Origin of the sequence: Edaphobacter sp., assembly GCF_035763405.1 — a bacterium.
Taxonomy (GTDB): Bacteria; Acidobacteriota; Terriglobia; order Terriglobales; family Acidobacteriaceae; genus Edaphobacter.
Map to the genome: position 1 here is coordinate 1 of NZ_DASUBE010000019.1, position 41,321 is coordinate 41,321.

Annotated in this window: 32 protein-coding genes; 15 read left to right on the forward strand and 17 right to left on the reverse strand. The window is 60.5% G+C overall.

Annotation, left to right across the window (positions count from 1 at the left end; all coding sequences use genetic code 11):
• Positions 1-36 precede the first annotated feature (36 nt).
• A complete protein-coding gene (locus tag VFU66_RS02040; protein ID WP_326444563.1) occupies positions 37-717 on the reverse strand; it encodes a YcbK family protein in 681 nt (226 codons plus the stop codon).
• A 534-nt stretch (positions 718-1,251) separates the two neighbouring features.
• Between VFU66_RS02040 and tsaA the strand changes: the two genes are divergently transcribed.
• Entirely contained in the window at positions 1,252-2,202 is a 951-nt protein-coding gene (gene tsaA / locus VFU66_RS02045) for a tRNA (N6-threonylcarbamoyladenosine(37)-N6)-methyltransferase TrmO (protein ID WP_326444564.1), read from the forward strand.
• Between the two features lie 86 nt (positions 2,203-2,288).
• Positions 2,289-4,568, forward strand: a complete 2,280-nt coding sequence (locus VFU66_RS02050; RefSeq protein WP_326444565.1) for a PAS domain-containing sensor histidine kinase — start codon at positions 2,289-2,291, stop codon at positions 4,566-4,568.
• 21 nt (positions 4,569-4,589) lie between these two features.
• On the opposite strand, the gene VFU66_RS02055 is transcribed toward VFU66_RS02050, so the two are convergent.
• Together VFU66_RS02055 and VFU66_RS02060 are read right to left on the reverse strand one after the other, a co-directional pair.
• A complete protein-coding gene (locus tag VFU66_RS02055; RefSeq protein ID WP_326444566.1) occupies positions 4,590-4,973 on the reverse strand; it encodes a hypothetical protein in 384 nt (127 codons plus the stop codon).
• 138 nt (positions 4,974-5,111) lie between these two features.
• Entirely contained in the window at positions 5,112-5,699 is a 588-nt protein-coding gene (locus VFU66_RS02060) for a hypothetical protein (RefSeq protein WP_326444567.1), read from the reverse strand.
• Between the two features lie 733 nt (positions 5,700-6,432).
• On the opposite strand from VFU66_RS02060, the gene VFU66_RS02065 reads away from it, so the two are divergent.
• Positions 6,433-8,319 (forward strand): glycoside hydrolase family 2 protein, encoded by a 1,887-nt coding sequence (locus VFU66_RS02065; protein ID WP_326444568.1) that lies wholly within the window; start codon positions 6,433-6,435, stop codon positions 8,317-8,319.
• 53 nt (positions 8,320-8,372) lie between these two features.
• On the opposite strand, the gene VFU66_RS02070 is transcribed toward VFU66_RS02065, so the two are convergent.
• Positions 8,373-11,279 (reverse strand): FAD-binding and (Fe-S)-binding domain-containing protein, encoded by a 2,907-nt coding sequence (locus VFU66_RS02070; protein ID WP_326444569.1) that lies wholly within the window; start codon positions 11,277-11,279, stop codon positions 8,373-8,375.
• A gap of 172 nt (positions 11,280-11,451) precedes the next feature.
• Between VFU66_RS02070 and VFU66_RS02075 the strand changes: the two genes are divergently transcribed.
• The 4 genes from VFU66_RS02075 to VFU66_RS02090 all read left to right on the forward strand — a co-directional run bounded on the left by VFU66_RS02075 (position 11,452) and on the right by VFU66_RS02090 (position 17,715).
• Positions 11,452-13,284 (forward strand): glycoside hydrolase family 9 protein, encoded by a 1,833-nt coding sequence (locus VFU66_RS02075; RefSeq protein ID WP_326444570.1) that lies wholly within the window; start codon positions 11,452-11,454, stop codon positions 13,282-13,284.
• A 188-nt stretch (positions 13,285-13,472) separates the two neighbouring features.
• Entirely contained in the window at positions 13,473-16,166 is a 2,694-nt protein-coding gene (locus VFU66_RS02080; RefSeq protein WP_326444571.1) for a CHAT domain-containing tetratricopeptide repeat protein, read from the forward strand.
• Between the two features lie 117 nt (positions 16,167-16,283).
• A complete protein-coding gene (locus VFU66_RS02085) occupies positions 16,284-16,835 on the forward strand; it encodes an RNA polymerase sigma factor (protein ID WP_326444572.1) in 552 nt (183 codons plus the stop codon).
• Positions 16,828-17,715, forward strand: a complete 888-nt coding sequence (locus tag VFU66_RS02090; RefSeq protein WP_326444573.1) for a zf-HC2 domain-containing protein — start codon at positions 16,828-16,830, stop codon at positions 17,713-17,715. The genes VFU66_RS02085 and VFU66_RS02090 overlap by 8 nt, the downstream gene beginning before the upstream one ends.
• Positions 17,716-17,729: 14 nt before the next feature.
• Here the strand turns inward: VFU66_RS02090 and VFU66_RS02095 are convergent, their stop codons facing one another.
• The 3 genes from VFU66_RS02095 to VFU66_RS02105 all read right to left on the reverse strand — a co-directional run bounded on the left by VFU66_RS02095 (position 17,730) and on the right by VFU66_RS02105 (position 23,557).
• Positions 17,730-18,881 (reverse strand): sialidase family protein, encoded by a 1,152-nt coding sequence (locus tag VFU66_RS02095; protein WP_326444574.1) that lies wholly within the window; start codon positions 18,879-18,881, stop codon positions 17,730-17,732.
• 9 nt (positions 18,882-18,890) lie between these two features.
• Positions 18,891-22,127: a TonB-dependent receptor gene (locus VFU66_RS02100; protein WP_326444594.1), complete on the reverse strand. Its 3,237-nt coding sequence runs from the start codon at positions 22,125-22,127 to the stop codon at positions 18,891-18,893.
• Between the two features lie 206 nt (positions 22,128-22,333).
• Positions 22,334-23,557: an MFS transporter gene (locus VFU66_RS02105; RefSeq protein WP_326444575.1), complete on the reverse strand. Its 1,224-nt coding sequence runs from the start codon at positions 23,555-23,557 to the stop codon at positions 22,334-22,336.
• Positions 23,558-23,650: 93 nt separating this feature from the next.
• Here VFU66_RS02105 and VFU66_RS02110 point away from each other — a divergent pair, with 93 nt between their 5' ends.
• Both VFU66_RS02110 and VFU66_RS02115 read left to right on the forward strand, forming a co-directional pair.
• Positions 23,651-24,568: a dihydrodipicolinate synthase family protein gene (locus tag VFU66_RS02110; RefSeq protein ID WP_326444576.1), complete on the forward strand. Its 918-nt coding sequence runs from the start codon at positions 23,651-23,653 to the stop codon at positions 24,566-24,568.
• Positions 24,569-24,623: 55 nt separating this feature from the next.
• The gene (locus VFU66_RS02115; protein ID WP_326444577.1) at positions 24,624-25,292 is read left to right on the forward strand and encodes a GntR family transcriptional regulator; all 669 of its coding nucleotides are present in this window, start codon (positions 24,624-24,626) and stop codon (positions 25,290-25,292) included.
• A 14-nt stretch (positions 25,293-25,306) separates the two neighbouring features.
• On the opposite strand, the gene VFU66_RS02120 is transcribed toward VFU66_RS02115, so the two are convergent.
• The 4 genes from VFU66_RS02120 to VFU66_RS02135 all read right to left on the reverse strand — a co-directional run bounded on the left by VFU66_RS02120 (position 25,307) and on the right by VFU66_RS02135 (position 28,791).
• Positions 25,307-25,741 (reverse strand): nuclear transport factor 2 family protein, encoded by a 435-nt coding sequence (locus tag VFU66_RS02120; protein ID WP_326444578.1) that lies wholly within the window; start codon positions 25,739-25,741, stop codon positions 25,307-25,309.
• A gap of 378 nt (positions 25,742-26,119) precedes the next feature.
• Positions 26,120-27,538 carry a dihydrolipoyl dehydrogenase gene (gene lpdA / locus VFU66_RS02125; RefSeq protein ID WP_326444579.1) on the reverse strand — a complete coding sequence of 473 codons (1,419 nt, stop codon included), beginning with the start codon at positions 27,536-27,538 and terminating at the stop codon, positions 26,120-26,122.
• A gap of 383 nt (positions 27,539-27,921) precedes the next feature.
• Positions 27,922-28,131, reverse strand: a complete 210-nt coding sequence (locus tag VFU66_RS02130; protein WP_326444580.1) for a hypothetical protein — start codon at positions 28,129-28,131, stop codon at positions 27,922-27,924.
• 174 nt (positions 28,132-28,305) lie between these two features.
• The gene (locus VFU66_RS02135) at positions 28,306-28,791 is read right to left on the reverse strand and encodes a ferritin-like domain-containing protein (protein WP_326444581.1); all 486 of its coding nucleotides are present in this window, start codon (positions 28,789-28,791) and stop codon (positions 28,306-28,308) included.
• Between the two features lie 162 nt (positions 28,792-28,953).
• Between VFU66_RS02135 and VFU66_RS02140 the strand changes: the two genes are divergently transcribed.
• Positions 28,954-29,124 carry a hypothetical protein gene (locus tag VFU66_RS02140; RefSeq protein WP_326444582.1) on the forward strand — a complete coding sequence of 57 codons (171 nt, stop codon included), beginning with the start codon at positions 28,954-28,956 and terminating at the stop codon, positions 29,122-29,124.
• 22 nt (positions 29,125-29,146) lie between these two features.
• On the opposite strand, the gene VFU66_RS02145 is transcribed toward VFU66_RS02140, so the two are convergent.
• Both VFU66_RS02145 and VFU66_RS02150 read right to left on the reverse strand, forming a co-directional pair.
• Positions 29,147-30,433: a GGDEF domain-containing protein gene (locus tag VFU66_RS02145; RefSeq protein WP_326444583.1), complete on the reverse strand. Its 1,287-nt coding sequence runs from the start codon at positions 30,431-30,433 to the stop codon at positions 29,147-29,149.
• 152 nt (positions 30,434-30,585) lie between these two features.
• The gene (locus VFU66_RS02150) at positions 30,586-31,038 is read right to left on the reverse strand and encodes a DUF1810 domain-containing protein (RefSeq protein WP_326444584.1); all 453 of its coding nucleotides are present in this window, start codon (positions 31,036-31,038) and stop codon (positions 30,586-30,588) included.
• A gap of 293 nt (positions 31,039-31,331) precedes the next feature.
• On the opposite strand from VFU66_RS02150, the gene VFU66_RS02155 reads away from it, so the two are divergent.
• Positions 31,332-31,601: a hypothetical protein gene (locus VFU66_RS02155; RefSeq protein ID WP_326444585.1), complete on the forward strand. Its 270-nt coding sequence runs from the start codon at positions 31,332-31,334 to the stop codon at positions 31,599-31,601.
• Positions 31,602-31,887: 286 nt separating this feature from the next.
• A complete protein-coding gene (locus tag VFU66_RS02160) occupies positions 31,888-33,645 on the forward strand; it encodes a pectate lyase-like domain-containing protein (protein WP_326444586.1) in 1,758 nt (585 codons plus the stop codon).
• Between the two features lie 158 nt (positions 33,646-33,803).
• Here the strand turns inward: VFU66_RS02160 and VFU66_RS02165 are convergent, their stop codons facing one another.
• Entirely contained in the window at positions 33,804-34,700 is an 897-nt protein-coding gene (locus VFU66_RS02165) for a VOC family protein (RefSeq protein ID WP_326444587.1), read from the reverse strand.
• Positions 34,701-34,763: 63 nt separating this feature from the next.
• Complete coding sequence (locus VFU66_RS02170; protein ID WP_326444588.1) at positions 34,764-35,279, reverse strand: DinB family protein; 516 nt, start codon at positions 35,277-35,279, stop codon at positions 34,764-34,766.
• 179 nt (positions 35,280-35,458) lie between these two features.
• Here VFU66_RS02170 and VFU66_RS02175 point away from each other — a divergent pair, with 179 nt between their 5' ends.
• Entirely contained in the window at positions 35,459-37,117 is a 1,659-nt protein-coding gene (locus VFU66_RS02175) for an aminotransferase class V-fold PLP-dependent enzyme (RefSeq protein WP_326444589.1), read from the forward strand.
• A gap of 131 nt (positions 37,118-37,248) precedes the next feature.
• Here the strand turns inward: VFU66_RS02175 and VFU66_RS02180 are convergent, their stop codons facing one another.
• Positions 37,249-38,364 (reverse strand): D-alanine--D-alanine ligase family protein, encoded by a 1,116-nt coding sequence (locus VFU66_RS02180; protein WP_326444590.1) that lies wholly within the window; start codon positions 38,362-38,364, stop codon positions 37,249-37,251.
• 138 nt (positions 38,365-38,502) lie between these two features.
• Here VFU66_RS02180 and VFU66_RS02185 point away from each other — a divergent pair, with 138 nt between their 5' ends.
• Together VFU66_RS02185 and VFU66_RS02190 are read left to right on the forward strand one after the other, a co-directional pair.
• On the forward strand, positions 38,503-38,745 hold the full coding sequence (locus tag VFU66_RS02185) for a hypothetical protein (protein ID WP_326444591.1): 243 nt from the start codon (positions 38,503-38,505) through the stop codon (positions 38,743-38,745).
• Positions 38,746-38,775: 30 nt separating this feature from the next.
• Positions 38,776-39,621: a class I SAM-dependent methyltransferase gene (locus VFU66_RS02190; RefSeq protein WP_326444592.1), complete on the forward strand. Its 846-nt coding sequence runs from the start codon at positions 38,776-38,778 to the stop codon at positions 39,619-39,621.
• A 113-nt stretch (positions 39,622-39,734) separates the two neighbouring features.
• On the opposite strand, the gene VFU66_RS02195 is transcribed toward VFU66_RS02190, so the two are convergent.
• On the reverse strand, positions 39,735-41,030 hold the full coding sequence (locus tag VFU66_RS02195; protein WP_326444593.1) for a glycoside hydrolase family 5 protein: 1,296 nt from the start codon (positions 41,028-41,030) through the stop codon (positions 39,735-39,737).
• Between the last annotated feature and the right edge of the window lie 291 nt (positions 41,031-41,321).

Genomic DNA, 41,321 nt, shown 5'->3' on the forward strand with positions numbered 1-41,321 from the left:
CCGATTGCAACGAGTTCATGCACGAAGCATAGCAATCTACTCGCCCACGCGCATCCGGGAGCGGTGGCGATAGACGCGCCTTCGCGGTGCGCGGCCGAAGGTCCACTGCCGTACCGGGCCTACGTCCACATGGACGAAGTGGCTGACCGGGTAGTAGCCTACACCGCCCTCATGCAGGCTCAATGCGGCATTGCGCAGCCGCGCGGTGGAAACGCCCGGCACGCGGATGTCGACGGCGTGACCTTCCATGTGCTGGCTATGCTCGGCGACGCCGCTGCGAGGAGATGACTCGCGCAGGGCCTCGTTCGTCTCGGGTGTTCGATAGCCACAGACGATGTCGATCACCCCGTTGGGGCGATGCAGCCGTTGCATCACCTGGTGCAGCACATCGAACTCCTTCGGGTCGTAGCTGATGACGTCGTCGGTGTTGTGATCGCGGAGGAAGTAGTTCAGCTTGTCGAGCGCCTCGGGAATATAGGTGTCGCCGATGCGGTAGACGATGTTGAGGTTCTCGCCGGTGTGCAGGTTCTGGAGCCGAAGACGGAACTGATCGGAGAGTGAGGTAGCCTCGGCGCTCATCGAGGCAGCTGCGTCAGCGAGCCTGTGGTGCTGCACCCTCTTCGAGGTGGCTCGGTGCGCGGGCGTACCCGCCCATGCCGGGCATGTCAGTACCATCGCAATCACCAGCGTCCAACTGGTTCGGCCCAAAAACCTCATCGATGCTCCCGGGACCATTTGGCCCAAATCGAAATACGCAAATACCGTTTACCGAATGGCATTTGCATACTCGATTTTATCGGACCAGTTCTGAATCCCGAGAGCCATTTGCTGTAACTTTTGTGTCAGAGCGGATATGACCCGCACTCAGTGCACGGCGCGATAAACCGTCGAGTGGCTCGGAATGGCAGCACCTATGATGGCTCCCAGAACTGCAATTCCTCCTGCAAATGCTGGCACGGTCTCGCTCTTGCCAGCAAAGTGGCCACTCCCTCCTACTCCGGCACCGACCCCTGCTCCAATTCCCGCGCCTACCAATGAGTTCCGTAAGCGATGGTTTTTCTGAAGTGCTACGCGCTTCACGTCGGTGCGTTGCAGGGTCTCTTCGCCACCTGACCGATCCAGTTTGAGCATCATCGGACACCGTGGCGAAGGTGCCGGTGTATTTCTTTGAGTGCGCAGCGACGACGTTTGCGGTTAGTTGGACCGGTTGCCGGAAGACCCTATCCACTCTGCTGTGGCACCCTTATAGATATGACGCTCGACCCTATCCAGCTTCGTGTGCTCGGCTCACTGATTGAAAAAGAGATTGCCACGCCGGAGAACTATCCACTCTCGCTGAACTCGCTGGCGAACGCCTGCAACCAGAAGTCGAGCCGCGATCCTGTGCTTACGCTCACCGAAGCCGAAGTGCGCCAGGCGCTGCACACGCTTGAAGACCTCGCGCTCGTTGCGCCGGTCCACGATGGCCGCGTGCCCAAGTACGAGCACCGCATCCGCACGGTGCTGAACCTGCGGCGTGACGAGACCGCCGCGCTCTGCCTGCTGATGCTGCGCGGCCCGCAGACGCCTGGCGAGATTCGCAGCCGCGCCGATCGTCTCTACACCTTCGACGATCTTGCCGCAGTCCAGGCCACGCTCGATCGTCTGGCCGCGCGCAACCGGGGCGAAGAGGACCCCGCGCAGACCGGCCCGCTGACCGTGCAGCTTCCGCGCCAGCCCGGCTCTCGTGAGTCGCGGTACTCGCATCTGCTTGGTGCCCTCCCTGAAATTCCGCAGAGTCATGCTGCAAAAGCACCTTCGTTTTCGCTTGTGCCCATCGGATACGTTGAGTCGCCGTTGAAGGAACGGACGAATGCCCCCAGGCAGGGCAGCGATGGCGCACCGGAAGCATGGGTCGTCATCAACCCGGACGTGCAGCAGGGACTGTCGAAGATCGCGGCCGGCCAGCAGATTGTGCTCTTGACATGGTTTCATCAGGCTAGCCGCGACGTGCTGGAGGTGCATCCCGGATGGAACCCGGACATGCCGCTGACGGGCGTCTTTGCAGCCCGCTCACCCGACCGTCCAAACCCCATCGGGCTGCATCGCGTTGAGGTACTTGAAATCAGCGGGAACAGGCTCAGGGTCGCGGCGCTCGAGGCCATTGACGGCACGCCGGTCATCGACATCAAGCCGGTGCTCGTTCAATCCGCCGATTTTTAGCCGTCGTTCGAGTATGTCCGTTCGGGACGTGTATCGTCTAGTCACATGCACGAATTGTCTGTATAAAGGAACACCACCCGGCTCCTATGTCGAACGCGCCACTCGACAACACGGCCCCGCATCCGGAACGGCGTGCCCAGGCGCGCCGGGGTATCGACAGCGAGCACGATCAGCTTGTGCATCTGTTGATGCGGCTCCCTGTGGGTATCCTTTGCATGGACCGCGCCTGGCACATTACCTTTGCCAATCCCGAAGCGATTCGCCTGCTACGCCTGACGCCTGAAGATATCAGAAGCAGAAACCACTGGCAGATATTTCCAGAAAAGCTCGGCACCGAGGTCGAGCGGGTCTACCGCAACGTGATGCAGACAGGCAAGCCTGCCTACATCGAATACCACTGCACTCCGCTCGATCTCTGGCTCGACACGCATGTGCTGCCGACCGCGGAAGGCATCGCGCTCTCCTTTAGCGACATTACCGACCGCAAGGGTGCGGAGCTGCTGCGCGACGCCGCCTCCCGCAGGTTGCATCAGGTGCTTGAGGCGACGACCGACGCGGTCTTCAGCGTGAACCGCGACTGGAACATCACCTTCCTGAATCGCCGCGCCCGGGAGTTGCTCGCCATCAAGGGCGACCTGATGGGTAAGCACGTCTGGGAGGAGTTTCCCGCTGCCACGCCCGACTCCTCGTATCGCTACCATTTCAATCGCGCCATGTACCAGAACCTCGCGGCTGAGTTTGAGGATTTTTATCCAGAGCCATTGAATCTCTGGTTCTCGTTTCAGGTGCGCCCCTTCGACGACGGCATCGTCGTCTTCTTCCGCGACACGACCGCACGACGTGAAGCAATGGCTGCGCTCACGCGACAGCAGGAGCTACTCTCCGTTGTCCAGCAGGCGTCGCGCGTCGCCACATGGGACATCGATTACGCCACAGGCAGGATCACCTTCGGCGCGGGCTCATACCCAGTCTTCGGCCATCCGCTGGAAAGCCTGCCGCACTTCGGCGCGTTCAAGAAGATCCTTGTGCCGGAGTATCTACCCATCATCGCCCAATGCACGAAGGCCGCCATCGAGACTGGCGAACTCATTGTGCAGGAGTTTCAGGTGCGCGCCGCCGATGACCGGGTGCTCTGGCTCGAAAGCCGCGGCCAGGCCATCATGGAGAACGGCCGTCCCGTCAGTCTGCGCGGCATTACCATTGACATCAACGCACGCAAGAAAGACGAGCAGACGCTCCAGCACCGCCAGATTGAGACTGAGCGCCAACGCGCCGAACTTGAAACCGTCTATAAGACCGCGCCCATCGGCCTCTCGCTCTTCGACCCCGTGGAGTTCCGCTACCTCCGCGTCAACGACCGCCAGATCGAGACCATTGGCCTTCCCCGAGAGGAGATTCTTGGCCGCACCATCACCGAGATCGCGCCCCTTCCCGGGATCCGCGCACTGTTCGAGCAGGCCGTCTCCGGCCACCCCATCAAAAATCACCTGCTCGAAGGCGAGCTTCCCGCGCGGCCTGGAGAACACCGCTTCTGGAACGTCAGCTATTCGCCCGTCTACAACCCCGACGGCACGGTCGCCGCGATGGCCGCAGCCGTGCTTGAAGTGACCAATCAAAAGAAGGCCGAGGCCGCGCTGATCCAGAGCGAAAAACTGGCTGCCGTAGGCCGTCTTGCCAGCTCGATCTCGCACGAGATTAACAATCCGCTTGAGGCCATTACCAACCTTCTTTATCTCATTGGCCTCGATGATGAATTGCCGGCAGGCGCAAAAGAATACGTCCACACAGCACAGAATGAGCTCTCCCGCGTCTGCCAGATCGCTACCCAGACGCTGCGCTTTCATCGCCAGGCCGTGCGCGCCACCAGCGTCACCGCAGCCGACCTGGTCGATGCGGTGCTCAAGCTCTATCAGGGACGACTCGCCAACTCTGGCATCACCATCGAAGCCTGCTATGCCACAGCCACACCCATCCTCTGTTTTGAAAACGACATCCGTCAGGTGCTCAACAACCTGATCGCCAACGCGATTGACGCGATGCGCCAGGGCGGACGACTCGTTATCCGCGCGCACGATGCTACACAGTACTCGGCTGCGCACCCGAAGGGCCGCAAGGGAATCCGCATCACCATCGCCGACACCGGCTGCGGCATGTCCGCCACGGTGCGCGCCCGCATCTTTGAGCCGTTCTATACCACCAAAGACCTCAACGGAACGGGCCTCGGCCTCTGGATCTCCGATGGCATCGTAAAGCACCATCAGGGTCGGCTCACCTTCCGCAGTACGGCAGATACGGCCTATCATGGCACCATCTTCTGCCTCTTCCTCCCGCTCGCAGAGACGCCCGTGCCGGAAGCCGCGTCATGACGCGGCCAAATGTATCTCAGCTTACTTCTCCAATTCTCTTCCGCTGAGCACTTCGAGTCGCCCATCCTTGGGGTCCGTCGTCAGGGCAGTGTAGTCACCATTATGTTCGCAAGCTAACAGGCCATTGAACTTCGCAGGCAGATCGATTCTGCGCACGAGACTCCCATCGAATGAGTTGAAGACAAAGACAGGCCCTTCGTGCATCGAGCCAGATTTCTGACCGGTCTTGCTGTCCGTCTCGATCTGCAGATTGGTGTAGGTACGGACCGTCCACAAGGATCCATCCTGAGCAAGCAACCCGGCGATAGCGATTCCCTTGGGCAGTTGGAGGGGGACAGTATGGACAACTCCATGTTCATTGACTTCGATGATCGGCGAACTCGTCATCCGTGGGACAAGCAGCAAGTTGTCTCCATGGGCGGCAATCTGAAGACTCGTGAATGTGACGTCAGGGCCGAGGCTTGCAAAAGGCTGTTGCCGCTTCGCCGTCTTGCTGGTGTTGTAGTCGTCGTCAAACAGCAGAAGATGGGTAATGACACCTCCTTAAGGAGAAAGAACGACGAGATCGGCAGCCTTGGTGGTCTTGTTGGTTGCCACAAGCAGCAGGTCGCCAGAGCCGTAGATGCCCAACGCCACCGGTTCAATGTCCGAGGGTATGGGTACGGCATGTTCAAAGGTTCCTTTGCGGTCATAGAGCAATGCAAGCCACGCCCAGGTTTGTGGCGTCCTTTCAGCTTCTAACTGACTCTGCGCGATTGGCGCCTGTTCCAGTATCGCCACCTCTTGACTGTCCGAAAAATAGGCGACTGGCCAACTTGCAATGGAACTGTAGCCAGGAAGATGAGGAGGGGAAAATCGGATGTCGTCGAGCGGCCCCTTCAGTGCATGGAGCGACATGTCCATAACCTGTGGTGCATCTGCGATTTGAAGCAGAACCGAGCCGTCATCGGCGCAGCCATAATCTGCCTTCATTATGGTCCCGGTTGCGCCAAGAGACGTTCTCTCGGGAGCGGAAAATACCAGCCTGCTCACCGGAATCGGCGGTTGGCTTGCGGCCTTGTCGCTATAATTTTGCGGCAAGGCCGAAGCGCACATAAATAGAAGCGAAAGAGCCAGACAAAGTTTGTTCATCAGTCAACCGCTCCCCATGGTGTTTGTCTTCTAGCGGAGGAATAGTGTTCCTGAGCAATCGATCTGGATTGAGCAAGAGGTCTTTATATTCGCCCTCTTTGTAGGCAACCAACCCGCCGGTTCAAGATGCTACGAGAATTCAGGCGTGTTTTGAAAGCTTCTTCAATTGCAGAAGAACGGCTGGACTTCTCAGACTGGCCGCAAGGCATGAGCCGTCCGCCGCATAGTAGAACACTTCGCAATCCGAGGGGCAGCCCCACTGTTACCGTATAGGTTCCACCATTCTGGGGATTACCGGAGTGCAACCCACGAACTAATACACTTTCATTTTCGCAACTAGCCCCAAGATCCACGGGGACACATGGCATGTATACGAAGCCTGGCGTCCCACAACTCTGCGCGCGGGTAGGCTCGCAGCATACAAACGCAGAAAAAATCATTATTAATACGCAGATCAAACGCGTGCGATTCGTTGCTTTCTCCTCATATAAGTAGATTTAGATGAAATCGCGCAAATGCTAACTCTGCATACAATGACGTGTCAAATACATGATTTTTCCGCTTAGCGTTCCATAACATAAACAGAAGAGACTTAACCTCCGATCTTTGGAGATGCCGCTCTGCTACCTGCACATCAAACCTGGGAAGGAGTGCTGCGGGACAATTGTTCAGAGACCGAAGTATCATGGGGTCACTCGTTCGTCCGCATCACACGACCTCGGAGAAACCGTTCATGAACCAGGCAGTCCGCCTCCTCCTTGCCGCATCGCTTGCCCTGCCCGCCACGCTGCTCGCCCAGACCAACGCTTATCCTCCAAGCGAAGTCACCACGCAAAACACTACGCTGCTGGTTGACATCGACCATCGCCCTGCAACGTCGCTCGACGGCGAGTGGCACACCCTCGTCGATCCCTACGGCAACGGTATTTACGACTTCCACCATCACGTCAAAGCGCGCGGCTACTTCATGGACGCCAAGCCCCAGCCCGGCGACGAGTACGACTTCAGCACCTCGCCCACGCTCAAGGTGCCCGGCGACTGGAACACACAGCGTCCCAATCTCTTCTATTACGAAGGACCTATCTGGTACGAGAAGGACTTCGAACACACTTCGAAACCCAACACCCGCACCTTCATTCACTTCGGCGCAGCCAACTACCGCAGCTACGTCTGGGTGAACACGAATAAGGTCTGCGAGCACGAGGGCGGGTTTACTCCGTTCGACTGCGACATCACCGGCGTCGTCCGCGACGGCCATAACTTCGTCGTCGTCGTGGTCGATAACTCGCGCATCCCCGACGGCGTGCCCACGCTCCAGACCGACTGGTGGAACTACGGCGGCCTCCACCGCGATGTCTCCGTCGTTGACGTGCCTGAGCAGTTTATCGACGACTATGACCTGCACCTCGTTCGCACGGCTGACGAAGCAAGTACGAACCGCACCGTCGAAGGCTACGTCCACGTCGAAGGCGCAGCCGCTGGTACTGCTGTCACGGTCAGCATCCCGGAGTTACACGCTTCCGTGCAGGCCACGACCGATGCTAACGCACGCGCTGCGATCACGCTACCAATCAAGTCGCTCACACTCTGGTCGCCAGACGCACCGAAGCTATACAAAGTCGAGCTGACCGCCGGCTCGGGAGCAACCGAGGACAAGCTCGAAGACGACATGGGCTTCCGCACTGTCGAAGCGCGCGGCACCGAAATCCTGCTCAATGGCAAGCCCATCTTTCTGCGCGGTGTCTCTATTCATGCCGAAGCGCCCTATCGCACCGGCCGCGCGTATTCAGAGAAAGATGTCGATACGCTGCTTGGCTGGTGCAAAGAGCTCGGCTGCAACTTCGCGCGGCTGGCCCACTATCCGCATGACCAGCGCATGACTCGCGCCGCCGACCGTCTCGGTATCCTCATCTGGTCGGAGATTCCCGACTACTGGGCGCTCCAGTTCGACAACCCCGTCGTGCTCCAAAAATCCAAGCAGCAGATGCGCGAGATGATCCGCCGCGACCGCGACAAGGCCAGCGTCATCCTGTGGTCGGTCGCCAACGAGACGCCCAACACAGAGGCCCGCACCAAGTACCTCACTGCAATGGCCAACTACGCGCGCGAGCTTGACCCAACGCGCCTCGTCACCGCCGCTTTGCTCGTCCGCACAGTGAAGTCGCCGAGCGGGCCAGTCAAAGTTGTCGATGATCCGCTCGGAGCTGCGCTCGATGTCATTGGCACCAATGAGTACATCGGCTGGTATGACGGGCCCATCGACTCGATCGACAAGACCACCTGGGACATCCACTATCAGAAGCCGCTCATCATGTCCGAGTGGGGCGGTGGCGCCCGCTTCGGCAACCACGCCAAACCGGGCGAGAAGCCCACGCCGTGGACAGAGGAGTACCAAGCCGAGATCTACCGTCACCAGATTCCGATGCTCAATAAAATCCCGCAGCTACGCGGCACGACGCCATGGGTCCTGATGGACTTTCGTTCACCGATGCGCACACTGCCGGGCAAGGAAGACAACTTCAACCGCAAAGGCTTAATCAGCGACCAGGGACAGAAGAAGGAAGCGTTCTACATTTTGCAGAAGGCATATAAAGATAAGACCCTAGGCAAAGCTGAATAAACGCGGCGCTCTATCTCTCATCGCTGGGTGTAGCGCCAATTTCTGCAAATCGATCAGGAATGATTCCTTCGTGCCAGCACCTCAGCAAAATGCATGGGACGCGCAGTGGTGTTCTGCGTAATCTGCTCCTGGCAACTGAAGCCGTCCGACACGATGATTGCTTCGACATTGTTGCGCACAGCAGGCAGCAGCACGCGCTCGCCCAGCGTCTGCGAGACTTCGTACTTGTCCTTCTCGAAGCCGAAGGGACCGGCCATGCCGCAGCAGCCAGAGTCGAGGAGCTGTACGTCCGCCCCCGTTGCCCGAAGCACCTGTAGTTCGTCCTTCATGCCCATCGTGGCTTTTTGATGACAGTGACCGTGGACGATGATCTTTTTGTCGATCTTCGGCGGCTGATAGTGTGGCGCGTGTTTGACCAGAAACTCGCTCAGCAGCAGGGTCTGTTCGCGCAGCTTTTGGGCGCGCGCATCGTGCGGCAACAGATTCGTTAGCTCATCCCGGAAGACAGAAGCGCAGCTTGGCTCCAGCACAACGATGGGCGTGCCCGCAGCCAGTTGCTGCGCGAGCGCGTCGAGCACCTTCAGCAGATAGTCCTTTGCTGTGTCCAACATGCCGAAGTCGTAGAGCGGACGCCCACAGCAGAGATGGCCTTTGGGCAGCGCGACGCGAAAGCCTGCGTCGCCAAGCACCTGATATGCGGCGCGCATCGTCGGTGGATGGAAGTAATTGTTGAACGTATCGGCCCAGAGAAAGACTTCGGGCAGCGTCGCGGGCTGTAGGTTTCTGCGCTCGCGCATAAATGGTCTTGCAAAGCGCGGGAAGCTGCGGCCCTTATGAATATGCAATACGGACTTGGCAATGCTGCTGATCACCGGCGCGTTATTGATGGCGTTCACCAGCCCCGGAGCAATCGAGGCCAACCGCGCCCAGCGGTCGATGCGCCCGAAGGCGTAGTGCGCCAGCGGCCGCGTCTCGCCCTCGTAGAAGTGCGCGAGAAACTCCGACTTGTAGGTGGCCATGTCTACGCTAACGGGGCACTCGCTCTTGCATGCCTTGCAAGCGAGGCAGAGGTCGAGCGACTCTTTGACCTGCTTGTTCTTCCACCCATCGGGCAGCAGTTCGCCCTGCATCAGCTCCCAGAGCATGTGCGCGCGTCCGCGTGTGGAGTGCTGCTCTTCGTTCGTCGCCATGTAACTGGGACACATGCTTCCTGTGTCCTTCTTGCGACATGCACCGACGCCAACGCAGCGCAACGTCTCCGCAGCGAATGAGCCGTTGTTCTCCGCAAAGGCGAAGTGCGTCTCCGGCTGCCAGGGATTGTAGTCGTGGCCAAGGCGGAGGTCCTCATGCGGCTCATGCGGATCGATAAGGTTGTTGGGATTCAGGCCGTTATCCGGATCCCATAGCAGCTTGAACTGGCGGAACGCCTCCATCAACTCGGGGCCAAACATCTTCGGCAGCAACGCAGCGCGTGCCTGCCCGTCGCCGTGCTCGCCCGAAAGCGAACCACCGTGCGCAACTGCGATGTCCGCCGCGCGATCAATGAACTCGCGGAAGGCAAGAATGCCTTGAGAAGATTCAAGGTCGAAGTTGAAGCGCATGTGGACGCAGCCCTGGCCGAAGTGTCCATACATGGGGCTTTCGTAGTTGTAGTCGCGCATCAGCGCCGCGATGGCGCGCAGATACGAACCTTCCTGCACAGGATCGACCGCCGCGTCCTCCCAGCCCTCCCACCGCATGGGTTTGCCAGGGATAAAGGCGGTGGCCCCAAGCGCCGACTCGCGGATCTGCCACACGCGGCGCGATTCAGCAGGCGTATAGACACGCGCCTCCGGTTTCGCAGAAATCGTTGCGAGCGCGGCCGCAAGCGCGTGGGCCTGGCCGTCCGCCTCCGCCTGCGACGCTCCACCAAACTCCGCGAGCAGAAATCCGCGCCCTTCGGGCAGCAGCGGAATATCCTCCAGCAGCTTGCTCTTGGCGATCATCGAGTCGATGAGATTGCCATCCATGCCTTCGAGGCCGATCGGCCTGTGCGTCAGGATCTCGGGCACATGGTCGGCAGCGATATAAATGTCTTCAAAGCCGATGCCGACCAGCGTGCGAAAGTGCGGACTCTTGACCAGACGCAGCTTCGCCCCGAGCACAATCATGCATGTGCCTTCGCTACCCACCAGCGCGCGCGCTACGTTGAAACCGCTCTCCGGCAGCAGCTCGTCAAGGTTGAAACCGGAGACGCGGCGTGGAATCTTCGGAAACTTCGCGCGAACAAGTTCGGAGTAGGTGTCGCGCAGACGCTTGAGACCGGCATAGATCTCGCCCTTGCGTCCGCCTGCTGTGATGATCTTCTCCAATTCCTCTTCGCTCGTGGGGCCGACGGTCATGCGTGTGCCGTCGTAAAGCAGGATGTCGAGCGACTCGATATTATCGACCGTCTTTCCGCCCATCAGCGCGTGGATGCCGCACGAGTTGTTGCCGATCATGCCGCCGAGCGTGCAGCGGCTGTGCGTGGCCGGGTCGGGAGCGAACGTCAGCTCGAACTCTTCAGCCGCCTCCCTCACGCGGTCGAGCACAATCCCCGGCTGCACTCGCACCGTACGCGCCGCCGAATCTACCGCATCCATCTTGTTCATGTATTTGGAGAAATCAAGGATGACGGCGGCTCCGCAGCCCTGACCCGAAAGGCTCGTCCCTCCTCCGCGCGAAAGAATCGGCGCTCCGAGTGAGCGGCAGACCGCAACCGTATCGATCACATCCTGCTCGTCGAGCGGAATGACCAAGCCGATAGGCGTGTGGCGATAGTTCGAGGCGTCGGTTGCGTAGAGCGCCTTGGCCGCCGCGTCGAAGCGGACTTCGCCGCGTATCTTTTGGCGCAGGCTCCGCTCCAGTTCTTCAGCCCGTGGAAAAGCATCATGGGCGCGGGCGTGCGAGCTAGGCAATATGACGAAGGACGATGTGGACATAGAAGAGTAGTTCCCCATTCGGACGAACAAACAGCAGCTTTACTGGCAGGCGAAGAGACAGTCCTCGCCTCATCCATCATCGTCACCGGCAGGATGGCTGTAAAGACGTTCGACCAATTCTCCGCAGTATAGTTGGTGACACCAAAAGAACCAGCTTAGGGAGGATGAAACGATGTTGCGATGGATTCGCATCGTGTATGCCGGATGCCTGGGCTTTCTCACGCTGATGTGTTCAGGCCAGGTGCGCGTTCTGGTCGATCAGGTCGGCTATGAGACAACCGCGCCGAAGCACGCGCTCGTCATGGGCACCAGCGGAGACCATCCCGAAGGCTTCGCGCTGGTGGACTACGCTACTGGCAAGACCGTGGTGAGCGGAGTGCTAAAACTCTCCGGCAAGGTCTACGATTGGGGCGGCCGTGTCTTCTGGACCGCCGACTTCTCCTCCTGGGCCACGCCAGGGAGATACGAACTCCACACACGCGCCAACGGCACGGACGAGCACTCCTGCATGTTCGAGATTGCGGACAATGTGCTCGAACGCAACACACTCTCGAACGTTATCTACTACTTCAAAGGCCAACGCTCAAGTGGCCTCTTCGATCAGGCTGACCGCCATCTTGCTGTTCCCGGCGAACCAGGCAGGTTCGTCGATGTGCACGGCGGCTGGTACGACGCCACCGGCGACTACGGCATTCACCTGTCGCAACTCAATCTGACTCCCTTCAACACGCAGCAAGTCCCACTGGTCGCTTGGACTGCGCTCGCCAGCTACAACACGCTCAAGACCCGCGGCGACGAGAACTTTGTTCAATATGAACGCAGGCTGCTGGACGAGGGGCTCTTCGGAGCGGATTTTCTGGTGCGTATGAAACGGCCCGGCCAGTCGTTTTTCGAGAGCATCTCCGCGCCTGGACGGCTCAAACTCGCCAAAGACCGCACTATCGGCAATCCCAACTTCCGCTTCAAGATCAAGACGTCCGCAACCGACACGAACCTCAACGGCCCCGCGGTCATCGAAAATGGGCCGCTCACTTATCAGGTCAGCTTCCGCTCCGGCGGAGGCATGGCCATCGCCGCGTTGGCACTGGCCAGCACCATGCCTGCCAGCGGCGACTTCACCCGCGCAGAGTATCTTCGCACCGCCGAAGACGCCTTCCGGTTTCTCGACACGCACAACGTCAAGCTTCTTCCCGACGGCAAAGAGAGCATCATCGATGACTACTGCGCGCTGATGGCTGCAACCGAACTATACCGCGCCACACACAAGCCAGCCTACCTCGCGGCGGCAGACAAGCGCGCAGCCAACCTGATGGCGCGTCTTGCCGCCGAGGACAAGTATCACGACTACTGGCGTCAGGGTGCGGGCTCGCGGCCGTATTTCAATCCATCCGACGCGGGGCTGCCCGTCATCAGCCTGATTGAGTACAGAACCGTCGCCTCAGCCGAAGCGCAGGCCCGCGTTCTCGATGCCGTAAAGCGTTCGCTCGGCTTCGAGCTTGCCGTAACGGACGAGGTGAACAATCCCTTCGGCTATGCGCGGCAACTGGTCCGTGTGGGCGATGGCCAGGTGCGCACAGCCTTCTTCTTCCCGCACGACGCCGAAGCAGCTCCGTGGTGGCAGGGTGAGGATGCGCGCATCGCGTCGCTGGCGGCAGCCGCGCGGATGGCTGCACCGCTCTTTACCTCCGACGCGCAGTTTCACGCTCAACTTGAGGACTATGCCTGGCATCAGCTTCACTGGATTCTTGGCCGTAATCCGTTTGACGCGAGCCTGTTGAACGGCAGCGGCCACGGCTTCGCCCCATATATGTTCTTTAATTTTTATGAGTACACCAGCGCCCCGGGTGCGGTCGTCAACGGCATCACAGCGTCGTTCGCCAGCGAGGACGGTATCGCCTTCAACGAAGGCTACGCGACGACCGGCAAGGACGACGACTGGCGCTGGACCGAGCAGTGGCTGCCGCACGCGGCATGGTATATGTACGCGGTCAGCCTGCCGCATTAGTTGAAGCATTCGCGTGTTAGGCTTGCTCCATTCAGCGGTACCCCTTTGCGGTGCGCTGCACGAGTTCCATGGTGCGAATCACTCGATCGAGAACGTGTCTTCTCGGCCTTCTGGTTCTGACGGCGACGGCCTCTGCCGCTCCTCCGGCAAACCAGTCTGTGTCCTGCGAACTCGAACATCGAACCGAGATGGCAGGAAAGCAAGGGCAATCTGCCCTGATGCCCATACTCGCCGGTGAATTTGCCGATGCCGAATTGGGCCGCTCGCTCGATGCCGCTTACCACCTGCTCTTCTTTGAGCATGATATTCCCTCAGCCGAAAATGCTCTGCACGCCACGCTTGACCTCGCAACCACACGCGGGAACACCTGCGCCGAGGGACTGTCGGACTTTGCGTTGGGGCTTGCTGCCCAGCAGAACGATGCCACGAAGGCACAGGATTGGTTCGGACACGCGGAGACTGCGTTTAGTCAGGCACACTCCGCCAGTGGTCTGGCCCATGCGCACTACGGCCTTGCCACCGTCCTGATCCACGCACACTCGGAAGCCGAGAGCCATACGACGTTTTTGGCAGTGGCATCAGAGCTTGAACGCGCCGGAGATCCTGTGTACGCGCTCTTCGCCAGACTCGAAGCTGTCATACCCACCGCAGCGGATGCGCCGGAAGAGTTTGCACGCCTCATCGCCGAAGCTCAGACTCTGAACGTACCCGAGGCCGAGGCGTCTGTCTGGCACCGGTGGGGCGACGCGGAGTTTTCGCTCGCCCGCTACGACCAGGCGATGCTGCACTATCAAAAGGCCGATGCCCTTTATGCTGCGTGCCTGTGCGAACCGACCCAGCGCGCCTACCTTCAGACCAGCATGGGGCGGCTGGAGCGTGTTCAGGGCAGACCGCAGGTCTCCATCGAGCACTACCGGCTCGCGCTGCGGCTTCAGACGCTCGGACACGACCACGCATACATGCCGCAGACGCTGAACGCCATCAGCGTTGCCTACGAAGCCATGCACCGCTACCCAATGGCCATCGTGTATGAAAAGCGCGCGCTAGCTTATGCGCAGAAGATTCATTCACAGCAGTTCATCAACTTTCTGGAGCCGAGCCTGGGGTATCTCTACTTCCAGTCGGGACAGCCGCTTCGCGGTCTTCCGCTACTGGAACGCGCCGTCGCCCGCGAAAAAGCCGACTACAGGCTGTGCATTCGCTACGACCAGCTTTCAGAGATCTATTTGACACTTGGCCGGCGCGCCGAAGCTGAAGACAGCGCCACGCGGTCGATGGCAGCCTGCAAAAGTGCGAAAGACCATCGCGGTCTCTCCGAATCGCTTGAGACCCGGGCACGCATCCGCCTCGCGCGCAACGAGCTCGATGGAGCACTCGGCGATGCGCGGCAATCGCTGGCGCTGATCGAGCAGATTCGTGAGCACCTGGTTCCCGAGGACGCGCACAAGCGCGGCTATAACGAACAGTCGCTGAATCTCTACGAGACCTCGATTGCCGTGCTCACCCGAATGCACCACTACGCTGAGGCGCTAGAGGTGACGGAACAATCGCGTGCGCGCGCCTTCCTCGACCTGCTGAGTAGCCCTCATGCAAAAATCACCGCCGAAGCAGCGCCCGCGTCGTTCAGTAAGACTTCCCTGCGCAAGACCGCGATGCTGCGCGGCGGCCAAGCCTCCGGCTTGAGCAACGAGACGCTGATTGCCAGTGTCGCGCATACGACGCCGATGACCACCGATGAGATGGTCGCGACCGTCGCGCGGCTGCACTCCACCATGCTTGCCTACTGGGTCTCGAAAGACACGCTCTACCTCTGGGTCGTGCGCGCGGGGCAGCCGGTCTACGAAACAACTCGGCAGATCAAGGCCGTCGAGATCGAACGGCTCGTCCGCGCGGCGAACCCTTTTGAAGAGCCCTCTACCGGTAGAGGAATCCGCACCCGCGGCGGCGAGGCACTGGGAACAAACCTGTCCACCCGCACAGTATGGAGAAAACTCTATCGGCTATTGATTGAGCCCGTCGAGGCCGAACTGCCAACTGAACCCGGGAGTCTGCTGACGATTGTCCCCTCCGGCCCGCTGTTCGAACTTCCCTTTGCCGCGCTCGTCGATGAGCACGGGCACTATCTCGTCGAGCGTTACGCACTGCACACAGTTCCCGCCGCCGGCTTGCTGACCTACACAGAAAAGAACGAAACTGCAGCAGAGAAGCTAACTCCGCACTATCTCTTCGTGGCCAATCCGAATCGTTTTCCCCGTATCGCCGCCGGCTATCGGCTGCCACCCCTGCCGGGCACCGGCGCGGAGGTGAAATCGATTGCCGAAACGCTGCCTGCCAGTGAGGTCACGTTGCTCGAAGGCAGCCGCGCCGATATGGCTCATCTGCTTCAGGCGCTGCCTTCAGCCACCGTACTGCATTTTGCCACGCATGCCATCGTCAGCGACAGCGACCCGTTCGGCTCCTTCCTCGCGCTCGACGCGCCGCCCGGCCAGACGGCAGAGAGCGGCCTGCTGACTGCCGAGGACATCTATGGCATGCATCTGCATACCCGGATGGTCGTACTGAGCGCCTGCCGCACTGGCCGCGGCCCCATCAGCGGAGACGGTGTGGCGGGGTTGAGCCGCGCCTTCTTTTACGCCGGGTCGGCCTCCGTGCTGACCACCATGTGGGACGTCGCCGACGCACCGACGGCGCTGCTGATGCCACTCTTCTACCAGGGAACCGAGCGCGGCCAATCGCGCGCCGAGGCTCTGCGCAACGCACAACTTGCCCTGATTCATCAGCTTCGCGCAGGCCGCGTCAGAGTCAGCGTGGCCGGACGTGAGATTGCGTTGCCGGAGAGTCCCGTCTATTGGGCCGCATTCTCCCTCTCGGGCCAACCCTGACCGTACGACTAAAGTAGAAACCCTGAGCCACCGCAATCCAGGGCGGATGCGCTACCCTAGGAGTCGCAACCTGTTGCGCATGGACGGACCTCACGCTGAGAAGTACTGTCGAAACCTTTGCTTGATTTTTCTTCTCTTCCTTCGGCCCAGACGATGATTTCGATAGACGAATTTAACGGTATCTACCGCCAATACGTCGATGCCGTATTTCGCGTCACCTTGCGCTCTGTGGGCCGCAGGGAGATCGCCGAGGAGATCACCAGCGAAGTGTTTCTCACCCTCTACCAGAACGGAGACAACCTGACGCCCGAGCAGTTGCCGGCATGGCTCTTTACCGTGGCCAAACGCCGTGCCGCCGACTACTGGCGCAGGTGGTACGTCGAGGAGCGATGGCAGGCCGAAGAACGCCCGTCGTCCGAAACCGCTACGCCTGAGCTTTCGCTCGAAGACCTGCTTGCCAAATGCACCAGCCTGAAGCCAGTGCATCGCGCCTGTATTATGCTGCGGTTCGTGCAAGGTATGTCGCGCGCCGAGATTGCAGCACAGACCGGTCTCAACGAACTCCAGGTGAAAGGGCATCTGCAATACGCGCTGAAGCTGATGCGCGACGCTCTGACCACCCGGCGTCCTGCAAGTCCGCCCACCGAGGAGATGGCCACCGATGCATAATCCTGACCCGATGCTCGATCCCCTCAATCCTATGGAAGAGCAACTGCCGGAGGGTCTGCGGTTCACACCACGGTGTCCTCCTCTCCGCCTGCTGCTTGCGCACCAGGAAGGCGTGCTGCCCGAAGACGGTGCGAAGGAAATCGAAGCTCATCTTGCGAGCTGCGGCCTCTGCCGCGGGCTGCTTAGCGACCTCGGTGCATTAGAGCCTCACGGCCTGACGAACCGCGAACGAGAGGCGATTCGCGGCAAACTGCCCATACCGATGGCTTCTTCTGGGAAAAACTGGCGATGGTACGCAGTGTCGGGAGCCGTAGCAGCCACTCTGCTGGTGTGTGCCATCCTCGCGCTGCACACCTGGCGCTCCGTGCTGGGAGCCGCTCCGCAGATTACTCAGGCGCCAGCACAACCATCGCAGGCCACGGTCGCATCCACTCCAGCCCCGCCGGAGATCGCGGTCGCCAAACTGAACCCACCACTCAACACCGCCCCCGGCCTGGTGCTGCGCGGTGCTGGGCCCATTGACCAACCGGACGCAAGCCAGCTCGCTCCGGCCTTCGATGCCTATGCAAAGGGCGACTATCCCCTTGCCGCCGAGCGTTTCAATCTGCTGGCCAAGCAGTTTCCGCGCGCGGAAGATCCGGTGCTCTATCTCGGGGTTACACAACTGCTGATGCATGATGATCCGGCTGCGCTCGTGTCGCTGACACGCGCCGAACAGCTCGCCACCACCAGCCAGCAGGACGTCGCCAAATGGTATCGCGCGATTGCGGCAGTGCGGGTGCGCGATCCGGAGGCTCCGGAACTTCTGCGCAATCTATGCCGCCGCGATAGCTCTACCTACGCGAAGCAGGCATGTGAGCTGCTGAATCAACTCCCCTGAAACGACCGTGAGTTTTACTTCGACTTGACCCATGCCATGTTGAACCGCAACACGGAAATGCTGTTCCCTTTTCCGCCTGGGCCCAGAACACCTTCATAGACGACGTAGATCGTCTTATCTGGGGCTACTGCGACATCACTGTATCCGGCACTCCCTTCGTGCAGCAGGCGCGACACCGGCCAGGTCTTACCCTCATCCTCGCTCATCTTTAGTGTCAGATTCCGTCGAAGCCCGTGGCTCGATTGAGCGGACCCGGGCAGCGATTGACTGTCAGGGTTGGTAAACAGGATGTTGTGCCGATCATAGCGCACGATGCCCGCCTCACAGATCGGATCGTAGAGATGCGGGTCGAAACTGGGTTTCGTCCAGCGGCTGATGCCGTCGGGACTGACGGCAACGGCGCGCAGCCGCGTCTTGTCTCCCGTGCGAATGTTGGCCATCACACTGCCATTGCTCAACTGGACCAACTGCATCTCGTTTGGGTCACGCATCGCGGGCGAGTCGGCAGCAATCAGCTCACCGTGTTGCCACGTCTTACCGTCGTCATCGCTATAGAGCGTAGTAATGGCCGAAGGCGCATGTTTGCGTCGCCCGTTGACGGTCGTCGTTCCGGCAGCCATCCACACCGGCACAAGCAGCCGTCCGCTGCGCAACTGGATGGCATGACCCGGTCCCAGCGCGACGACCGTCCAGTTGAACTGCGATCGCAGTCCTTCAAGCGCAGCGGTGATGTCCACTGGCTTCGAGAAATTTGCGCCGTCATCGTTGCTGCGCATGTAGAAGACACGGGCATAATCGTGCTGATAGAGAAGATGCACCAGCCCATGCTCGTGGTCTGCAATGGCGACCGGATTATCAGTCACGCCGTGGCTGTCGCCTGCAATGTGCTGCGACATCTGCCAGCTCTGACCGCCATCGAGGCTGCGCCGAAGCAGAATATCGCTGTCGGACCAGTCGCCATCTTTGAGATACCGGCGGCCCACGCCATAGGCCAGTACTGTGCCGCGTGCGGTGACGACGATCCCGGGAATCCGGTACGTCTCGTAGCCCCCAGTCCCGCCCTGCCACAACAACGTGCTCTGCATCTGTGGCGTTCGTGCAGGCGAAACCTGGGGCATTCCGATGGCGGCCGCCAACAACAGTGCCGCGCTGAAGCGAATGTTCATTGCTGTCCTTTAGAAGTGAATTTTTCCGGAGAATTGCAGCACGCGGTTTGGATGCGCGCCTGTAATGCGTCCGAAGGTGGAGGAAAGGATAGAGGTTGGCGATGGATTGTTGAAGTTGACATGGTTCAGTGCGTTGAAGGCGTCCATGCGGAACTCGAAGTTCCAATTCTCGCTCACCCTGAAGATCCTGCCCGCCGAAGCATCCAGGTCAAAGTAACCCGGCCCCTTGAACGCATTCCGTTGCAGATTGCCGAAGGTGCCCAGCGCATTTGCCGAAAATGCATTCGCATTCAAATAAACGTGCTGCGGATCGGAGTGATGCCAACCCTGCCTGTACACCGTGGTTGCATCGACCAGATTGGGACGGTCAAGGTTTACGCCAGTCAGCGAATTATCTACACCGGTCGTCACGTTGACCGATCCGCCCGACATCACGCGCAAGAGCGGTGCCACCTTCCAGCCCGACAGCAGAAAGCTCGTTATGCGCCCCCCATGGTACGAGCTGGTGGCAATAAACGATCCATTCAACACATGGCGGACATCCTGGTTGCAGTTGCCCCGGTCTTCGCGCAGATTATTGGGATTCATATAAGTCGGCCCGGTTAGCTCGATGTTGAAGTCCGTCTCGCTGATGCAGTGCGACCAGGTGTAATTGAACCGCACGGTGTAATTGTGACTGTAGCGGTGCTGCAATGACGCGAGCAGGCCGTTGTAGCTGGCATTGGCGCCGTCGTTGGTCGTGGGCATCGAGCCGTAGTATGCTCCCTGCGCCGGATTGGCCAGAGACAACACACGCCGGTTCTGCGTGTTCTTCGTCGTCGAGCAGGCCGAACTGCCGCACGTTCCGGGAATGTACACTGCCGGGTTCGTCTCTCGCCCCGCCCACAGGTGCGTGGTCTTATTGCCGATATAGCTCAGCGAGAACATCCAGTTATTCGCAAACTGGTGCTCGAAGTTCGCATTCCACTGGCTGATATACGTCGGCTTCAGGTGTGTGGGCAGCGTGACATAGAGCGCCGAGGTAGGAAACGCAACGTCTTTGCTCGGCACATCGATCGGGAACGGATTGCCTCCCGGATAGTTGGCCCACGGATTGTCGAACGGCCCCGGGTTCGTATTGTCCACCTCGTCGGTAAACGGAGGGTTCGACTGCACCCGCTCATCGTAGTACTGCTCGATGTTGTCGTAGAGCAGACCATAGCCGACGCGGAAGACATCATGCGTCCCTCTGGGCGTCAGCACCAGGCCAAGGCGCGGAGAAAAGCCCAGCATGTTGTTATGCACAAAACTCTTCAGCACACCCGGATCTCCGTAGTAGAAACTGCCCGCCGGCGCATTCACGAACACTGTGCTGTGTTTGCCCGCATCGAACGCGGCGCGGTCGAACATGCTGCCACGACCGAAGTAGTCCTGCGGAAAGATGTGCGGCTCCCAGCGCAGGCCGCCGGTGATTGTCACATTGCTCGACACGCGGAACGTGTCCTGCGCATACAGGCCGGGCAGCGTCTGCCGGTTCGCCGTTCCCTGCATCGCGCTCTGGTTGAACCCGCTCAGCTTGCCCAGCAAAAAATCGCTCATGTTGTCGCCGCTGAACGAGGCGCTGAACAAATAATTGCCGTCAAGTAGATAGTTATTTTCCTGATTGAGCTGAATGCGCATGACGCTTCCGCCGAAGCTCAGTTGATGGCGTCCACGCGACATCGTCAGGTCGTCGGAGAACTGGAACGTGTTGTCGTTGAACTTGCCGGTCGCGCACGCTGAGCAACTAATGCTGAAGTTGCCGCTCACCGAGAGCCGCAGCGAGTTCGACTCGCGCGAATAGATGTTGCTGCCAAGCGACGGCCCGCTGATGCCCTCGGCTGCAGGCAGACGATCATCGCGCCTGCGCGTGAACCCCGCGTGAATGACGTTCAGCGTATTGCCATTGATGATGTAGGTGTGGCCCACCGTCAACGTCTGCGCCCGCTCCTGATTGCCCGACCGCGTGCTGACCAGAATGTTGTGCGGAATATAGGTCGCCGGAATCCCGTAATCGTCGATGAAGTAGCGCGCGAAGACAGACTGGCGCGGGCTGATGGTCCAGTCCACGCGCCCAATGGCCTGCCACTCATCACTGTTATCCAGAATGCCGTACTTCACGTTGCCGCACTCGTCCTGCGCCGTGGGCAGGTACTGGAGCAGCTTCATGCTCGACGAGTTGTACTGCGTCGTCGGAATCTGGTTATTCGGATACGGCGCACCCGTCGCAGGATTTTTCAACTGTCTGGCCTTGTGCGACGAAACGCATGTGGCCGACTCATACGTGGACCAGTCACCCGCAATCATCGCCGCCGTCGGCACCCTGGCCGTCGTCGAGACCGCCTGCTGCACATTGTGCGTTCCCTGGTATCCACCAAAGAAGAACAAACGGTCATGATGCACAGGCCCGCCCAGCGTGCCGCCGTACTGGTTGCGATGCAGTGTATCCTTCACCGAAAAGTATCCGAGCGCGTTGAAGATGTTGTTGCGCAGATACTCAAACGCCGTTCCGTGAAAGCGATTCGTGCCCGAAAGCGTGACCGCGTTCACCGCCCCGCCCGGGTGCGTGCCGTACTGCGCAGGTAGCGCGCTGGTCGAGACGCTGAACTCGCGTAACGCGTCAGGAAATGGGAACGGCAGGTTCACATTCGAGAAAGGATCGTTGTTGTCGCTGCCGTCGAGCATATAGTTCAGCCCATTGCCCTGCCCGCCTGCAAGCGAGATCGACTGGGAGCTGAAGAACTGCTTGCTGCCTGTCAGGTCGCCGCCAGTCGTATTCACCGCCGCACCGGCAATCAGCACAAGCTGTGTCGCCAAACGGCCATCGAGCGGCAGGTCATTGATCTCCTGATTGCCGATGACCGACGAGATCGCCACATCCTGCGTCTGGACCATCGCCGCATCCGACCGCACCGTCACCGTGTCCGTCGAAGATCCCAGGCTCAACACAGCATTGACCGTCGCGGAATTGCCAACCTGTAGCACGATGCCGGTCTGGCTGTAGTTTTTGAAGCCCGTGGCCCTTACGTCCAGCCGATACGGCCCCACAGGCAGTCCAGGAAGGCTGAACTGGCCCGCATTGTTCGTCGTCGTAGTGCGCACAGCACTGGTGTCGGCGTTCGTCACCGTGACAGCCGCCTGCGGAATCACCGCGCCTGTCGGATCGGCCACGGTGCCGTCCAGTTCGGCCGCAGCGATGGCCTGCGCATGCATGCGCGGCACAAGCACGGCCGGCAACACAACGCTGCTTATGCAAAGAAGTACTGCTGCAATCGGTCTCTTCATCTCTTCCTCGGGTCTATGCGCTGCCGCGTCTCAGCATCGGATCCGGCGTGCGGCAACGTGCAATATTGATGTGTTATGGATAATTGATAATCTTTAATACGATTGTCAACTATTATTTTTCTCGGAAGAGGAATTTCCTGCCAGGCTGGCTACGCGGCCTCAGGCATTCGCATCCGCACAGTACCGATTAACAGACTGCCTATCAACAACAGCGCGCCACAGGCAAAGAATGTGTGCCCCAGCCCCAATGTGTTCTTCAGTGCACCCGCCACAGCAGCAATCACACCACCCGCAAACGTACCGCCGAAGTTCAGGATTCCAAATGCCGTGGCGCGCATCTCCGGGGCGATGCCTTCGCATAGCAGCGGCATCGTATTGCCATCGTAGATTCCCTTCCCGATGCCGAACAGCGTCATCCCCAGATAGAGCGTGACTGTGCTTCCGGTCAGTCCGCTTGCCATTAGAAACGGCGCGGCCAGCAGCAGACCTGCACACTGGGTAAGGGCACGTCCACGCGAGCTGCGGCGCGCCCAGGCGTCCGCCAGCACTCCGCCAATCAGCAGACCTGCAAAGCCCCCCGCCTTCATATAAAACGTTGCCGTAAAACCTGCCTTGGCCAGCGAAAAGTGAAAGTTCTCGTATAGGTACAACGGCATCCATGTATAGATGGCCCAGTCGCAGATGGATGCGATGGCAAAGACCGCAAATATCTTCTTGTATCCCGGCGCGCGCACGATGGCGCGAAATGCCGGCCCAAAACTTAAATCGCTGCGTGCCTTAACAGGCTCAGCTTCAACAGGCTGATGCGGCTCGTGCAGAACTCCAAGCAACACTGTCCCATACGCACAACCGATCAATCCAAAAATGAGGAAGACCGGACGCCAGCCGTAGTGCATCCCTGCCCAGCCGCCTAGAAAACCTCCGAGAACCGTACCGATGTAGGTTCCCGTGTAGTGCAGGCTGATGGCCCGAGAGCGCGTCCGTTCTGTATGGAATGCGGCGATCAACGCGAGCCCGGCGGGCAGGTAACACGCCTCGCTGACGCCCATCAGCGAGCGAAGCACAATCAGTTCGCGAAAGCTGTGCGCCAGTCCCGTCAGCAGCGTGATGGCAGACCAGACAAAGAGACTGAAGCAGATGATCCACTTTTTGCCGAAGCGGTCCGCCACATGGCCTGCCCAGGGGCTACAGAAGGCATAAATCCACAGGAACGACGTGCCCAGCAGCCCCATCTGGAACGAGGAGACGTGCAGCTCTCCCTGGAGCAGAGGAAACAGCGAAAAGATGACCTGGCGGTCGAAGTAGTTCAACATCCAGACCACCAGCAGAAGCGCCACAACCAACCAGGCGTAGCGCTTACCGGCAGAGAGCATCCACAATCTCCTGTTCGCTTTTGCGGTATCGTTCGGTGAACTGTGATACATTATCAATTATCATTTTAAGTCACGTCAAGGATGCTCTCAGTTATGTCGGCCTCAACGTTCGGCGGTATCTATCCTGCTCTGCTCACTCCACTGGATTCTACGCACCAGCTCCGTCCCGAGATGGCGCGGCAACTGATGCTGCACCTGCTCTCCACTGGGGCGCATGGGGTTTATATCGCCGGCTCCACCGGCGAAGGAATGCGCTTGACGCTTGAGACACGCAAGGCGCTCGTCGAGGCGCTGGCTCCGGCGCTGCCCGAGGACAGGCACCTCATCGTGCATGTGGGCGCGCCGGATGTGCAGGACGCAATCCGGCTGGCGAACCATGCCGCCGAGCACGGAGCCCACGCCATCAGCAGCCTTCCCCCCGTCGCCGACGCCGACGGCGTGCGCGCGTACTACGAGACGTTGGCGAAGAACTCCGTGCTGCCGCTCATCCTCTACTACTTTCCTAAAGTCTCGCCCGATGCGTTTGCCGATCCGCAGTCGCTCATCGACATCTGCGACCTGCCCAACGTGCTGGGCGTGAAGTTCACTGACTTCAACCTCTACCTGATGCAGCGGCTGGTCCGGCGCGGCAAGCTGGTCTTCAACGGGTACGACGAGGTGCTGGCGGCCGGCCTGCTGATGGGCGCGCAAGGCGGAATCGGTTCGACCTACAACGCGATGCCCGAGATCTATCTGAAGATCTATCGTGCCGCCGAGCGCGGCGACTGGGAGGAGGCACGTCAGTGGCAGTCGCGCGCCAACGATGTGCTGGCCGTCCTGCTCCGCTATCCGTTCTTTCCCGCGCTTAGGACAATGGTCGAGCGCAGGGGGTTCGACTGTGGTCCGATGATGAGTGGTGAAGGCTTTCGTTCACAGGCCGAGAAGCAGCAACTGATCGCCGAGCTGAACAAGACCCTGACGGACGAGGTCGCCGAACTGATCGGCTGGCACAGTACGCCCGCCGTCCGGTAGCTTGACCGCGCGGAGAAAATTGCGAGGTTGATTTCCGTTTCGATAGGATATGTCCGTGGCCACCCAGGAGCTCGTTCCGGTTCGTTCTCTCAGCAAGTCGCGCGAGGTCTTTGAGCGCCTGCGCAATGCGATCTGGTCGGGCGACCTTGCTCCCGGCACGCCGCTCCGCGAAGCGCATCTCGCCAAACAGTTGAATGTCAGCCAGGTCCCGGTGCGCGAGGCGCTCTTGCAGCTCGAGCATCTGGGGCTGGTGCTGCGCGTGCCTGATCGCGGCACGACTGTCACCAAGCTGACGCGGTCGGAGATTGTGCAGATGATGGAGGTACGGCGCCATCTGGAGCTGATGGCCTTCGATCTGGCCGCGCCGCGCTTGACCAAGGAGATTGAGGCCGAGCTGCGCAGCCATGTGCGTCGCATGGAGGAACTGGCCGCGAAAAACGATCATTTCGGCGTTGCTGAGGAAGACTTCAACTTTCACCGGACGGTGTGGAAGACCTCGGGCAACGAGGTGCTGGCTCGGACGCTCGAGCGGCTGTGCATTGCGGTCTATGCCTTCGTGAGCCTGAAGCGTCATGCGGCGGGCGAGACGATGAAGTCGGCGGCGCGCAAACACAAGCGACTGCTCGATGCGCTGCTCTCGCGCAAGAAGGAGCGCATCGCAGCCGAGGTCCTCGAGCACCTGACCCCTGAGGTCGTCATTCCTTCGTCGATTGCTGGCGAGTAGCCTGCGCTGTCTGGTCAGGGTTTGGCTGGTGTTTCGGTGTGGGCCTGGACCAGCCATTGGCCGGAGCGGCGGACCCAGGTGGTGGTGTCGTTGTTGTCGAAGTGGTGAGGGTCGGGTTTCGCTTCGGTACCGCACTCGAAGGTGCTGACCTCGTGGTAGGCGGTCATGGCGGCCTCGGGGCCGAGGATGCGGACCTGTAGGTCGCGCAGCTCGTATTCGGTCAGCTTGCAGTTCTGGAGAGTGACGAGGAGAGTGTCGAGGGCAGCGATGTGACTATCTACCTCGACGAAGTCCTTGGTGAAGAGCTTGCGCACGGTGGCGAAGTTCTCCTCGGCCATCGTCTTCCACAGGTGCTGTTCGCGGTGGACGATCTCGATGGGCTCAGGCTCGGGTGCGGTCTGTGCCTGAGCGACGGCAGTAAGGACGAGCATCAAGGCAATGGTGCGCATGGAAGGGATTGTAGAGCCTTTGGGCTTCCAGGGTACCCCTCCCCGTATCTCATATCTAAAATCCTTCAAACAAAGGACTTAGATGTGGGGTATCTGCGCAATTTTGTTGCCAAAGTGAAGAAGCCCGGCGGCTGCCGGGCTTCCTATTCTCCTGATTTAAGGTTATCAGCGGTGTCAATAGGAGGGGTGTGGAAAACGACCCTGCGCAGAGACTCCCTACACAGTTACCGGAACTCCTTTCTCACTAAAGAGGTAAATACCGCTTAGACCCTTTCGTGTGCGAAGTTCCGCCACAGATAACGGTTGCATCGCATTGAGTCTCTCAAAAGAAGGGTGCAGCAAGTCAACGTGTGCCTGAAAGTTAGTGCCCATATCCCCTTACACATTCACCGCCATGCCTTCGACGCTGGAGAAGCCGTCGAGCAGGGCTTCGGCGACCGTGGGGTGGGCGTGGATGGTGAACATCATCTCTTCGACTGTGGCTTCGAGTTCAAGCGCGGTCACGGCTTCGGCGATGATCTCGGTCGCGTAGGGTCCGATGATGTGGACGCCCAGCACCTCGCCGTGTTTTGCGTCCGCGACCACCTTCACAAAGCCGTCGTGCGCGTCCAAGATGGTCGCCTTCGAGTTGCCGACGAAGGGAAACTTGCCCACCTTGACCTGATAGCCCGCTTCCTTCGCCTTGGCCTCGGTAAGGCCCACGCTGGCGACCTGCGGGTCGGTGTAGGTGCAGCCGGGGATGCGGGTCTTGTTGACGGGGCGAGCGTATTTGCCTGCAATGCGTGCGGCGACGACGAGGCCGGCCATGGAGCCGACGTGCGCCAACTGCGGGAGTCCGGCGACGATGTCGCCGACGGCATAGACGCCCGGCTCGGCGGTCTCCATCCACTCGTTGACGACGATGTAGCCGCGGTCGGGCGTAATCTTCGTCTTCTCCAGACCGACGTTTGCAGTGCGCGGTGCGCGGCCTACGGCGACGAGCACCCGCTCGGCCTGCCTGGACTGCGGCTTGCCGTTCGCGTCGGTCCAGCTCACGAGCACGCCGTCCTTGTTCTTCTCGACCTTCGTATCTTTGATTGAAAGGTTGACCTCGATGCCGCGTTTTTTGAAGAGGCGCAACAGTTCTTTGCTGACGTCTTCGTCTTCGGCGGGAACCATGCGGGGCAGCATCTCAAGCACCGTCACGTCGGCGCCGAAGCTGCGGAAGATGGAGGCGAACTCGACGCCCACTGCGCCCGAGCCGATGACGACCAGCGACTTCGGCATGTCGGCGATCTTGAGAATCTCGTAGTTGGTCAGGATGGTGTCGTCAGCCTTCAGGCCGGGCAACATGCGTGCGTCGGAGCCGGTGGCGAGCACGACTTTCTTCGCCTTGATCGATTCGGCATTACCGTCTGCCAACTTGACATCGACGGTGTGGACGCCGTCCTTTGCTGGCCCGGTGAGCGTGCCGAAACCTTTGAAGGTCGTAATCTTGTTCTTCTTCATCAGGAAGTCGAGGCCCTTGGTGTGGCGGGAGATGACGTCGTCTTTGCGCGCGAGCAGGCCCTTCCAGTTGAGCTTCGGTGCGGCGACGTCGATGCCGAAGCGGTCGGCGTGCTTGAGGTGGTCCCATATCTCGGCCGAGAAGAGCATGGCCTTGGTGGGGATGCAGCCCCAGAGCAGGCACGTGCCGCCAAGCCGGTCGTTCGCGTCAATGAGCGCCACCTTCAGGCCATACTGCGAGGCGCGGATCGCGCAGGTGTATCCGGCCGGACCGCCGCCAACCACTACTACGTCAAAGATCGTATCTGCCAAGGGAAATCTCCAATCTGTGTGTCTGTGAAAATTTTAGCTTACGGCTCGTGTGACGGGCGATTGCGTTCATGCGCGTCGAGGCTTAACACCGATTTGCGCCGATGACACCGATAGGGCGAGCGCGAATATACGTGGATTTAATACGTGGGTTATGGAGAGTTTGATTCAGTCGCCAGAGGTTCTCTGAGCTGATGAACAGGTTACAGAACGGTCTTTTTGCTGCAGCACAAGCGTGCTGTAGGGACTGAAGAGACTGTGTGAGGACGGTATGCCTTGGCGCTGAAGAGGGAGAAATGCGGGGATCTCTCCACTTCGGCGGCAAAAAACGCCGCCTTCGGTCGAGATGACGTAATTGTGGTGGGCAACGACCAATCCAAAGCTCTTTAGCTGTCTTTGCGGTAGAGGAGGTCGCGGATGGCGCTGCGGCGCGCGGCGTTTCCTTCGCGGTCGGTCTTATTTTGCTTGCTGCCGGAGATGGGCTCGTCGGAGTCGGGTTCGCTACAGGCGGGGCAGCGGTTCGCAAAACCGGGCTTGCCGGGTCTGAGCTCGAACTCTTCACCACAGACGGTGCAGACTTTGATGGGGAACGGCATCGCGATTTTTATTTTAATGAAATCGCTCGACGGCTTCCACTGGCGCGATGCCGGCGAATGGGGTTAGTATTTCGGCCATGGTTGCGCGGCGGCATGTTGCAGCACCGCTAATGTTCGCAACGAAAGATGGCGCCCGGCGAGACCAGGCGCCATCTTTCTGCGCGTGAGGGAAACTCAGTCGGCGATGCCGGGGTTGGGTGTATCGATGCCGAGGGCGGTGGCGAGTGCCATAAGGTGGTCCTGCTCCTGCATGAGGATCTCGCGGATGGATTCGCTGATGGCGAACTCGTGCAGTTCGTCGCACTGGAGGACGCGGCGGCGGTACTGGCGAATGGTTTCCCTCTCGTTGTCGAGATCGAAGTGCAACATGTCCTCGGCTTTCTCGGAGGTACGGACAGGCTTGGGGACGACGGTCGGCATTCCTCCGAGATAGTCGATGTGGTTGGCGATGGTGATGGCGTGAGCGAGTTCTTCGGCAGCGTGAACGGCCAGCTCTGCCGCAATGTTCATGTAGGCCGCGCCGTTGAGCACCTGCGAGTAGTTGACGTAGGCGATGATGGCCTGGTATTCGCGGGCCAGGTCGCCGTTGAGTGCATCGATGAGCTGCTTGCGGGTGATGGAAGCCGCGTTTGCATGCGCCTTCTTCTTGTCCTTTGCCATGACTTCTCCGGTGTAGCGGTTGGGTTTCTCAGGGTGAGATGCCTGGTGCGCGCAAAGAGGTTGTTGTGCCGGAAGCGATCCCCCCGTTGCGGCCGCTGCGCATAGCGACTTTCGTCTCGAACGAGACAACCCTGTTCTCCCTGGGGAAGCTCCAATCTTTATATGGAAGTTGACATCGATCTTCTCGTGAATGAGCTTCGGGACAAGGGACATGAGGTGAAGTATGTCCATCGTGTTCCCGGCAACGCGGGCGAATGGGAGTTCACCATTGACGGCGAGTATCTGAACCTGGAAGAGGCGCGGCGGGTCCTCGAACTGGACGAGCAGAAGTAGTGAAGGGCACAGGTTCCCGGCTTCAGTGATGGCCGCTGTCGCCCCTGACATCGAGGTTGGCTAACATGCGGCGGGCGGAGCTTCGTCGCGCAAAGCTGGAGTGTGCGCTGGAGGCAGTCTCGCAGGAGCGGTACTCGACGCGGTTGCGGCCGTTGCCCTTGGCGCGATAGAGCGCGCGGTCGGCCATCTTCAGCAGTCTCTCGCGTCCCATCCTGGCGCTGGGCATGCACGAGGAGACGCCGCAACTGACGGTCGTCCAGAGCGTCTGTCCGGCTGCTACCTGTTCGGGCACGGGGGTGCCTACCATCTCGACAAGACGGCGGACGCGCTCGGCGGCCACCATTGCCTTGTCGAGCCTGGTGTCGGGCAAGAGCATGACGAACTCTTCGCCGCCGAAGCGAGCGGCGAAGTCCTGCTGGGTGCGCAGGGCCTGGGTGAGCAGGCTGCCGACGCGGCGGAGCACCTCGTCTCCATAGAGGTGGCCGTAGACGTCGTTGACAACCTTGAAGTGGTCGATGTCGATGACAATGGCGCTGAGCGGAGTGCCGGCGAGCATGGCCTCGGTCCAGAGCTGCTCGAAGTGTTCCTCGAAGGCGCGGCGGTTGGGCAGCTCGGTCAGCTTGTCGATGTTGGAGAGGCGGTGCAGCTCGGCGCCTTGCAGCTCGCTGTTGAGGAAGAGCAGATAGCTTAGCCTCTCTTCGCGCTCGAGGCTGTGCCCGGCCATCAGCGTGATAGCTATGCCAAGCGTCATCATGCTGGCGCTGACGATCTTTTCCGACCACATCATGCCCGCGGCGTGGAATGCGTACCATAGACCGGCGGCGAGCATCAGCGCGGTGGAGCTTGCGGCGTAGAGAAATCGCAGCCGCATGACCACGTTCACAAACAAGGCCGTAATGAGTACGGAGATCAGCCCGAAGGCTGTGGTTGCCGCCGTCGCATTGCCTTCGACGCGCAGGTTGATAAGGTAGATGAGCACCATGCCGAGGGCGATGCTCCCCTCGCGCGCCCAAGGCTTCAGGTCGAGCCGCATCATGTAGTTGACCAGCAGGGCAAGGGGAGTGACAATCTCGGTCTGCCGCACCATTTCGCCGAGCATCCGGTCTTTGACGAGCAGGTAGTCCGCCAGCAGGCACAGGTTGAAGACGGCGATAGCCAGCAGACCCTCGATCCACAGGCGACGCGAACGTTCCCTGGCTGTGTCGGCCTCGAACTGATACTCGAGCGGGCGCGGAAGATTGAGTGCGGCAAAGTGCCGGCGTCTCAGTCTCGCAATCTCTTGATCGACCAGACGGCGGTCAGTGGCCACGGATACAGGAGCTTCCATCTGAACGATGGGTCGCCGGGTGCGCGTACGGCCAGCGAGACCCTCTCCTCCTGCTAAGAGCCTATGCATGTTGCTTTAAAGTCGCCATCAACCATTTATCCGATGCGTGGCACGAAAGATGTAGAGCCCGGCTGTCAGGCGCCGATACGCGAGAGGGTCGCATGATCCATTTCTCCGCCGAAGTACTTTTGCAAGGTCTCGGAAAAGACGCCGCCGCGCTCTTCAGCTTTTGCGAAGAGGGTCATGGAGGAGTGGAACTTGAGGTTGTCGGGGTAGTCGAAGATTTCGCGGATGGTTCTGCCTTCGACCCTGAGCACGATCTGCGTCGCCTCGCGCAGTCTGCTGCCCAGCAGCTCGTGCGCGAGATAGGCGCGTGCCTCCGGCAGACCGGAGATGGCGAAGCGCACTGCCATGGGGCTTGACCCAAGCCCGTGAATCTGAGGAAAGATAAACCACATCCAGTGGCTCTGTTTCGCTCCGGCGCGCAACTCTGCGCACGCCCGCGCATAGACGCCTGCCTGCGCCTCAACGAACCGTTCGAGGTTGTAGGCGTCGGCCATCGCCGTCAGGATACGCCTGGCGGGCACGGCAGCCAACACCGAGGCCCACAACCAGTTATCTTATTCAAGCATCTATTGTTAGGAGGATGTTCGGCAGGCTGCCGGCACATCAGGGAGACGACCCCGGTTCAAGGGAAAATATTTTCTCTTTTCGTGGCGGTTTCAAGTACTCCGGTTCGTCTAACCTTCGCCCGGCAGTCAGAATAGGGCATTGAAAACACGGCGATGTTCCCTTTTCCTGCTGAATTGGCATCCAACGTGCTGTTATGCAAAGTGCAGCACATGCGGCCGAAGATGACCGCAGAAAGCAGGACAAAACGATGGCAGCAACACCAACATTTACGTGCGTATGTGGGGTCCAGAAGAAATCCAGCAATCACTGGGTCCTGGCCAAGGTTACGTCGCGCGGAATTACCTTTATGCCGTGGGACTGGGAGCTTGCGCTCTCCAACGACATCATCACCCTCTGTGGAGAGGGCTGCGCTTCGGCGCTTCTGAGCCGTTCTCTCGGTGACTGGAAACGTCCGGCACCCGCCAGCGCCGCCACTCCCATCAGGGTCGTTGAAGATCCGGAGCTGGCTGTAGCTTGAGTACGTTCTCGGGCGGCGCAGAGTAAAAAGCCGCCTGCCCCAGCCTGTGCTTTGACCCCTCCGAGCTTCTTCCGTCTCCAAAGCCTTGCCTACAGGACCGTACCGGCTTCATGCCGGAACGGGCGCAAGTGCGCCATGCAGCAAAGACACACGTTTGTCTTAGGCACTTCGTGCGTTATCTGTGGCAAGATGTTTACGGTGACTTACGGCCTGCTTTGTCGGCGCCCATACCTCGCTATGTGCGCGGCGCGACGACGCGGTCAGAGAAATCGGAATTGGAGAGTCGATGCATCGCGGTCAACGTACAATCCTGTCTTCTGCCGGAATCAAGTTCGGTCTCAAGCCATGCCTGATGGTGGGCCTGCTCGCCTGCTTTGCCGCGACTGCGTTGGCCGCCAAAGCAAAGCCCGACTTCGGCCCGAACGTCGCCGTCTTCAGCCCGTCGATGCCGTCTGCCGACATCCAGCGGAAGATCGATGAGGTCTATGCCGTCCAGCAGCACAACGAGTTCGGCCCGGAACGCAATGCATTTCTGTTTCTCCCCGGAAACTATAACGTTGATGTTCCGGTCGGCTTCTATACACAGGCGCTCGGGCTGGGCGCGTCGCCCAACGACGTTCACATCACCGGCAACGTCCACGCCGACGCCAGCGCGCCGAACAACAATGCCACGACCACGTTCTGGCGCGGGGTGGAAAACTTCTCCGTGACACCGACAGACGGCACGATGCAGTGGGCCGTCTCGCAGGCCGTGTCGTTTCGGCGGATGCACGTGCTGGGCAGCCTGGTACTGCACCAGAAGCACGGCTGGGCCAGCGGCGGCTGGATGTCGGACTCCCTGATTGACGGCAATGTGGACTCAGGCACGCAGCAGCAGTGGATCTCACGCAACAGTGAGTGGAAGTCGTGGACCGGCTCGAACTGGAACATGGTCTTCGTCGGCGTTCCCAATCCTCCAGCGGGAAACTGGCCTTCGCCGCCCTACACGAAGATTGCGAAGACGCCGGTGGTGCGCGAGAAGCCGTTCCTTCAGGTAGACGCGCGCGGCAACTACAGCGTTCGCGTGCCTGCGCTGGCGCGTGACAGCGAGGACATTACGTGGCGCTCGCGTTCGACTCCGGGCAAGACGATTCCGCTGGCGAAGTTCTACATTGCACACCCCGGCGACGCGGCGGCGACGATCAACGCACAGTTGAAGAAGGGCAAGAATCTGCTGCTCACGCCCGGCATCTATGAATTGACCGATCCTATCCACGTGACGCGACCCAACACGGTTGTGCTGGGCCTTGGGTTTGCCACGCTGAAGCCCACGCACGGCACGGCAGCCATGACGACGGCTGACGCGGACGGGATCATCGTTGCAGGCATCTTGTTCGACGCGGGCGAAGTGAAGTCTCCGGTGCTGCTTGAAGTTGGCCCGACGGGCAGCCACGCCTCGCACGGCAACGATCCCATCCTGCTGGCCGACGTCTTCTTCCGCGATGGCGGCGCAGGCCCGGGGAGCGTGGAGAGCAATCTGACAATCAACGCGAACGACACCATCATCGACCATACGTGGATCTGGCGCGCCGACCACGGGCGCGGCGTGGGTTGGACGACGAACCTCTCCGACAACGGGCTGGTCGTGAATGGAGACAATGTGACTGCCTATGGTCTCTTCGTGGAACACCACCAGAAGTTTCAGGTGTTGTGGAACGGCAACCATGGCCGCACGTACTTCTATCAATCTGAGATCCCCTACGATCCGCCCACGCAGGCCGCCTATAGCAGCGCGCCCGGCACCGACGGCTGGGCTTCGTACAAAGTGGCTGCAAATGTGACCTCACATGAAGCCTGGGGGCTGGGCATCTACAGCGTGTTTCGCCACCCGGATATTGTGCTGACACGCGCGATTGAAGTGCCTAAGACTCCCGGCGTTCGCTTTCACGACATGATTACGGTGTGTCTGGGGCGCAATGGTGGCATCGAGAACGTCATCAATGATAAGGGCGGGGCGACGTCGATCAAGCCGCGCGTTACGCCGAAAGTGACTGAGTATCCATGATTGTGTGGGGCAGTTGTCGATTGAACGCACAGGTTCGTGCAGCCACGGAAGAAAACGCAGATCCTCCCGCTGCGCGGAAGGATGACAACTAAAAAAGAATGTGGGGACTCTTCGCTCCGCTCAGAATGACAAGCGAAGAATGATGCGGGAGGAGAACCCTAGCGGTCCTCGATGGCGCTGGGGTGTTTGCCGGTGAAGGCGGAGCAGCAGGTGGTGCCTGAGGGCTTGAACTCCATGAACTCGACTCGGGTGAGGTCGGGGTCGAAGAGGTTGAGCTGCACCTTGCCGTCGCGGCCCGTCTGGGTGCGCGTACAGTTGGGGCCCTGGCAGTGGTTGCGGGCAAGCGCGGCGACGGCATCGGCCATGTGATTGACGCCGAGCGAGAAGTGGAAGTCACTGCCGAGTTGGTGCGCGCTGGGTGCGGGAGCGTCGGCGGAGCGCATCATGTACTCGATCCAGTCGGTTCCGTCGGGGACCTGGCTGGAGATGTAGTCGAGTTCGCCCTCCTTGCGCCCGCCATACCAGTAGGGGCGGAAGCCGAGAATGCCGCGCCAGAAGGCGTCTTCGGCGGCGCGATTATGGACCATGAATCCGGTGTGGATGATGCGGTGCGAGGCGGCGCGCGGCGAGAGCACCTTGGTGGACGCTGGACGCTGCTGGACAAAGTAGACGAGATGGCCTTCGGGGTCGCGCACGGCGAAGCTGCCGTCGCGGAGGGGCTGGTCGATGTTGACGTGATGGGCTTCGATGTATTTCTCGAGCGCGCGGACGTTGCGCGTGGTGAAGCCGATGGCGGCGATCCGAGATTGGGGAGCGGGCGAGGGGAGGGGGACGAGTTCGAGCGATTGCGAGTCGCTGACCGGGTAGGTCAGGATGCCGTTGCGCGTGGTGTGGTCGTAGCCGAGCGTCTGGCCGTAGAAGTTCTGGGACGCCTGCATGTTGGAGGCGTACATGCGCACGAAGGCGATGCCGGTGATGGCCGGGCGCTCGGGCTGCGCGGACGCAAGCGTGACGGCGGCGAACGACAGCATGAGGGCTAAAGCAGCTTTTCGCATAGGCGGCCACTTTAGTGGAGCGCCGAGGCGAAGTCAAAGCTAAAACTGTTCATTGCAAGGCAACTACGACGCGGACGTGGGTTCGACGCGCTCAAAATGCATAACGAGATAATCCTGAGGCAGCTTGTGGGTGATGCCGTGCTGGCGCACCAGCGTGGTGAGCTGCGCGTAATGCCGGATACAGTGTAAGAGCGCGTGAAAGAGCACGGTTTTGCGCGTGGAGCGGGCCGGGCCCAGCGTGCGTGTCATGAATTCGAACGGCTCGTCCCAGTTGATGGTGCTGTCGGCCAGAAGCTGGCGGAAGCGGGCGATGGCGCGGTCGTGCGTGGCGTAGACGGACTCGACTGAGTCGAAGGGGATGTCCTTGTAGTCTGTCATGGATTCGCCGGCAAGCTGCTGGGCGTAGCGACGCTCGGGGGCAACGATGTGTTGCAGCAGCTCGGCCACGGTTTTGGCTCCGGCAATGTCGCAGGAGAACGAGAGGACCTCGGGATGCGCGGTGAGCAGCTTGCGCCACTCGGCGTGGGTGCGCTCGTTCCAGGCAATCAGGTCATCAACAGTGAGTGCTGGCTGGGGCATAAGACACCTCGGGTATGGTTTTGGGGATTGGATGTGGCCATGTGCCTGCGGTCGCACGGTTTTTCACCTTCCGTCGAAGGGGGCTGGGGGCGGAGTGGTTTGCGCCACATGAAAGAAGACAGAAAGATTACGTCAATCTTATGTCTCCCGTGTGTTTTACTGCTGCGGTGCGGGAAATTGTGTTCAAACCGGCCACGACCACGGAAGAGCTGCGACAGATTCATCGGCTGAACCATCGAACATTTGCCGAAGAACTGGGCCAGTATGAGAGCAACGAGACCGGCATTCTGGTAGACCGGTTCGATGACGCGAACCGGTACTTCGTTGCCAAGAGCGGCGACGCCGTCATCGGCATGATCTCGATCAACAGCACGGCTCCTTTTTCGATTGAGAAGCGCCTGCCGAATCCTGCCGAGACGCTGACCTCGATTCCGGGGCCAAGCGAGGTTCGGCTGCTGGCGATCAAGAATGATGCTCGCCGGGGCACTGTGCTCGCGGGCTTGTTCTGGCAGGTCTATGCAGAGGCGCGCCATCAGGGCCGGTCGCATCTGCTGATCTCCGGCATTGCTGAGCGGGCGGAGATGTATCGCGCGCTCGGCTTCCGCGACCTGGGCGCGGCGGTACAGTCGGGCGCGGCGAACTACATACCGATGGCGATGGAGCTTGCCGATACCTCCGTTGAGCGGAAGGCGAAGAGATTTGAAGCGTGGTGGCAGAGGCGTGCGCGCGAGCCGGTGAGCTTGCTGCCCGGGCCGGTGCAGATCTCGCGCGCGGTCAGACAGGCGTTTGAGCACACACCGGTCTCGCATCGAGCCCACTCGATGGTCGAGGCCTACGCCAGTGTGCGCAAAACGCTGAGCGAGCTGGCCGGCGGTCTTCCGGTTGCGCTGATGACCGGCAGCGGAACCCTGGCAAACGATGCGGTCGCGGCGTGTCTGCGGTCGCGGTTCGGAGACGCTCCGGGCGTGGTGCTGGCCAACGGCGAGTTCGGCGAGCGGCTTGTGCGGCAGGCCCGTGCGGCGGGATTGCAGTTTGACGCGCTCCGGTGGAGATGGGGCGAGCGATGGAACTTCGACGCGATCGAGGCAAAGCTGCGAGATGACGCCGCGTGGGCGTGGGCCGTGCATCTGGAGACGAGCACCGGCCAGTTGAACGACCTGCCGCGATTGAGCCAGCTGTGTGTGAAGCATGGGGCCACGCCGGCGGCGGACTGTGTGAGCAGTCTGGGCGCGGTGCCGCTCGATGACTGCCGGGTGGCGCTGGCCTCCGGGGTGAGCGGTAAGGCGCTTGGCTCATACGCCGGGCTGGCAATGGTCTTTGCTGAGGAACGCATCCTTGCCGAGACATCCTTCGAACACGTTCCGGCTACGTTCAACATCAGGGAGAACATCGCACAGCGCGCGCCGATGTATACCGTGGCTTCGCCTCAGTTGCTGGCGCTACGGGAGGCGCTCGATGAGAACTACGGCGACGCCGAGAGCCGCGAACAGCGTTATGAGCACTATCGCGCACTGGGCGCGCGGGTGCGGACGATGTTGCGCCAGCAGGGAATGCCTGCGCTGGTGGACGACGAGACCGCCGCGCCGGTGATCTGCACGTTTGAGCTTGATGACATGAGCATAGCCACGCGATGCTGCGAAGCCGGGTTCCAGATTGCCCACAAGAGCGGCTATTTACTGGAGCGCGGATGGGGACAGATCAGCATCATGGGCGACCTGAACCGGGAGAGTGTTGAGGGAGTCTTTGAGGTGATGCGACTGGCACGCACGAGCAGAATGGGTGCCAATGATCCTGCGCCGGAGACCGCAGGATCGGCCGAAGCACTTGTGTCCGGTTAGCGCGGCTTCCTCGTGGCTGGAACTATTCCGATGGGCGCAGGGCCTGTGCAGCCACCGACGAAATGCGGGGATTCTCCGCTCCGCTCAGAATGACAACGTTTTTTGGAAAACACAGTGCACACAAAGAGAGGTTAGCGAGTGTAGGTGGTCTGCGTCTTTTCGGCGTGGCGCTGCACGGCTAGCTGGATCAGGCGGTCGATGAGCTTTTTGTAGGAGAGGCCGCTGGCCTGCCACAGCTTCGGGTACATGCTGATGCTGGTGAAGCCGGGCATGGTATTGATTTCATTCAGGTAGATGCGGGACTTCTTCCCTTTGCCCGCAGGCTCCATCAGGAAGTCGACACGGGCAAGGCCCGAGCAGTCGCAGGCACGGAAGGCGGCGATGGCCATCTCGCGGATCTGCTTCGCCTCCTGCTTCGACAGCTTTGCCGGGATGATGGGAACGCTGTTGTCGGAGACATACTTCGCGTCGTAATCGTAAAACTCGGCCCCGGGAACGATCTCGCCCACGACGGAGGCCTCAGGCGCGTCGTTGCCGAGGACAGCCACCTCCAGCTCGCGCGGCTTTGCGCCCGGCCCGCCAACGCCCTGCTCGACAATGAGCTTGCGGTCGAAGCTGGCAGCCAGGTTCATTGCACCGGTAAGTTCTGCCCGGTTGTGGACCTTGCTGATGCCGACCGACGAGCCAAGGTTCGCAGGTTTGACGAAGACGGGATAGGCCAGATGCGTTTCGATGTGAGCAATGCACCGCTTCGGTTCGGCCTGCCACCGGTTGCGCAGCATGCCCACGTGCGGCGTCTGGGGCAGACCTGCTGCGGTGAAGAGCTGCTTCATCACGACCTTGTCCATGCCGGTGGCGGAACCCAGCACGCCGGAGCCGACATACGCAATGTCGGCAAGCTCCAGCAGACCCTGGATGGTGCCGTCTTCGCCGAAGGTGCCGTGCAGCACGGGGAAGATGACATCGAACCTGCCCGGGAGAACATTGGCTTGATGAACCAGATTGGTGCCGGGAGAAGACTTCCGTGTGGCTGCGGATGGCTTTGCGCCTTCGAGCATTCGCTGAGACTCGCCGGGGGTGAGCCAGAGGCCTCGCTTCGTGATGGCGATGGGGACGACTTCGTACTTGTTCCTGTCGATGGCGTCGAGGATGGAGGCGGCAGAGCGGATGGAGACTTCGTGCTCGCCGGAACGGCCGCCGAAGAGAATGCCTACACGAAGTTTGCGGGAGGACTGCTTTTTCGTCATGCGTAGCTCAAGTCTCTCCTAATTCTCGCAGGCGCTCGACGAAAAAATTCCGGGAGTGGAGACTTGGTTATTCCTGTGCTCGCCTCATGCGTTTTCTTCCAAACCTCCGGCGTGTAGTCTTTTAGGAAAGGAGAATCCATGTCGGAAGAAGATCTGAGAGCAGAGCTGGAGCGCCTCAAGGCAGAGAACGAAAAGCTGAAGAACAAGGGTGTGCGCGGACTGAGCCTGAAGGTGAGCGAGAAGGGCGCGGTGTCGCTCTATGGCGTGGGACGATTCCCAGTGACGCTCTACAAGGAACAGTGGCGCAAGATTCTTGGCATGGCGGCCGAGATCGAGGAGTTCATCAAGCAGAACGAAGCCAGCCTGAAGGCGAAGGAGTAGCCTTCTGCCCGATGGGAGGACGGATGCATCATGCAGGCCGCTAAGCCCTCGCGCACCGCGCTGCGTGTAGCGATGCGGCGTGCGGCGCATCAGCTCTATGATGCGAAGCCGCTTGTGCTCGACGACCCCGTCGCCGTGCCGATTCTCGGCAGCGTCTACGCGGAAGAGCTGCGCCGCACGCCCGTGCGCCCGGACCGTCCATGGTCGGTGTCACTGCGTGCCTTCATGGTGGCGCGAAGCCGATTTGCCGAGGACCATCTGGCGCAAGCGGTGGCTGGCGGCGTCGAGCAATATGTGCTGCTGGGCGCGGGGCTCGACACCTTTGCGCACCGCAATCCGCACGCGCGGCTCCGCGTCTTCGAGGTGGACCATCCCGCTACGCAGCAGTGGAAGCGCGAACTGCTCGCCGAAGGCAAGCTCTCCGCTCCCGAACGCCATACATACATCTCCGTAGACTTCGAGACCCAGACGCTGGCCGCGCAACTGGAGGAGGCCGGCTTCGACCGCTGCGCTCCCGCGTTCTTTGCGTGGCTCGGAGTTGTGCCGTATCTCACGCTGCCCGCATTTCGCTCGACGGTCGCGTACATTGCGTCGCTGCCGCAAGGGACGGGGCTTGCGCTCGATTACTCTCAGCCGCGCCATGCGCTGCCGCCGCTGGAGAAGCTCGCGCTGGATTCGCTTGCCTCGCGCGTGCGGCAGGCGGGTGAGCCGTTCCAGCTCTTCTTCACTCCGGCGGAGATTGCCGCTGAGCTTGCCGCCTTCCGGAGCATCGAGGATCTTGGCTCACCGGAGATGAACGCACGCTACTTTGCCGGGCGCACCGATGCGTTGAAGCTGCGGGGCGCGGCGGGACGGTTGCTCTGCGCGTGGATTTAGAGCCTTTTTCTTATCGGTGTAGTTGTTGATTTGAACGTGAAGGTTCGTGCAGCCGCGGAAGAATGCGGGGGTTCTTCGCGTCGCTCAGAATGACAGCGAAAGGTTACAGACCATCAGCGGAGCGGCTCGACGCCGGCGACCTCTTGCGCCCCGACCGACGCGCCGGACATGATGCTCGACATCATCTGCTGCTTGCGGCCGTTGACCGGGAACTGGTAGCTCGCATCGAGCAGGCCGTTCTCGTCCTCTCCGTTGAGCGCCCAGAACGCCCAGCCGATGTCCGGGTTGCGGCCCAGATAGACGACGAGGCTGCCGAACCACTGGCCTTCGGTACCGGGATCGCTGCCCTCCAGATCGCCCGGCTGATTGGTGGTGCCGAACTCGCCCAGCCACACCGGGGCGATGCCGAACTCGCTGATATAGGCCCAGTGATTGTGCCAGACCGATTCGAGGCTCGCCGGTGTCGTCTGCGCGTTGAACCATGGCTGCCGGTATGTCTTCGGCCCGTAGAGGTGCGGGGAATAGACCAACTGGTCAGGCACGTTCAACTCGACCGGCGAGGTGCGGACGCCTTCGAGGTTGCCGCCCCACCAGGTCGCGTCGCCGTGGTAGCTGTCCGTGCCTTCGACAAAGATGATCAGCTTTGGGTTCACCTTCAGGATGGCGTTGCCCGCGCGCTCGGCGGCGAGGTGCCAGTCGCGCTCGCCGCCGCAGTCCCAGCAGGCCCCGTCGGCGTCCGCCCCGTGAGGCTCGTTGCGCAGGTCCATTCCCACGACGGTCGAGCTGCCCTTGTACCGCTGGGCCAGCATCTGCCAGTCCGCAAGCCATGCTGTCTCGGGATAGGCAGGCGTGTACCAGAGCCCGCTCTGCTCGGCGCTGTCGCCCGCCTCGGAGCGATGGTCGTCGAGGATGACCTTCAGACCAATCGCTCCGGCATAGTCCACCACTTTGTCCATCACCTGGAGCGAGTTGAGCCCGCGCAGGTCTTCGTTGATCGGGCCGCCCGCGTTCGTAAACGCAATGTCCCTGGGCACAATCGGACTCTCGACCATCTGGTTCGAGAAGGGCAGCCGGATGGTGTTGTATCCATCGCGCTTGATGGTCTCAAGGACCGTGCGGTAGTCCTGTACAGTCAGCCCGCCCACGATGCCGCGCTCGGTCTCGAAGCCGTACCAGTTGATGCCCTGAATGCGCACGGGACGGTTCCAGGAATCGAGTATCTGGGCTTCGTTGGTGTGCCAGTAGCCGGTATCGGGCGCGCGCATGGCAGCCAGCACCACCCGGCCCCCGGTCTCCGCGCTCGCCGTGTCGGCGTCTCCATGCTTTGCCGCCGACGCTGGGTGCAGCGCCACCAGCGTCGCCAGCAGAATGTGACAGATCGCTTGAAAGACGGACAGGAGAAAGCTCATCGGACACCCCTCTCTTTCAACGAAAACCACCGTTCCAAACCGGGCCGGGAGAGTGCCCGGAATGGAGGAATCGGCCTAAACAGTAGCAGACTTTAAGGGTGAAGTTGCAAAATTTTGCACACTCTACCACGAAAGGTGTACGCGAACCGCACATGATCCACGATGGCGGCTGCAATCTTGAGCCGTCTTCCCGGCAAAATGGTTACTCCATGTACTATCTGGCTAACCCCAGCGTTCGTCTTATCGGCTGAGTGAATCGGCGTGGAGAGAGTTGTCTCCGCCGGTGTCTAA

Excerpts from the sequence above, each read along its gene's own strand:
- VFU66_RS02180 (WP_326444590.1), bottom strand. The coding sequence starts at position 38,364 with ATGACGAAAAAGCAGTCCTCCCGCAAACTTCGTGTAGGCATTCTCTTC.
- VFU66_RS02050 (WP_326444565.1), top strand. The coding sequence starts at position 2,289 with ATGTCGAACGCGCCACTCGACAACACGGCCCCGCATCCGGAACGGCGT.
- VFU66_RS02070 (WP_326444569.1), bottom strand. The coding sequence starts at position 11,279 with ATGTCCACATCGTCCTTCGTCATATTGCCTAGCTCGCACGCCCGCGCC.
- VFU66_RS02090 (WP_326444573.1), top strand. The coding sequence starts at position 16,828 with ATGCATAATCCTGACCCGATGCTCGATCCCCTCAATCCTATGGAAGAG.
- VFU66_RS02165 (WP_326444587.1), bottom strand. The coding sequence starts at position 34,700 with ATGCGAAAAGCTGCTTTAGCCCTCATGCTGTCGTTCGCCGCCGTCACG.
- VFU66_RS02185 (WP_326444591.1), top strand. The coding sequence starts at position 38,503 with ATGTCGGAAGAAGATCTGAGAGCAGAGCTGGAGCGCCTCAAGGCAGAG.
- VFU66_RS02120 (WP_326444578.1), bottom strand. The coding sequence starts at position 25,741 with ATGCGCACCATTGCCTTGATGCTCGTCCTTACTGCCGTCGCTCAGGCA.
- VFU66_RS02155 (WP_326444585.1), top strand. The coding sequence starts at position 31,332 with ATGGCAGCAACACCAACATTTACGTGCGTATGTGGGGTCCAGAAGAAA.
- VFU66_RS02195 (WP_326444593.1), bottom strand. The coding sequence starts at position 41,030 with ATGAGCTTTCTCCTGTCCGTCTTTCAAGCGATCTGTCACATTCTGCTG.
- VFU66_RS02140 (WP_326444582.1), top strand. The coding sequence starts at position 28,954 with ATGGAAGTTGACATCGATCTTCTCGTGAATGAGCTTCGGGACAAGGGA.
- VFU66_RS02095 (WP_326444574.1), bottom strand. The coding sequence starts at position 18,881 with ATGAACATTCGCTTCAGCGCGGCACTGTTGTTGGCGGCCGCCATCGGA.
- VFU66_RS02130 (WP_326444580.1), bottom strand. The coding sequence starts at position 28,131 with ATGCCGTTCCCCATCAAAGTCTGCACCGTCTGTGGTGAAGAGTTCGAG.
- VFU66_RS02065 (WP_326444568.1), top strand. The coding sequence starts at position 6,433 with ATGAACCAGGCAGTCCGCCTCCTCCTTGCCGCATCGCTTGCCCTGCCC.
- tsaA (WP_326444564.1), top strand. The coding sequence starts at position 1,252 with ATGACGCTCGACCCTATCCAGCTTCGTGTGCTCGGCTCACTGATTGAA.
- VFU66_RS02080 (WP_326444571.1), top strand. The coding sequence starts at position 13,473 with ATGGCAGGAAAGCAAGGGCAATCTGCCCTGATGCCCATACTCGCCGGT.
- VFU66_RS02160 (WP_326444586.1), top strand. The coding sequence starts at position 31,888 with ATGCATCGCGGTCAACGTACAATCCTGTCTTCTGCCGGAATCAAGTTC.
- VFU66_RS02060 (WP_326444567.1), bottom strand. The coding sequence starts at position 5,699 with ATGAACAAACTTTGTCTGGCTCTTTCGCTTCTATTTATGTGCGCTTCG.
- VFU66_RS02075 (WP_326444570.1), top strand. The coding sequence starts at position 11,452 with ATGTTGCGATGGATTCGCATCGTGTATGCCGGATGCCTGGGCTTTCTC.
- VFU66_RS02170 (WP_326444588.1), bottom strand. The coding sequence starts at position 35,279 with ATGCCCCAGCCAGCACTCACTGTTGATGACCTGATTGCCTGGAACGAG.
- VFU66_RS02110 (WP_326444576.1), top strand. The coding sequence starts at position 23,651 with ATGTCGGCCTCAACGTTCGGCGGTATCTATCCTGCTCTGCTCACTCCA.
- VFU66_RS02190 (WP_326444592.1), top strand. The coding sequence starts at position 38,776 with ATGCAGGCCGCTAAGCCCTCGCGCACCGCGCTGCGTGTAGCGATGCGG.
- VFU66_RS02105 (WP_326444575.1), bottom strand. The coding sequence starts at position 23,557 with ATGCTCTCTGCCGGTAAGCGCTACGCCTGGTTGGTTGTGGCGCTTCTG.
- VFU66_RS02135 (WP_326444581.1), bottom strand. The coding sequence starts at position 28,791 with ATGGCAAAGGACAAGAAGAAGGCGCATGCAAACGCGGCTTCCATCACC.
- VFU66_RS02040 (WP_326444563.1), bottom strand. The coding sequence starts at position 717 with ATGAGGTTTTTGGGCCGAACCAGTTGGACGCTGGTGATTGCGATGGTA.